Annotated in this window: 53 protein-coding genes (1 of these 53 running past the window's edge); 21 read left to right on the top strand and 32 right to left on the bottom strand. The window is 67.3% G+C overall.

The features are described from left to right. Together ACIGKL_RS06120 and ACIGKL_RS06115 are read left to right on the top strand one after the other, a co-directional pair. Nucleotides 1-247, top strand: partial view of a LemA family protein gene (locus ACIGKL_RS06120; protein WP_397485799.1) — the 3' end only. Its footprint begins 326 nt before the window's first position; 247 of the gene's 573 nt are visible here — the last part of the coding sequence; the start codon falls outside the window, past its left edge; it ends in the stop codon at nucleotides 245-247. 4 nt (nucleotides 248-251) lie between these two features. After that, entirely contained in the window at nucleotides 252-1154 is a 903-nt protein-coding gene (locus tag ACIGKL_RS06115; protein ID WP_397485798.1) for a GIDE domain-containing protein, read from the top strand. Nucleotides 1155-1258: 104 nt separating this feature from the next. Here ACIGKL_RS06115 and ACIGKL_RS06110 read toward each other — a convergent pair whose 3' ends face one another. The 9 genes from ACIGKL_RS06110 to ACIGKL_RS06070 form a co-directional block, all read right to left on the bottom strand. Next, nucleotides 1259-3325: a putative bifunctional diguanylate cyclase/phosphodiesterase gene (locus tag ACIGKL_RS06110; RefSeq protein ID WP_397485797.1), complete on the bottom strand. Its 2067-nt coding sequence runs from the start codon at nucleotides 3323-3325 to the stop codon at nucleotides 1259-1261. Between the two features lie 237 nt (nucleotides 3326-3562). Beyond that, nucleotides 3563-4144, bottom strand: coding sequence for a superoxide dismutase [Fe] (gene sodB, locus ACIGKL_RS06105; RefSeq protein ID WP_021443757.1), 582 nt, complete (start codon nucleotides 4142-4144; stop codon nucleotides 3563-3565). A 365-nt stretch (nucleotides 4145-4509) separates the two neighbouring features. After that, complete coding sequence (locus ACIGKL_RS06100; RefSeq protein WP_397485796.1) at nucleotides 4510-5841, bottom strand: DUF58 domain-containing protein; 1332 nt, start codon at nucleotides 5839-5841, stop codon at nucleotides 4510-4512. After that, complete coding sequence (locus ACIGKL_RS06095) at nucleotides 5838-6878, bottom strand: AAA family ATPase (protein ID WP_397485795.1); 1041 nt, start codon at nucleotides 6876-6878, stop codon at nucleotides 5838-5840. Before ACIGKL_RS06095 ends, ACIGKL_RS06100 begins: the two co-directional genes overlap by 4 nt. Further along, nucleotides 6875-8053, bottom strand: a complete 1179-nt coding sequence (locus ACIGKL_RS06090) for a DUF4350 domain-containing protein (protein WP_397485794.1) — start codon at nucleotides 8051-8053, stop codon at nucleotides 6875-6877. The genes ACIGKL_RS06095 and ACIGKL_RS06090 overlap by 4 nt, the downstream gene beginning before the upstream one ends. After that, entirely contained in the window at nucleotides 8050-9627 is a 1578-nt protein-coding gene (locus tag ACIGKL_RS06085) for a DUF4129 domain-containing protein (protein ID WP_397485793.1), read from the bottom strand. Before ACIGKL_RS06085 ends, ACIGKL_RS06090 begins: the two co-directional genes overlap by 4 nt. Next, the gene (locus ACIGKL_RS06080) at nucleotides 9614-10594 is read right to left on the bottom strand and encodes a stage II sporulation protein M (protein ID WP_397485792.1); all 981 of its coding nucleotides are present in this window, start codon (nucleotides 10592-10594) and stop codon (nucleotides 9614-9616) included. The genes ACIGKL_RS06085 and ACIGKL_RS06080 overlap by 14 nt, the downstream gene beginning before the upstream one ends. Further along, nucleotides 10591-11316 (bottom strand): RDD family protein, encoded by a 726-nt coding sequence (locus ACIGKL_RS06075; RefSeq protein ID WP_397485791.1) that lies wholly within the window; start codon nucleotides 11314-11316, stop codon nucleotides 10591-10593. The genes ACIGKL_RS06080 and ACIGKL_RS06075 overlap by 4 nt, the downstream gene beginning before the upstream one ends. A gap of 87 nt (nucleotides 11317-11403) precedes the next feature. Beyond that, nucleotides 11404-12162, bottom strand: a complete 759-nt coding sequence (locus tag ACIGKL_RS06070; protein ID WP_397485790.1) for a hypothetical protein — start codon at nucleotides 12160-12162, stop codon at nucleotides 11404-11406. 180 nt (nucleotides 12163-12342) lie between these two features. Between ACIGKL_RS06070 and sbcB the strand changes: the two genes are divergently transcribed. Then, nucleotides 12343-13776, top strand: a complete 1434-nt coding sequence (gene sbcB / locus ACIGKL_RS06065) for an exodeoxyribonuclease I (RefSeq protein WP_397485789.1) — start codon at nucleotides 12343-12345, stop codon at nucleotides 13774-13776. A 204-nt stretch (nucleotides 13777-13980) separates the two neighbouring features. Here the strand turns inward: sbcB and mvaT are convergent, their stop codons facing one another. Further along, nucleotides 13981-14355: a histone-like nucleoid-structuring protein MvaT gene (gene mvaT, locus ACIGKL_RS06060; RefSeq protein ID WP_397485788.1), complete on the bottom strand. Its 375-nt coding sequence runs from the start codon at nucleotides 14353-14355 to the stop codon at nucleotides 13981-13983. Between the two features lie 304 nt (nucleotides 14356-14659). Between mvaT and purU the strand changes: the two genes are divergently transcribed. The 3 genes from purU to ACIGKL_RS06045 are packed head-to-tail and all read left to right on the top strand — an operon-like array spanning nucleotide 14660 to nucleotide 16179. Then, nucleotides 14660-15511: a formyltetrahydrofolate deformylase gene (gene purU / locus ACIGKL_RS06055; RefSeq protein ID WP_021442679.1), complete on the top strand. Its 852-nt coding sequence runs from the start codon at nucleotides 14660-14662 to the stop codon at nucleotides 15509-15511. 45 nt (nucleotides 15512-15556) lie between these two features. Continuing rightward, complete coding sequence (locus ACIGKL_RS06050; protein WP_397485787.1) at nucleotides 15557-15982, top strand: CBS domain-containing protein; 426 nt, start codon at nucleotides 15557-15559, stop codon at nucleotides 15980-15982. A 17-nt stretch (nucleotides 15983-15999) separates the two neighbouring features. Then, on the top strand, nucleotides 16000-16179 hold the full coding sequence (locus ACIGKL_RS06045) for a hypothetical protein (protein WP_397485786.1): 180 nt from the start codon (nucleotides 16000-16002) through the stop codon (nucleotides 16177-16179). A gap of 43 nt (nucleotides 16180-16222) precedes the next feature. Here ACIGKL_RS06045 and ACIGKL_RS06040 read toward each other — a convergent pair whose 3' ends face one another. Next, nucleotides 16223-18100, bottom strand: a complete 1878-nt coding sequence (locus ACIGKL_RS06040; protein ID WP_397485785.1) for a methyl-accepting chemotaxis protein — start codon at nucleotides 18098-18100, stop codon at nucleotides 16223-16225. A 156-nt stretch (nucleotides 18101-18256) separates the two neighbouring features. Between ACIGKL_RS06040 and ACIGKL_RS06035 the strand changes: the two genes are divergently transcribed. After that, nucleotides 18257-19741, top strand: a complete 1485-nt coding sequence (locus ACIGKL_RS06035) for a helicase HerA-like domain-containing protein (RefSeq protein WP_397485784.1) — start codon at nucleotides 18257-18259, stop codon at nucleotides 19739-19741. Between the two features lie 306 nt (nucleotides 19742-20047). Here ACIGKL_RS06035 and ACIGKL_RS06030 read toward each other — a convergent pair whose 3' ends face one another. After that, nucleotides 20048-20260 carry a hypothetical protein gene (locus ACIGKL_RS06030; protein ID WP_021444897.1) on the bottom strand — a complete coding sequence of 71 codons (213 nt, stop codon included), beginning with the start codon at nucleotides 20258-20260 and terminating at the stop codon, nucleotides 20048-20050. Between the two features lie 247 nt (nucleotides 20261-20507). After that, nucleotides 20508-21383: an aldose 1-epimerase gene (locus ACIGKL_RS06025; RefSeq protein ID WP_397485783.1), complete on the bottom strand. Its 876-nt coding sequence runs from the start codon at nucleotides 21381-21383 to the stop codon at nucleotides 20508-20510. 100 nt (nucleotides 21384-21483) lie between these two features. Between ACIGKL_RS06025 and ACIGKL_RS06020 the strand changes: the two genes are divergently transcribed. Continuing rightward, entirely contained in the window at nucleotides 21484-22239 is a 756-nt protein-coding gene (locus tag ACIGKL_RS06020; RefSeq protein WP_397485782.1) for a FadR/GntR family transcriptional regulator, read from the top strand. A gap of 98 nt (nucleotides 22240-22337) precedes the next feature. On the opposite strand, the gene ACIGKL_RS06015 is transcribed toward ACIGKL_RS06020, so the two are convergent. From ACIGKL_RS06015 to ACIGKL_RS05990, 6 genes are all read right to left on the bottom strand, one after another. Further along, the gene (locus ACIGKL_RS06015; protein ID WP_397485781.1) at nucleotides 22338-23240 is read right to left on the bottom strand and encodes an EamA family transporter; all 903 of its coding nucleotides are present in this window, start codon (nucleotides 23238-23240) and stop codon (nucleotides 22338-22340) included. A 217-nt stretch (nucleotides 23241-23457) separates the two neighbouring features. Continuing rightward, nucleotides 23458-24738: a TRAP transporter large permease gene (locus ACIGKL_RS06010; RefSeq protein WP_397485780.1), complete on the bottom strand. Its 1281-nt coding sequence runs from the start codon at nucleotides 24736-24738 to the stop codon at nucleotides 23458-23460. Continuing rightward, complete coding sequence (locus ACIGKL_RS06005) at nucleotides 24738-25265, bottom strand: TRAP transporter small permease (protein ID WP_397485779.1); 528 nt, start codon at nucleotides 25263-25265, stop codon at nucleotides 24738-24740. The genes ACIGKL_RS06010 and ACIGKL_RS06005 overlap by 1 nt, the downstream gene beginning before the upstream one ends. 58 nt (nucleotides 25266-25323) lie before the next feature. Then, nucleotides 25324-26298, bottom strand: a complete 975-nt coding sequence (locus ACIGKL_RS06000) for a TRAP transporter substrate-binding protein (protein ID WP_397485778.1) — start codon at nucleotides 26296-26298, stop codon at nucleotides 25324-25326. Nucleotides 26299-26375: 77 nt separating this feature from the next. Continuing rightward, nucleotides 26376-27251: an SMP-30/gluconolactonase/LRE family protein gene (locus ACIGKL_RS05995; RefSeq protein ID WP_397485777.1), complete on the bottom strand. Its 876-nt coding sequence runs from the start codon at nucleotides 27249-27251 to the stop codon at nucleotides 26376-26378. 47 nt (nucleotides 27252-27298) lie between these two features. After that, nucleotides 27299-28126, bottom strand: a complete 828-nt coding sequence (locus tag ACIGKL_RS05990) for an NAD-dependent epimerase/dehydratase family protein (RefSeq protein ID WP_397485776.1) — start codon at nucleotides 28124-28126, stop codon at nucleotides 27299-27301. 377 nt (nucleotides 28127-28503) lie between these two features. Between ACIGKL_RS05990 and ACIGKL_RS05985 the strand changes: the two genes are divergently transcribed. Next, nucleotides 28504-29526, top strand: a complete 1023-nt coding sequence (locus ACIGKL_RS05985; protein ID WP_397485775.1) for a LacI family DNA-binding transcriptional regulator — start codon at nucleotides 28504-28506, stop codon at nucleotides 29524-29526. Between the two features lie 287 nt (nucleotides 29527-29813). On the opposite strand, the gene ACIGKL_RS05980 is transcribed toward ACIGKL_RS05985, so the two are convergent. From ACIGKL_RS05980 to ACIGKL_RS05960, 5 genes are read right to left on the bottom strand one after another with little or no spacing between them, the layout of a single operon-like run. After that, nucleotides 29814-30278: a methyltransferase family protein gene (locus tag ACIGKL_RS05980; protein ID WP_397485774.1), complete on the bottom strand. Its 465-nt coding sequence runs from the start codon at nucleotides 30276-30278 to the stop codon at nucleotides 29814-29816. Between the two features lie 4 nt (nucleotides 30279-30282). Beyond that, entirely contained in the window at nucleotides 30283-30957 is a 675-nt protein-coding gene (locus tag ACIGKL_RS05975) for a thioredoxin domain-containing protein (protein WP_397485773.1), read from the bottom strand. After that, nucleotides 30954-31388 carry a disulfide bond formation protein B gene (locus ACIGKL_RS05970; RefSeq protein WP_397485772.1) on the bottom strand — a complete coding sequence of 145 codons (435 nt, stop codon included), beginning with the start codon at nucleotides 31386-31388 and terminating at the stop codon, nucleotides 30954-30956. Before ACIGKL_RS05970 ends, ACIGKL_RS05975 begins: the two co-directional genes overlap by 4 nt. A gap of 10 nt (nucleotides 31389-31398) precedes the next feature. Next, nucleotides 31399-31827: a copper chaperone PCu(A)C gene (locus ACIGKL_RS05965; RefSeq protein WP_397485771.1), complete on the bottom strand. Its 429-nt coding sequence runs from the start codon at nucleotides 31825-31827 to the stop codon at nucleotides 31399-31401. 29 nt (nucleotides 31828-31856) lie between these two features. Continuing rightward, nucleotides 31857-32741 carry a cation transporter gene (locus tag ACIGKL_RS05960; RefSeq protein ID WP_397485770.1) on the bottom strand — a complete coding sequence of 295 codons (885 nt, stop codon included), beginning with the start codon at nucleotides 32739-32741 and terminating at the stop codon, nucleotides 31857-31859. Nucleotides 32742-32809: 68 nt separating this feature from the next. On the opposite strand from ACIGKL_RS05960, the gene ACIGKL_RS05955 reads away from it, so the two are divergent. From ACIGKL_RS05955 to ACIGKL_RS05945, 3 genes are all read left to right on the top strand, one after another. Then, a complete protein-coding gene (locus tag ACIGKL_RS05955; protein ID WP_397485769.1) occupies nucleotides 32810-33217 on the top strand; it encodes a helix-turn-helix domain-containing protein in 408 nt (135 codons plus the stop codon). Between the two features lie 52 nt (nucleotides 33218-33269). Continuing rightward, nucleotides 33270-33884: a class I SAM-dependent methyltransferase gene (locus tag ACIGKL_RS05950; protein WP_397485768.1), complete on the top strand. Its 615-nt coding sequence runs from the start codon at nucleotides 33270-33272 to the stop codon at nucleotides 33882-33884. A 187-nt stretch (nucleotides 33885-34071) separates the two neighbouring features. Beyond that, on the top strand, nucleotides 34072-35229 hold the full coding sequence (locus tag ACIGKL_RS05945; RefSeq protein ID WP_397485767.1) for a mandelate racemase/muconate lactonizing enzyme family protein: 1158 nt from the start codon (nucleotides 34072-34074) through the stop codon (nucleotides 35227-35229). 100 nt (nucleotides 35230-35329) lie between these two features. On the opposite strand, the gene ACIGKL_RS05940 is transcribed toward ACIGKL_RS05945, so the two are convergent. The 5 genes from ACIGKL_RS05940 to ACIGKL_RS05920 all read right to left on the bottom strand — a co-directional run bounded on the left by ACIGKL_RS05940 (nucleotide 35330) and on the right by ACIGKL_RS05920 (nucleotide 41251). Next, entirely contained in the window at nucleotides 35330-36244 is a 915-nt protein-coding gene (locus tag ACIGKL_RS05940; protein ID WP_397485765.1) for a LysR substrate-binding domain-containing protein, read from the bottom strand. A gap of 481 nt (nucleotides 36245-36725) precedes the next feature. Continuing rightward, the gene (locus ACIGKL_RS05935; RefSeq protein WP_397485764.1) at nucleotides 36726-38246 is read right to left on the bottom strand and encodes a tripartite tricarboxylate transporter permease; all 1521 of its coding nucleotides are present in this window, start codon (nucleotides 38244-38246) and stop codon (nucleotides 36726-36728) included. A gap of 9 nt (nucleotides 38247-38255) precedes the next feature. Further along, on the bottom strand, nucleotides 38256-38780 hold the full coding sequence (locus tag ACIGKL_RS05930) for a tripartite tricarboxylate transporter TctB family protein (RefSeq protein ID WP_397485763.1): 525 nt from the start codon (nucleotides 38778-38780) through the stop codon (nucleotides 38256-38258). A gap of 64 nt (nucleotides 38781-38844) precedes the next feature. Beyond that, nucleotides 38845-39822 carry a tripartite tricarboxylate transporter substrate binding protein gene (locus ACIGKL_RS05925; RefSeq protein ID WP_397485762.1) on the bottom strand — a complete coding sequence of 326 codons (978 nt, stop codon included), beginning with the start codon at nucleotides 39820-39822 and terminating at the stop codon, nucleotides 38845-38847. 31 nt (nucleotides 39823-39853) lie between these two features. Then, nucleotides 39854-41251, bottom strand: a complete 1398-nt coding sequence (locus tag ACIGKL_RS05920) for an enolase C-terminal domain-like protein (RefSeq protein ID WP_397485761.1) — start codon at nucleotides 41249-41251, stop codon at nucleotides 39854-39856. A 656-nt stretch (nucleotides 41252-41907) separates the two neighbouring features. On the opposite strand from ACIGKL_RS05920, the gene kdgD reads away from it, so the two are divergent. The 6 genes from kdgD to ACIGKL_RS05890 all read left to right on the top strand — a co-directional run bounded on the left by kdgD (nucleotide 41908) and on the right by ACIGKL_RS05890 (nucleotide 49937). Then, nucleotides 41908-42819 carry a 5-dehydro-4-deoxyglucarate dehydratase gene (gene kdgD, locus ACIGKL_RS05915; protein ID WP_397485760.1) on the top strand — a complete coding sequence of 304 codons (912 nt, stop codon included), beginning with the start codon at nucleotides 41908-41910 and terminating at the stop codon, nucleotides 42817-42819. Between the two features lie 104 nt (nucleotides 42820-42923). Further along, a complete protein-coding gene (locus tag ACIGKL_RS05910; RefSeq protein WP_397485758.1) occupies nucleotides 42924-44360 on the top strand; it encodes an aldehyde dehydrogenase family protein in 1437 nt (478 codons plus the stop codon). Nucleotides 44361-44528: 168 nt separating this feature from the next. After that, entirely contained in the window at nucleotides 44529-45878 is a 1350-nt protein-coding gene (gudD, locus tag ACIGKL_RS05905; protein ID WP_397485757.1) for a glucarate dehydratase, read from the top strand. A gap of 162 nt (nucleotides 45879-46040) precedes the next feature. Continuing rightward, complete coding sequence (locus ACIGKL_RS05900; protein WP_397485756.1) at nucleotides 46041-47399, top strand: MFS transporter; 1359 nt, start codon at nucleotides 46041-46043, stop codon at nucleotides 47397-47399. A 26-nt stretch (nucleotides 47400-47425) separates the two neighbouring features. Further along, nucleotides 47426-48982, top strand: a complete 1557-nt coding sequence (gene garD / locus ACIGKL_RS05895; RefSeq protein ID WP_397485755.1) for a galactarate dehydratase — start codon at nucleotides 47426-47428, stop codon at nucleotides 48980-48982. A gap of 13 nt (nucleotides 48983-48995) precedes the next feature. After that, nucleotides 48996-49937 (top strand): 2-hydroxyacid dehydrogenase, encoded by a 942-nt coding sequence (locus ACIGKL_RS05890; RefSeq protein ID WP_397485754.1) that lies wholly within the window; start codon nucleotides 48996-48998, stop codon nucleotides 49935-49937. A gap of 131 nt (nucleotides 49938-50068) precedes the next feature. On the opposite strand, the gene ACIGKL_RS05885 is transcribed toward ACIGKL_RS05890, so the two are convergent. Next, nucleotides 50069-50731: an NADPH-dependent F420 reductase gene (locus tag ACIGKL_RS05885; RefSeq protein WP_397486257.1), complete on the bottom strand. Its 663-nt coding sequence runs from the start codon at nucleotides 50729-50731 to the stop codon at nucleotides 50069-50071. After that, entirely contained in the window at nucleotides 50728-51477 is a 750-nt protein-coding gene (locus ACIGKL_RS05880) for a 3-oxoacyl-ACP reductase family protein (protein WP_397485753.1), read from the bottom strand. The genes ACIGKL_RS05885 and ACIGKL_RS05880 overlap by 4 nt, the downstream gene beginning before the upstream one ends. Nucleotides 51478-51705: 228 nt before the next feature. Here ACIGKL_RS05880 and ACIGKL_RS05875 point away from each other — a divergent pair, with 228 nt between their 5' ends. From ACIGKL_RS05875 to ACIGKL_RS05865, 3 genes are all read left to right on the top strand, one after another. Continuing rightward, the gene (locus ACIGKL_RS05875) at nucleotides 51706-52632 is read left to right on the top strand and encodes a LysR substrate-binding domain-containing protein (RefSeq protein ID WP_397485752.1); all 927 of its coding nucleotides are present in this window, start codon (nucleotides 51706-51708) and stop codon (nucleotides 52630-52632) included. A 71-nt stretch (nucleotides 52633-52703) separates the two neighbouring features. Next, nucleotides 52704-53633 (top strand): ABC transporter ATP-binding protein, encoded by a 930-nt coding sequence (locus tag ACIGKL_RS05870; protein WP_397485751.1) that lies wholly within the window; start codon nucleotides 52704-52706, stop codon nucleotides 53631-53633. Beyond that, on the top strand, nucleotides 53630-54391 hold the full coding sequence (locus ACIGKL_RS05865) for an ABC transporter permease (RefSeq protein WP_397485750.1): 762 nt from the start codon (nucleotides 53630-53632) through the stop codon (nucleotides 54389-54391). Before ACIGKL_RS05870 ends, ACIGKL_RS05865 begins: the two co-directional genes overlap by 4 nt. 248 nt (nucleotides 54392-54639) lie before the next feature. On the opposite strand, the gene ACIGKL_RS05860 is transcribed toward ACIGKL_RS05865, so the two are convergent. Then, complete coding sequence (locus ACIGKL_RS05860) at nucleotides 54640-55038, bottom strand: protease inhibitor I42 family protein (protein WP_397485749.1); 399 nt, start codon at nucleotides 55036-55038, stop codon at nucleotides 54640-54642. Nucleotides 55039-55188: the final 150 nt, after the last annotated feature.

Genomic DNA, 55188 nt, shown 5'->3' with positions numbered 1-55188 from the left:
CGAGAACTACCCGGAACTCAAGGCCAACGACAGCTTCCAGCACCTGCAGCAGCGCATCAGCGGCCTGGAGAACGGCATCGCCGACCGTCGTGAGCTGTATAACGAAGCGGTCAACCTCAACAACGTGCGCATCGAGCAGTTTCCCGATGTGATCCTGGCCCGCCTGTTCGCGTTCCAGTCCGCCGAACTGCTGGTGTTCAGCGAAGCGGAGAAGGCCGACGTCGACCTCAAATCGCTGTTCGGCTAAGGCAATGGAAGGCGATATCGGCGGTCTGCTGATCGCCCTGGGGTTCAGCCTGGGCGCCTGCCTGGGCGGTGGCTGGTGGTGTCTGCGGCGCTGGTCGCAGGCGCGTCACCTGCTGGATACGCCGACCTCGAAGATCCGCTCGGCGGCGCAGGGCTATGTCGAGCTCTACGGCGTGCTGGAGGAACTGCCCGAGGCCAGCGTGCGCGGCCCGCTGACCGGTAAGCCCTGCCTGTGGTGGCGCTTTCGCATCGAGGAATACAAATCCAGCGGCAAGAAGCGCAGCTGGCGGGTGATCGAGAGCGGTAGCAGCGATGCCTGGCTGCGCCTGGTCGACGGTACCGGCGAATGCCTGATCGACCCGCGCGGCGCCGAGGTGCGCCCGCTGGTGCGCGAGGTCTGGCAGGGCAGCCTGCGTCATCCGCTGGGGCCGGCGAAGACCGGGTTGCTGGGCTTTCTCAGCAGCGGCAGGCGTTACCGCTACTGCGAGGAGCGTTTTCACGTCGGCCAGCCGCTCTATGCCATCGGCGATTTCCGCACCAGCGGCGGCGGCCAGCAGGGCCTCGACCTGCACGGCGCGCAGGGCCAGGTGATCCGCGAGTGGAAGGGCGACTACGCCGGGCTGCTACGGCGTTTCGACGGCGACGGCAACGGCGAGCTGGACGAGCGCGAGTGGGGCCGCGTGCGCCTGGCCGCGCAGCTGGAGGCGGAGCAGCGGCACCGGCGCAGCAGCGCCGAGCCCGCGCGGCACAAGATGGCCAAGCCGGGCGAGGCGCGCCCCTTTATCCTTGCCAATGCCGGCGAAGACGAGTTGGCCCGCGGTTTCTACTGGCAGGCCGCGGCCGGCGCGCTGCTGTGCCTGGTAGGTGCCCTGGCCAGCGCCTGGCTGTTGGGTGTGCGCAATTTCTGACGCGGGGCGTGGTGGAAAACGCTTCGCGGTTTTCCACCCTACAGGCTGGTGCGCACAGCGCACCCTACGGGAGAGGCGGCGAGCCTGTTAGGCGGGCTGTCCGTTTAGAGCGTGGCGGGGTTGCCGGCGGCGGCACTGAGGCGGCGGGCCTGTTTGAGGAACAGGGTCAGTTCGCGTGCCGACAGCGGCTTGCTGTACAGGTAGCCCTGACCCTCGTGGCAGCCCTGGGCAATGATGTAGGCTTCCTGCTCGGCGGTCTCCACGCCCTCGGCGATCACCTGCATGCCCAGGCTCTTGCCGAGCTGGATGATGGCGCGAACGATGGTGGCGTCGTCCTCGTCTTCCAGCAGGTCCTGAACGAAGCTCTTGTCGATCTTGATCTTGTCCAGTGGCAGGCTCTTCAGATAACTCAGCGAGGAGTAGCCGGTGCCGAAGTCGTCGATGGCGATCAGCGCGCCGGAGCGGCGCAGGCTGAGCAGGTGCTGGGCGGCAGTGCTGATGTCTTCCATCAGGCCGGTCTCGGTGACTTCCAGCTCCAGGCTCTTGGCCGGCAGGCGGTAGACCTGCATCAGGTTGTTGACCACCCGTGGCAGTTCGGCGTGGTGCAGTTGCACGGTGGACAGGTTGATGGCCATGCGCAGGTCGTTGAAGCCCTGGTCGTGCCACTCGCGCAACTGGCGGCAGGTCTGGTCGAGAATCCATTCGCCGATGGGGATGATGGTGCCGTTCTGTTCGGCCAGGGGGATGAACAGATCCGGCGGGACGAAACCGTGTTGCGGGTGCTGCCAGCGCAGCAGCGCCTCGACGCCCACCACCCGGTGGTCGCGGTAGTCCACCTGCGGCTGGTAGACCAGGTGCAGCTGGTTCTGCGCCAGCGCCTCGCGCAGGTCCTTCTCCAACTCGCGGCGGCGGCGCATCTCGCTGTCGACGCTGGCGATATAGAACTGGTAGCGGTTGCGCGAGCGGCTCTTGGCCAGGGTCATGGTCTGCTCGGCTTTCTGCAGCAGCTTCTCGGTGCTGTCGCCGTCTTCGGGAAACAGGGTGATGCCGATGGTGGCGCGCAGGTGTACTTCCTGCTGGTCGAGGAGGAATGGCTGCTCCAGGTCGTCGAGCACGCTCTGCGCCAGTTCGGCGGCCTCGTAGGGCTGTTCGATATCGGCCTGCACCAGGGCGAACTGGTCGCCGCCGAGGCGGGCCAGGGCGCCGAGGCGGCCACTGTGGCTGCGCAGGCGGTCGGACAGGGCCAGCAGCAGCTGGTCGCCGCTCTGGTAACTGAACTGCTCGTTGATGCCCTTGAAGTCGTCCAGGCCGACGCACAGCACGGCGACGCGACGTTGCAGGCGGCCGGCGTCCTCGAGAATCTGGTCGAGCTGCTGTTGCAGCTGCTGGCGATTGGGCAGGCCGGTGAGGAAGTCGTACTGGGCCATGCGCAGCAGGCTGTTCTCCGCCTCGCGACGCAGGTGGGTGTTGCGCTCGATGGAGGCCAGCAGCTGGTTGGCGGTGTTGATCCACAGGCCCAGCTCGTTCTTCTCGTTGCCCTTGAGCATGGGCAGCTTGTGTTCGCTGGGGCGGTCGGGGTTGATGTGGGTCAGGTGCTCGATGATCTTCGACAGTGGCTTGGTCAGCAGCCAGTGGTAGACCAGGTACAGCACCAGGCCCATGGCCAGGGCGCGCAGCACGCCGGAGATGAAGATCACCACCGAGTTGGTGACGAAGCTCTCGCCGTAGGGCGCGGTGTCCAGGGTGATGTTGAGGTCGCCGTAGTATTCGCTGTAGGGGCCGCGGCCGACCAGCTTGGTGGCGAAGTGCTGCTCCTGGCTAAGGATGGGGTCAGTCATCCAGCGCGTCGGCAACTGGGTCAGCTCGCGGGACTTCTCTGCCAGCATGGGTTCGTTGGGATGGCCGATACTGGCGTAGCGCACCGACTCGTGCTGGAACAGGCCCTCGATGACCTGCATGCCCATCTCGCGATCCAGGCTGTACACCGCCTGGGTCGAGGGGTCGCGGAACATGCCGAGGATGCGCTGGGCATCGTTGGCCACCGCCTGGCGGGTCTTGTAGGCGTCGAAGACGATCTGCGCGCAGCTCAACACCACCCCGACAGCCAGCGCCGAGAGCAGCACCACGCGGAGCAACTTGAGTGACAGGCTGTTCTTCAATTCCAGCTTCAAAGGCGATTCCTTGTTCTGTGCGCCCAGCGTCAGTCAGACCAGAGTATTGGCAATCTCGCCCTGGCCGTCAAAGGGCCATCACGCGGGCCAGCAGTTTTCCGCGACGGCGCGTCGCCAATCGGCGTTGCGGGCCTCTGGCACTGTGTCGGTGCGCCGGCTGCGGACTTGAGCGCCGTTCGCCGCGGCGAAAACGAAAAACCCGGCCGAGGCCGGGTTTTTGCGTTACGGGGCTTGAATTCAGGCCGCGTAGTTCTGGGCGACGAAGTCCCAGTTGACCAGGTTCCAGAACGCCTCGACGTACTTCGGACGCAGGTTGCGGTAGTCGATGTAGTAGGCGTGTTCCCAGACGTCGCAGGTCAGCAGCGGGGTGTCGCCGCTGGTCAGCGGGCAGCCGGCGCCGATGGTGCTGGCCAGGGCCAGGGAACCGTCGGCCTTCTTCACCAGCCAGCCCCAGCCGGAACCGAAGGTGCCGATGGAAACCTTGCTGAACTCTTCCTTGAACTTGTCGAAGGAACCGAAGGCGGCGTTGATGGCGTCGGCCAGGGCGCCGGTCGGCTGACCGCCGCCGTTGGGCGACAGGCAGTTCCAGTAGAAGGTGTGGTTCCAGATCTGTGCGGCGTTGTTGAAGATGCCGCCCGAGGAGGTCTTGACGATCTCTTCCAGGGTCTTGCCTTCGAACTCGGTGCCCGGCACCAGGTTGTTCAGGTTCACCACGTAGGTGTTGTGGTGCTTGCCGTGGTGGTATTCCAGGGTCTCGGCGGAAATGTGCGGCTCGAGGGCGTTCTTTTCGTAAGGCAGCGGCGGCAATTCGAAAGCCATGGTCTATCTCCTACTCAGGTCGTGTGCGGTATGCGCATGGGCCGATCACGGGCGGCCGGAACAGCAGGCGCGGGAGGCCTGCAAGCGGCGGGAATTTCCACTCCTTGCGCCGCAGACCGGGGATCATAGCACCGCCCCCCGGGCATAACCACGCAGCAACTGTGTGGAAAAGCCGATGCCAGGGCCCTGTGCCCGTCAGCATTCGTCCCGGATTGCATCCGGGCTACTCGCCTGTAGGAGCGAATTCATTCGTGAAATTCGCGGCACAATCGCGAATAAATTCGCTCCTACACAAGCACCTAGGCTGGGTTGAGCCTGGCGATACCCAGGTAACGGCTGGTGGACAAGGCTTCGCCATATCCACCCTACAGCGCGCCGGCTTTCTTCCAGGCCAGGTAGTTGCTGACCAGCTCGGGGCCCAGCTCGCCGGGGCGGGCGTCGAGCACCGGCACGTCGTGGGCGGCCAGGCGTTCGTGCAAATCGGCGCGGGCGTTGAGGTAGTCCAGGGTGCCGCAGTAGGCCAGGGCCTGCTCGAACTGCTGCACCGGCTCCAGGCGCAGGCGGTCGAGCACTTCCTCGCGCAGGCTGGCGATCAGCACGCGGTGCTGGCGCGACAGGCGCTTGACCGCGGCGAGCAGCTCCTGGTCGTCCTCGTCGCGCAGGTTGGTCACCAGCACCACCAGGGCGCGGCGGCGCTGGCGGGCGAGCAGGGCGTCGGCGGCGGCGGCGAAATCGGCCGGCTGCTGGCTGGCGTGCAGGTCGTAGACGGCATTGAGCAGCACGTTGAGCTGGGCCGGGCCCTTGACCGGCGCCAGATAGCGCGGCTGGCCGCCGGCGAAGGTGGCCAGGCCCACTGCGTCGCCCTGGCGCAGCGCCACGTAGCTGAGCAGCAGGCAGGCGTTGAGGGCGTGGTCGAAGTGCGACAGCTCGTCGTCCTGGCTGCGCATGCGCCGGCCGCAGTCGAGCAGGAAGACGATCTGCTGGTCGCGCTCGTCCTGGTATTCGCGGGCAATCGGCGTGCGCTTGCGCGCGGTCGCCTTCCAGTCGATCTGGCGCAGGCTGTCGCCGTCGCGGAATTCGCGCAGCTGGTGGAACTCCAGGCCGAGGCCGCGACGCGGGCGCTGGCGTACGCCGAGCTGGCTGAGCCAGTCGTCCACCGCTTTGAGCTGGGCGCCGTAGAGGCGGGCGAAATCGGGGTAGACGCGGCTCTCGCCGGGCAACGCCAGCAGGCACCTGGCCTGCCACAGGCGCAGCGGGCTGGGCAGCGTCAGCTCGCAGCGCTGGAAGTGGAAATGCCCGCGTACCAGCGGCTTGAGCCGGTAGGCGAAGCGCGTCTGCTGGCCGGGGCGCAGGGCGATGCGCTGCGGCAGGTGTTCGAAGGCCATGCCCGCCGGCACATGGTCGAACGCCTCGATCTCCAGGCCCTGGGGGTAATAGTGGTGGGCGGTCAGTTGCACCTCGCTCCAGCGCCCCAGCGGCAGGTTGCCCGGCAGCGCGCGCTCGAGGCGCGGCGAGGGCAAGCGGCTCAGACACAGGGCATCGACCGCGGCGACCAGCAGCAGGGCCAGCAGCAGGCCCCAGGCCAGCGGCATCAGGCTGGCGGCCAGGCGCACGCCGAGCAGGGGCAGGGCGCCGAGCAGCACGGCGACGGCGAACAGGGCGCCGAGCAGCCCGAGGAGCAGGCGCGAGGGTTTCATAGGCGCGGCGCTGGCACCTGGTCGAGTAGCTGTTGCAGCACCTGGTCCACCGACAGGCCCTCGATGTCCAGTTCCGGCGCCAGGCGCACGCGGTGGCGCAGCACGGCCAGGGCGCAGCCCTTGATGTCGTCGGGCAGGACGAAATCGCCGCCGCGCAGCAGGGCGCGGGCGCGGGCGCCGCGCACCAGGGCGATCGAGGCGCGCGGCCCGGCGCCCATGGCCAGCCCCGGCCAGCTGCGGGTGGCGCGGGCCAGGCGCACGGCGTAGTCGAGCACTTGGTCGTCCAGCGCCAGGTCGCTGGCGATCTTCTGCAGCGCCAGCACGTCCTTGGCCTGCAGCAGGGTGCGCAGCGGGCTGACCTCGAGCATGTCGGCCTTGGCCGAGCGGGTCACCTGGCGCACCATGCTCAGCTCTTCGTCCGGCTCCGGGTAGTCCATGCGCAGCTTGAGCATGAAGCGGTCCAGCTCGGCTTCCGGCAGCGGGTAGGTGCCTTCCTGCTCGATGGGGTTCTGCGTCGCCAGCACCATAAAGGGCTGCGGCACCGCCAGCGCGCGGCCTTCCAGGGTCACCTGGCGTTCCTGCATCACCTCCAGCAGCGCGGCCTGGGTCTTGGCCGGGGCGCGGTTGATCTCGTCGGCCAGCAGCAGGTTGGTGAACACCGGGCCCTTGCGCAGCTTGAACTGCTCGCTGGCGAGGTCGTACACGGCGTGGCCGGTGACGTCGCTGGGCATCAGGTCGGGGGTGAACTGGATGCGCGCGAACTCGCCGCCGAAGCAGCGCGCCAGGGCGCGCACCAGCAGGGTCTTGCCGAGGCCGGGGACGCCTTCGACCAGCACGTGGCCGCCGGCGATCAGCGCGGTGAGCACGTCGTCGATCACCGCGCCCTGGCCGATCACCGCCTTGCGCAGCTCGGCGCGCAGGGCCTGGGCCAGGGCGCTGGCGCGCTGGCGCTGCTGCGCCTGCGGATGGCTCGGGGCGGCGACCGGGGCTTCGCTGGCCGGCAGGTGTTCGGTATCTGGCGTCTGTTCGCTCGTCATAGGGCATTCCTGAGGCTTTGCAGGTGGGCGACCTGGCGGGTGAAGTCGCTGGCGGAGAGGCGTTGCGGCGGCAGCGGGCGCATGGCCTGGCTGATGTCCCTGGCCGGCAGGCGGGTCAGGCGACCGAGCACCTGCCACTGTTCGGCCACGCCGAGCTTGTCGAAACCGGGGTGACGGCGCCGCGCGCGGCGCCTGATGTCCTGCTGCAGGCCTTGCAGCAGGGCCTGCTGGCCGCTGCGGCGGAGGAGGAAGTCGGCGCTGGCGCGCAGGTGCTCTTCCAGCTGGCGGCGGGCGCGGCTGGCGGGGGCGAGCAGCGGGCCGTGGCGCATGCCGAGGTGCCACAGCGCGGCACCGAGCAGCAGCGCCAGCAGCACCAGTGCCAGCGGGAAGTGGCGCAGCAGCAGGCGGGCCAGGTCGTCGCGCTCGGCGCGGTAGAGCAGGGTCACCGCGCTGTCCTGGCCGAGGTACCAGAGCAGCCAGGCGTGGTCGTACTGGTCGATGTTGCGGTTCTGCCAGATCCACGGATCGCTGAGCACGGTGATCAGGCCGTCGCCGTGATACAGCTGCAGCAGGTGGGTGGCGGCATCGCTGTTGGCCCAGGCGTGGGCGCGATTCTGCGCGTCGTAGAGGTGGAAGTCGGTGTCGAAGGCGATATAGGCCGGCGCCTGCTCGTTCTCCAGGTAGAGCTTGGTCAGCTGCGGGTAGGGCTCGCCGTCGCCAGTCTCCTCGTCGTCGGCCGCGTCCTCCTCGTCCAGTTCCTCGCTCATGTATTGCTGGATGCCGAGCAGGTCGAGCAGCAGGTCGCCGCTCTTGCCTTGGTCTTCGTCCCACAGGCGCTCGGCGACGAACAGCAGGTGGCCGCCGTTCGCCGTCCACTGCAGCAGGCGCTCGACCTGGCGCGGGGTCATGTTGCCGCGGTCGGCCAGCAGCATCAGGGTCTGGCCCTGGCTGGGCAGGCCGTCGAGGATTTCCAGGCCGTCGGCGCGGCGCGCGGCGATGCCCTGCCGGCGCAGGAAGTGTTCGGCGGCGAGGTAGGGGCTGCTGGCGACCTCGGGGGCCGGGCCGTGTTCGACCTCGTCTTGGTAGGGTTCGAGTTTGCCCAGCAGGTAGCTGGCGAGCAGGCCCAGGCCCAGCAGCAGGGCCAAGCCCAGGATGAAACCGGCGCGCCGCGTCATGCCGAGCGCTCCTGGCCGAACAGCTCGCGCCAGCCCTGGCACAGGCCCTGGCGCAGCGCCTCGGGCGGCAGGCGATGACCGTAGGCCAGGGCTTGCCAGTGGCCGGTGAGCTGGCGGCTGTAGGCGGCCAGCTCCTGCTGCTGCAGGGCCTCGACCAGTTGCAGCACCTCGCCTTCGGTGTGCGCCTGTTTCAGCGGCAGCCGGTGCTCGTGCAGCAGGCGGCTGAGCAGGGCGCGGTAGAGCAGGCCGAGGGCGGCGCGCGGCTGCTCGGCCCAGAGCCGTTCGGCCGCGCTGGCGACGTCCTCGGGCAGGCTCTCCGGCGCCAGCTCCAGGCCGAACAGCTGATCCGGCGGCTGCTGCCGGCGCCGACTCGGCAGACCCAGGCGCTCGCCGAAGGTCTGCAGCCACTCGCGGTAGCGCCACAGGACGAACACCAGCAGGGCGGCCAGGGCGGCCCACAGCAGCACCTCGAAGACCTGCGCGACTATATCCAGGCTCTTCCACCATTCGCCGAGCTTGAGCAGGTTCTTGAGCATCTCCAGCAGGGCTTCCAGATCCTCGGGATCGGCCTCCTGCGCCGGTTGTTCCTCGCCGAAGCGCCAGCGGGTGACGGTTTCGCGGTGCTCGAACGGCGGCTCGTCGAGCAGCGCCTCGATGCCGGCGCGCGCCGCCTGGCTGCTCAGCGGCTGCTGCTGCAGGCGCGGCGCATCCGGGCCCTGCGGGTCGAACGGCGCGCTGGCCGTCGGCGCCGAGTCGGCCCAGGCGGCGCCGGGCAGTTGGCTCAGCAGCAGGGCGCAGCCGAGCAGCAGGGCGTAGGCGCTGCCGCTCAGGCGCTGGCGCAGGCGGCGGAAGCTCAGCTCGATGTCCCAGGCCTCCAGGGCGGTGCGCCGGTTGAGGTAGAGGCTGAAGCCGCAGGCGACGTAGACCGGCTCCCAGAGGATCAGCAGCAGCACGTAGAGCAGGTTGGACAGGTGCTCCAGCCACAGCCACTGGCCGCTGCTGGCGGCGATCAGGGTCTCCCAGCTCCAGTTCAGTTCGATCTGCTGTGGCAGCAGCAGGTAGAACAGCGCGGCCAGGCCCAGCCACAGGGCGATTTCCAGGTGCATGCCGACCAGGGTCAGCCAGGTGGCGGCGCCGCTGTCGCGCTGGCCGAGGACGATCAGCCGCTGGCTGCGCGCCTGGCCGGCCAGGCCCTCGAGCTGCAGCACCGGCAGGTCGAAGCTGCGCGTCGGGCTCAGCCGGCGCCAGGTCAGGCTGGCCAAGAGCTGCGGCCCGAGCAGGCGCGGCAGGGCGCGCAGGGCCTGCTTCAGCGTCGGCACGTTGCCGAACAGCGCCTGCGACAGGATATACAGCGGCAGCCGCTCGTAGGCCGGCTTGAGCCACCAGAACAGGAAGATCGCCCAGCCCGGGTACTGCCAGAGCAGGGCGCAGAGCAGGGCGAACAGCGGCAGGGTGAGCAGCGCCCAGCTGGCCATCAGCAGGCCGGCGTGGCGGCGGGCGAGCAGCACGCCGAGGTCGATGGCTTCCCAGGCGGTGCGCGGGCGGATGGCGACGCTGGCTTCAGTCAGGCGCATGCTGCCTCCGTCCGGCCAGCAGCAGGTAGCCCAGCACCAGCGCCCACAGCCCGGCGCCGACCGCGTACTTGATGGTCGGGCTGGCGACGGTGGTGGACGACCAGAAGGCCTCGATAAAGGCCGCTAGCAACAGGAACAGGATCACCCCGGCGACCAGTTGCACCGCGGTGCCCGCGGCCAGGCGCAGCGCCTCGCCGCGCGGCAGGCGGCCGGGGGCGAGCAGCGCCCAGCCGAGCTTGAAGCCGGCGGCGCCGGCCAGGGCGATGGCGGTCAGCTCGAAGGCGCCATGGCCGACGACGAAGGACCAGAAGGTCTCGCTGTAGCCGATGCGGGTCAGGTGGCCGGCCACCGCGCCGATCATCAGGCCGTTGAACAACAGGAAGAACAGGCTGCCCAGGCCCAGCAGCAGGCCGCTGGCGAAGGTCTGAAAGGCGATGCCGATGTTGTTCATGATGTAGAAGCCGAACATCACCCAGTCGTCGCCGGCGTCGCGCTCGCCGAAGCGGCCGAGGCGCCGCGCGTCGGGGTCGTACATTTTCTCCATCTCGCCGACCTGCTCGGGGCTGACCAGGCTGTAGATCAGCTCCGGGTAGAGGTAGATCAGGCCGCCCATCAGCGCCAGGCTGCCGAAGAACAGCAGGCTGGCGACGCACACGCTGCGCCATTCGGCGCGCACCAGGCGGGGGAAGCCGCCGAACAGGAAGCGCACCAGCTGGGCGCCGAGGTGGCTGCGGTGGCGATAGAACTGCTGGTGGCCGCGCATCGCCAGTTGCTGCAGCTGCTCGATCAGATGGCCGCTGTAGCCGCGCGCCTCGGCCAGGGCCAGGTGCTGGCACAGCCGCCGATAGTCGGCGGCGAAGCGGCTGCCGGCCTGCGCCTCGGCCTTGCCCCGCTCGAGGGCGTCGAGCTGCGCGGCGAAGGCGTCCCAGTCGGCCTGGTGGCGGCGCTCGAACAGGCTCTGCTTCATGGCGCGCTCCCCAGCAGGCCGCGGGCGATGCCGTTGAGGCGCGCCTCGGCCTGCTCCGCCGGCACCTGCAGCGGCTCGGCGAGCAGGGCGGCCAGTTCGGCGCGGCGCGCGGCCGACAGCTGGGCGCCGCGTTCGGCGAAGCCGAGCAGCGCGCGTTGCTCGGCCAGGCTGAGCGGGAAGGGCGTCGGCAGCGGCTCGGCCTCCGGCAGCTGCGGGCGCGCCGGCGCGGCGTCGCGGTAGACCACCAGGGTGCCGGCGGCGATATCGCCGAGGCGCTTGAACGCCGGATGGTTGAGGCAGCTGAGAATGCCCAGGCTGTAGCCGAACGGCAGGATGTCGACGAAGCGCAGCAGGTTGCGCGTCAGCGAGGCGGCCCAGCCGATGGGCGTGCCGTCGTCGTGCACCACGCGCAGGCCGAGCAACTGCTTGCCGGGCGAACGGCCCTGGTTGAGCACCTCGAACAGCACCATGTACCACCAGGTGACGAGAAACAGCAGGATGGTGCCCAGGCCCATGCCGAACTGACCGAGCAGGCCGAGGACGATGAACATCAGCGCCAGGATCAGCCCGCGGATCGCCAGGTCGATGGCGAACGCCAGGGCGCGCGGCACCAGGCCGGCGGGACGCAATTGCAGGTCGATGCCCTCCGGCGTCTCCACCTGGTAGCGGGTGTCCAGGGGCGGCTGGTGCTGCGGGAGGCTGGCGCTTGAGCGTGAGGGCATCGGCGGACTGCATCAGGGAAAGCCCGATGCTAGCGAGCAGCGGGACACGAACGCAACCGGGCCGATGGCTCGGCCCGGCGCAACGGCTTACTGGGCGGCGGGCAGCACGCCGAAGATGGTGCGGTAGAGCACGCCCATGGCTACGACCATCAGCGGGATGCTCCAGACCAGGCCGATGCCCAGCGGGATGGCGCTGAGGATCACGATCACACCGAGCAGCAGGAACAGGCCGAAGACCTTGAACCAGTGCTGGCTGATGGCCTTGCGCGAGGCCTCCAGCGCCTGCCAGGGCGACAGGCCGCGCTCGACCACCAGCGGAATCGCCAGCAGATAGGCCACCGCCAGGTAGATGCCGGGGAGCAGCAGTAGGAGCATGCCGAGGTAGATCAGCAGCATCATCACCACGGCGGTGATGATCAGCGGCACGGTGCGGCCGAAGTGGCTGAAGATTTCGTTGAAGCTGATCGGCTGGTCGGCGGCGCGGCGGATGCCGACCATGTTGATCCCGGCCATGAAGGGATAGGCCAGGGCGGAAGCGAGCAGCGACACCAGCACCTCGCCGACCACCACCGCGACCAGGTTGTCGCTGAGGGCGCCGAACACGCCGACGATGCCGCCGAGGACGAAGGTAGCGGCCAGCAGCACCAGGTAGAACACCAGGAAGCCGCCGATGATGATGCCCTTGGTGCCTTTGACCTTGGCCCAGGCTTCGCCGATCAGTGCGCCGATGCTGAAGTCGTAGCCGCGGGCCAGCGCTTCTTCGATGCTCGGCACCTGGTCGCCGAGCGGCTGCTGCAGGTCGCTGACGGGGGCGGCATAGGGATTGGGGGTGGTAGCGTCACTCATGGCGGCGTCCTTGTACGTCGAGTGGGAGGGGTGGCACATGCTAGGGGTACTGGCATTTGGCCTACAAGCGGCGCCTGGGCGGGCATGCAGCGGCTGTGCGCTGGTTCATGCTTTGCCGGCGGCGGCGCGCCTGGGCATGAATGATAGACTGCCCGGCCACTGTGCACTGGGGATACGCGCGTGACTTCCAGCATCTTCTGGTACGACTACGAGACCACCGGCATCAATCCGCGCTGCGACCGGCCGCTGCAGGTGGCCGGCATCCGCACCGACGAGGCGCTCAACGAGATCGACGAGCCGTTGAACCTCTACTGTCGGCCCAGCGACGACATCCTGCCGCACCCGGCCGCCTGCCTGGTCACCGGCATCGACCCGCAGCGCCTGCAACAGCTGGGGCTGGACGAGGGCGAGTTCGTCACCCGGGTGCATGCCGCGCTGTCCGTGCCGGGAACCTGCGGCGCCGGTTACAACAGCCTGCGTTTCGACGACGAGGTGACCCGTTACAGCCTCTATCGCAACTTCTTCGACCCCTACGCCCGCGAATGGCAGGGCGGCAACAGCCGCTGGGATCTGATCGACCTGGTGCGCACCGCCTACGCGCTGCGCCCGGAGGGCATCGAGTGGCCGCAGGAAGACGGCCGCGTGAGCCTCAAGCTGGAACGCCTGACCCAGGCCAACGGCATCGACCATGGCCAGGCCCACGACGCGCTGTCCGACGTGCGCGCCACCATCGGTCTGGCGCGCCTGCTGCGCGAGCGCCAGCCGCGGCTGTACGACTTCCTCTACCAGTTGCGCAGCAAGCAGCGGATGCTGGATCAGATCCGTCTGCTGCAGCCGCTGCTGCATGTGTCCGGGCGTTTCTCCGCGGCGCGGCATTACCTGGCGCCGGTGCTGCCGCTGGCCTGGCACCCGCGCAACCGCAACGCGCTGATCGTCTGCGACCTGCAGGCCGACCCGGCGCCCTTGTTGGAGCTGGATGCCGAGACCCTGCGCAGCCGCCTGTACACCCGCCGTGAGGAGCTGGCCGAGGGCGAGGCGCCGGTGCCGCTGAAGCTGCTGCATATCAACCGCTGCCCGGTGGTGGCGCCGCTGTCGGTGCTGCGCGAGCAGGACCGCCAGCGCCTGCAGCTGGACTGGGCGCAGTGCCAGCGCCACGCCGAGGCGCTGCAGGCGGCGCAGGCGCTGTGGCAGGACAAGCTGGCGGCCATCTATCGCGAGGAGGCCTTCGCCGCCAGTGGCGACCCCGAGCAGCAGCTGTACGAGGGTTTTATCGGCGATCGCGACCGCCGCCTGTGCGAGCAGGTGCGCCGTGCCGAGCCCGAGGCGCTGGCCAACCAGGACTGGCCGTTCGACGACGCGCGTCTGCCGGAGTTGCTGTTCCGCTATCGCGCGCGCAACTTTCCGGACAGCCTGTCGCCGGCCGAGCGGCAACGCTGGCAGGAGTTCTGCCGCCAGCGTCTGAGTGCCGCCGAGTTCGGCGCACCCAATACCCTGGGGCAGTTTCGTCAGGCGCTGGAGGAAGTGCGCGGCAACTGCACGCCGAGCCAAGTGCAACTTTTGCAGCAATGGCAGGTGTATGCGGAGAATGTGCAGGCGCGCTACGGCATCAATTAGCCGCGCCGCCGGCAATGGGGTATAGCCCAATTGTGCATGGGCATATCGAGCGGGGTGGCGGCCGGGCGTTGGCCGCGGCCCGTCCGGCAAACTTGTGCGGCGCCGGGCGAGTTGCCGGCAACAATTTTCGCCGGTCATCCCGCGGCAAAATACCGGCAATAAAAAACGCCAGCAGGGCTGGCGTTTTCGGGTATTGCGCGAGGCTTAGCCGAGCAGGGTGGCCCAGCCTTCGACGACGTCGGCGCCCCACTTGGCTTTCCACTCTTTCAGGGTCTTGTGGTTGCCGCCTTTGGTTTCGATCACTTCGCCGCTGTGCGGGTTCTTGTACTGCTTGACCTTGCGCGCGCGCTTGGTGGCAACGGGCTTGCCGGCACGCGGGGCCTTGCCGACCTTGGCTTCCGGGTCGAGCAGGGCAATGATGTCGCGCAGGGACTTCTGATATTCGCCCATCAGGGTGCGCAACTTGCCTTCGAATTCCAGTTCCTTTTTCAGCTTGTCGTCTTGCGACATGTTCTTCAGGCGCTCTTGCAGCTCCTTGATGGCTTCTTCGGTGGCGCGGTATTCATTGATCAGCGACATGGGCAGTACCTTGGCGTGAATAGGTTTATAAAGTGGACAGTGAGGCAATAATAGTCACGCACTTATAACAAGTAAACAGCGCCGGAGAAAATAACTGCGGCGCCCTGCAACCTTTTGTAGCCACGGCCTTTAATTTAAACCGGGTATTTCCACGGTCGTCGAAGTTGCCTGTTTTCCCGCCGTGTGGATATTTCTCCACGCCCTGCCGGGGACTGCCGCGGGCGCCAGTCTGCCCGCGCTACTGCAGTTTCTTCGGCTTGTCGCTAGAATGGCCGACTTTTGCGCCGTCATTGGGGTTTTGTATATGCGCACGTTCAGACTGGTCATCGCCTGCCCGGATCGCGTCGGCATCGTCGCCAAGGTCAGTAGTTTCCTGGCGACCTACAACGGCTGGATCACCGAAGCGAGTCATCATTCCGATACCCAGAGCGGCTGGTTCTTCATGCGCCACGAGATTCGCGCCGATTCCCTGCCGTTCGAGCTGGAGGGCTTCCAGCAGGCCTTCGCGCCGATTGCCCGCGAATTCTCCATGGAGTGGCGCATCACCGACTCGGCGCAGAAGAAGCGTGTGGTGCTGATGGCCAGCCGCGAGTCGCACTGCCTGGCCGACCTGCTGCACCGCTGGCACAGCGACGAGCTCGATTGCGCCATTCCCTGCGTGATCTCCAACCACGACGACCTGCGCAGCATGGTCGAGTGGCACGGCATTCCCTACTTCCATGTGCCGGTCGATGCGCAGGACAAGGCGCCGGCCTTCGCCGAGGTGGAGCGCCTGGTCAAGCAGCACCAGGCCGACGTCATCGTCCTGGCGCGCTACATGCAGATCCTGCCGCCGGCGCTGTGCGCCGAGTACGCGCAGCGGGTGATCAACATTCACCACAGCTTCCTGCCGTCCTTCGTCGGCGCCAAGCCTTACCACCAGGCTTCGCTGCGCGGGGTCAAGCTGATCGGCGCCACCTCGCACTATGTCACCGAGGAGCTGGACGCCGGGCCGATCATCGAGCAGGACGTGGTGCGCGTCACCCACCGCGACGATATCGAGGAAATGGTGCGTCTGGGCAAGGACGTGGAGAAGATGGTGCTGGCGCGTGGGCTACGCTATCACTTGGAAGACCGGGTTCTGGTGCACGACAACAAGACAGTGGTGTTCGACTGATCTTGCGCCGTGGGCCGAACCGATGCTCGCCAGAGGAGATCGCCCATGCTCAAGTCCATCAAGGTGCGGGACTACATGACCCGCCATCTGGTGACCTTCAGGTCGGATACCGATCTGTTCACCGCCATCAACCGCCTGCTGGAGCACCGTATCTCGGCGGCGCCGGTGGTCGATTCCCAGGGCCACCTGATCGGCCTGCTGTCGGAGGGCGACTGCCTGCGCGGCATCCTCTCCGGCGCCTACTACGAGGCCATCGGCGGCAACGTCAACGCCTACATGACCGCCGAGGTCGAGACCATCTCGCCGGAGGCGGACATCATCGAGCTGTCCGAGCGCTTCCTGCGCGGTCGGCGTCGGCGCCTGCCGGTGGTCGAGGACGGTCACCTGATCGGCCAGATCAGCCGCCACGACGTGCTGCGGGCGGTCAAGGAGTTTGCCCAGCATGAGCAGGGCAAGCTGGAAGCCGGTTAGAGGAGGGCATCAGCAGGATGAGCGATCCACTGGACAAGGCGACGTCCAAGGCGCCGCCGACCCTGGGCGAGGGCTGCGTGCGCCGCTACGACCCGGACGCCCTGAGCGAGGACGACGGCGCCGAGTTCGCCGAGGCCGCCGAGCTGTGGCGGCAGTTGCAGGAACAGGCGCCGCCCGAGCCCGAGCGCGAGCCATAAACGACCAAGGGCGCCGCGGCGCCCTTGGTCTCGTTGCGCGTACTCAGATGCGGAAGCTGTCGACCAGTTGCTTGAGGCGCGCGGCCTGTTGCTCCAGGTCGCCGCAGGCGCGCAGGGTGGCCTGCAGGTTCTCCACGCCTTCCTGGTTGAGGGTGTTGATCTCGATGATGTCCATGTTCAGCGACTCGATCACCGAGGTCTGCTCCTCGGTGGCGGTGGCCACCGACTGGTTCATCCCGTCGATCTCGCCGATGCGCGCGGTGACGCTGCCCAGGCGTTCGCCGGCCTGGTTGGCGATCGCCACGCTGTCCTCGCTGTAGCGCTGGCTCTCGGTCATGGTGGTGACCGACTCGCGCGAGCCGACCTGCAGCTCCTCGATCATCTTCTCGATCTCCTGCGCCGACTCCTGGGTGCGGTGCGCCAGGTTGCGCACCTCGTCGGCGACCACGGCGAAGCCGCGCCCGGCCTCGCCGGCGCGGGCGGCCTCGATGGCGGCGTTGAGCGCCAGCAGGTTGGTCTGCTGGGAAATGCTCTTGATCACCTCGAGAATCTGGCCGATGTCCACGGTCTTGCCGTTGAGCATCTCGATCTTGGCGCAGGCGTCGCTGATCTTGTCCGACAGCTCGCTCATCGAGCTGATCGCCTGCTGCACCACCTTGCCGCCGTCCTCGGCCTGATGGCGGGCGTCGGAGGCCTGGGTCGAGGCGTCGGCGGCGTTACGCGCGATCTCCTGGGCGGCGGCGCCCAGTTCGTTGATCGCCGCGGCCACGCTGTTGGTGCGGCTGGCCTGCTCGTCGGAGTTGGCCATCGACGAGTTGGAGGCGCCCACCACCAGCTTGGCCACCTCGTTGACCTGCACGGTGGCCGAGGACACCTCGCGGATCGAGCTGTGGATGCGCTCGACGAACTGGTTGAAGGCGCGCGCCAGGGCGCCGAACTCGTCGTTGGACTGGATCGCCAGGCGCTTGGTCAGGTCGCCCTCGCCCTGGGCGATGTCCTGCATGGCCTTGCCCATGGTGTTCAACGGCTGCATCAGCACGCGGATCAGCACGCCGAGCAGGGCGATGATCAGCACCACGGCGATGACGGTGGCGACTATGGCCGAGGCGCGGAACTCGGTGAGCATCGCGTAGGCCTTGGCCTTGTCGATGGACAGGCCGACGTGCCAGTTGACCGAAGGCAGGCCCTTGACCGGGGTGAAGGTGAGGATGCGGGTGTCGCCGTCTTGTTGCGCCTCGCTGAACTCGCTGGCGATGCGCGGAGTGTTCTGCGGGTAGATGTCCTTGAGGTTCTTCATCACCAGGGTCTTGTCCGGGTGCACCAGGATCTTGCCGTCGGCGCTGACCAAAAAGGCGTAGCCGATGCCGTCGAAGTCCAGGGCGTTGATGATGTCGACCAGGGTCTGCAGGCTGAGGTCGCCGCCGACCACGCCGGCCGGCTTGGCCGGGGTAGCGATGGTGATGATCAGCTCGCTGGTGGCGGCGTCGACGTAGGGCTCGGTGAGGGTGGAGCCGCCGGCGGCCATGGCGTCCTTGTACCAGGGGCGGGTGCGCGGGTCGTAGCCCTCGGGCATGTCGGCGTCCGGGCGCATGGTGAAGTCGCCGTTCTCGGCACCCAGGTAGGTGAAGGCGAACGAGGAGGTCAGCGCCTTCTGCTCCAGCAGCTTGACCACGCGCTCCGGGTTGTTGTCGTTGACGATCGACTGGGCGGCGCTTTCCACCAGGAGGATGCGCCCGGACAGCCAGTTCTGGATGTTGCTGGCGGTCACGTCGCCCATTTCGTGCAGGTAGTTTTCCAGATCCGCACGGATGGCGTTGCGTTGCAGGTAATCGTTGTAGAGGGTGAACAGGGAGAAGGCGACTATCACCACCAGCGATGCTGCGAGCAGGATCTTGTGGCTGAACTGCAGGTTTTTAGTCATGTTGTCTTGCGTCCGGAAGGCTCTGGAACCAGTCTTGTGTTCCACGGGGCGCCAGTGGGGCGGTTCGTGGGGGATTTTGGCGAAGGCAATTCGCCTTTGGTCTGATGCCTATGTCGGCATACCTGCAGTAAAGCTTTAACTCTAGGGATGGCAAAGATGTCTATGAATTCGCAGTTCGTACTGGGCGCCGGCAGCGATGGCCAGCCCGTCGGCCAGCCGTTGCGCCTGGCCAACCGTCACGGCCTGATCGCCGGCGCCACCGGCACCGGCAAGACGGTGACCCTGCAGCGCCTGATCGAGACCTTCAGCGACGCCGGCGTGGCGGTGTTCGCCGCCGACGTCAAGGGCGACCTGTGCGGTCTCGGCGCCGCCGGTGCGCCGCAGGGCAAGGTCGCCGAGCGCATCGCCAGCATGGCCTGGCTGCAGCACCGGCCGCAGGCCTATCCGCTGTGCCTGTGGGACGTGCACGGGCAGAGCGGCCACCCACTGCGCACCACCCTGAGCGAGATGGGCCCGCTGCTGCTCGGCGCCCTGCTGGAACTGACCGACAGCCAGCAGGCGGCGCTCTACGCCGCGTTCAAGGTGGCCGATCGCGAGGGCTTGCTGCTGCTCGATCTGAAGGACCTCAAGGCGCTGCTCGGCCACCTCAAGGACAACCCGCAGGTGCTCGGCGAGGACAGCGCGCTGTTCACCAACACCTCGGCCCAGGCGCTGTTGCGGCGCCTGGCCAGCCTGGAGCAGCAGGGCGCCGAGGCGCTGTTCGGCGAGCCGGCGCTGCAACTCGAGGACCTGCTGCACCCCGATCGCGACGGCCGCGGCCGGGTTCACCTGCTCGACGCCAGCCGCCTGGTGCACGAGGCGCCCAAGGTCTACGCGACCTTCCTGCTGTGGCTGCTGGCCGAGCTGTTCGAGCAACTGCCCGAACGTGGCGACGCCGACAAGCCGGTGCTGGCGCTGTTCTTCGACGAGGCGCACCTGCTCTTTCAGGGCACGCCCAAGGCGCTGCAGGAGCGCCTGGAGCAGGTGGTGCGGCTGATCCGTTCCAAGGGCGTGGGGGTGTACTTCGTCACCCAGTCGCCCAGCGACCTGCCGGACGACGTACTGGCCCAGCTCGGCCTGCGCATCCAGCACGGCCTGCGCGCCTTCACCGCCAAGGAGCAGAAGGCGCTGCGCGCGGTGGCCGACGGCTTCCGCCCCAATCCGGCGTTCGACAGCCTGAGCGTGCTGACCGAACTGGGCATCGGCGAGGCGCTGGTCGGCACCCTGGAGGAAAAGGGCACGCCGGCCATGGTGCAGCGGGTGGCCATCGCCCCGCCGCAGTCGCGCATCGGCCCGCTGCACGAGAGCGAGCGCGCCGCCCTGGTGCGCCAGTCGCCTTTGGCCGGGCGCTACGACAGGCCGATCGACCGCGAATCGGCCTACGAGCTGCTCACCGCCCGCGCCGCCCAGGCCAGCGCCGAGGCGCCGGCCCAGCCGAGCGGACGGCAGAAGGCCGCGGCGCAGCAGGATGGACTCGGGCAGATGGCCGGCGAACTGCTCGGCGGGGCGATGAAGTCGGCGCTGCGCCAGGCGGCCAACCAGCTCGGGCGGCAGCTGGTGCGCGGGCTGATGGGGTCGCTGCTGGGCGGCAAGAAACGTTAGGGAGGTTCTGAAAAGGCCATTTATCGTCACTCCCGCGAAGGCGGGAGCCCAGGTACGACGGAGTATTCCCCTTCGGGCCAGCGCAAGCGCTGTTCAGCGATGAAGCCGCTGTCCCGCCTGCGCGGGAATGACGACTATTTCAGAATTGCCTTAGCAGGCGAGGCTGGGTTGGTAGTTGGTAGGGTGGACATGGCGAAGCCTTGTCCACCGTCGACCGTCGACCGTCGACCGGCTCGCCGGACAAGCCTGGCGGCATGTCCGACCTACGGGAGGCCATTTAATCGTAGGTTGACGTAGGACGTGGCGCTATTCGCTGGCGGCGTCTTTCTTGTCCTGACGTTCTTTCTCGATCTTTTCGATTTCCTTATCGAAGGCCTGGTCGAGCAGGCTGGGTTTCTTGCGCCAGGGCTTGCGGTCGGGATCCGGCTGTGCGGCGTAGGTGATGACTTCCCCGCCGTATACATCCTTGTAACGCTGCGCCTGGCGCTCGAGTTCGGCGCGCAGTTCGTCTTTCGTCACTGGGTTTACCTATATGGTCTGGCGATCGACCCGCATGACGCGTGAAGCACTCCGCTTCACTGCTGCGGTCAGGGATCAATCTAGGGTGCTGCTGATGGTTTTGTCCGGCGAATACTTTGCAAAGTGTCAGGGTTTGCAAGTTTCCCGTTCTTATTCAGTTACTTATGTGTATGTAACTTTTTATAAATGAAGTTGCGCGAGGCAACTTGCGCGCCATTATCGCGAAGTGTCGGCGAATGTCCAGTGCTCAGTTATCGAGCGCCTGGTACTCCAGGCTGAACTGCAGCCGGCAACTTTGCCCCGGCGCCAGCAGTTGCAGGCCCGGGCGCCCCGGCAGGTGGTGGGCGTTGACCGGATGGCTGACCGGCTCGAAACAGAAGAAGTTCTGCTCCTGCGGGCAATACAGCAAGAAGAATTCGGTGCCGTCGGCGTGGCAGAGCAATTGATAGCCGGCCTCCGGTTGAACGATGCGCGCGCTGCCCGGCCAGCCAGTAAAGGCATTGTCCAGCGTCTGCGCCGGCAGGGCGGCAAGTTCGGCGAAGTTCCACGCCGCGGGTAATTCGGCCAGTTGAGTGGACAGTTTGTCGGCGTCGCACAGCCATACTTGCCTGGCTTGCGCTTGCAGGCGGGTATGCGCGGTGCGGGTGATATAGGGATGCAGGCCGAGGCCGTACCAGGTCGGCCGTTCGCCGAGGTGGGTGGCCTGCAGGCGCAGGCTCAGGCGGCCGCCTGCCAGGCGCACCTGCAGGTGGGCGCGGTAGGGGAAGGGCTGCAGGCTGTCCAGTTGCAGGGTGGCGCTGTCGGATGTCGCATCAACCAGTTGCCAGGCTTGCTGCCAGGCGCTGCCGTGGATCGGCAGCGCCTCGTGCGCGCTGTTGGCCGCCAGCGCCTGCCAGCCGTCGGGGCAGGCGAAGCCGCCGCCGCCGATGCGGTTTGACCAGGGCGCCAGCGGGTAGCAGGCCAGCCGCCGCGGGTTGGCGGCGGCCAGCGCCTGCTCGTCGCTGTGCCGCAGCAGCGGCCAGCCGTCGCGCAAACGGGTCCAGTTGACCAGGCTGGCGCCCAGTTCGGGGGCCAGGGTCAGGCGGGTCAGGCTGTCGTGCAGGGTCAGCAAGGTGGTCGGCATCTGGCGCTCCGGTGTCGCTATTGGTCGGGAATTCATAGTGTCATCGTACAACTGCTGGGCTATGATTGCGGCTTAGCCGTCAGCCGAGAGCGCTCCCGCCATGGAAACCCCCAACGCCCAACCCCGCGCCCGCCGCAAGCACCGTAGCCTGGCCCAGGAGTTGGTGGCCGAGCTGTCGCAGCGTATCCGCGACGGCGCGATCAAGCGCGGCGAGAAGCTGCCCACCGAGTCGGCGATCATGGAGGAGCAGGGCGTCAGCCGCACCGTGGTGCGCGAGGCGCTGTCGCGGCTGCAGGCCGCCGGCCTGGTGGAAACCCGCCACGGCATCGGCACCTTCGTGCTCGACACCCCCAGCCCCAGCGGCTTTCGCATCGACCCGGCGACCATCGTCACCCTGCGCGACGTGCTGGCGATCCTGGAATTTCGCATCAGCCTGGAAGTGGAGTCCGCCGGCCTGGCCGCGCAGCGCCGCAACGAGGCGCAACTGAAGGCCATCCGCGAGGCGCTGGACGCGATCAACGAGAGCGCGGCGCACGCCAGCGACGCGGTGTCCTCGGACTTCCAGTTCCACCTGCGCATCGCCGAGGCCACCGGCAACCGCTATTTCACCGACATCATGAGCCACCTGGGCACCAGCATCATTCCGCGCACCCGGGTCAATTCCGCCAGCCTGGCGCGCGACGACCAGGCGCACTACATGGCGCGCCTGGCGCGCGAGCACGAGCAGATCTTCGAGGCCATCGCCCGCCAGGACTCGGAGGCGGCGCGCGCCGCCATGCGCCTGCACCTGACCAACAGCCGCGAGCGCCTGCGCCAGGCTCACGAGGCCGCCGAGGCCGAGGCGCTGCACGGCTGAGCCGTGGCTACGGGCGCCGGCGTCCGTAGGGTGCGCCGTGCGCACCGGTCTGAGCACTGAACTCTCGCTACGCACGACCCGGGCGACCCCGCAACACCCTAGCGGCGGTAGGCCAGCAGCACGATACCGCCGACCACGATCAGCCCGCCGACCACCTGCAGGGCGCCGAGCAGCTGGTCGAGGATCAACCAGCCGAACAGCATCCCGGCCACCGGCTCCATGTTCATCACCGGCGCGTTGCGCGCGATATCCAGGCGCGGCATGCAGATGAACAGCACCGAGAACGCCGTGCCGTAGAGCAGTACCAGGCAGGCCAGGGCCACCCAGCCGACCGCCGCGTCGGGCAGACCCAGGCCGCCGGGCAGGGCGCCGCTGGCGCCGGCCAGGGCCGAGGCGCTGAACACCACCGCCATGGTCAGCATGCTGCGCACCCGCCCGGGCATCGCCGACAGCCGGTGTTCGGTGATCCACAGGGCCACGGCGAACACCGCCGCCGCGGTCAGGCTGAACGACACCCCCTCGATCCAGCGCGCGTCGAGCTGGGCCTGGCCGGCCAGGCGCGCCGGCACGTCCAGCACCAGCACCAGGCCGAACAGGATCAGGCCCATGATCAGCGCCGCGCGGGCGGTCGGCCGCGGGCCGCCGAGGGCCCAGGTGAGCAGCGCCAGGAGAATCGGCGAGAGGTTCACCACCAGCAGCGCCAGGCCCACCGGGATGCGCGCCACCGCCGAATAGATGCAGAAGCTCTGCACCGCGATCAGCAGCCCCAGCACCAGCTGCCAGCCCCAGGTCTGGCGGCTCAGGCGCAGCGAATCGCGTTGCCACAGCACCAGGGCGGCGAGCACCAGCAGGGTCACTCCCGAGCGGCAGAGGATCGCCAGCAGCAGGCCGGCGTCGTGGTCGAAGGCGATGCGCGCGGCGATATGGTTGCCGGCGAAGGAGCAGGCCAGGGTGGCGAGGATCAGCGCGGCGATATGCCGGGGGAACGGGGCGGCGGGCATGGCGGGGCGTTACGTCCTTATAAAGCGAGAGCCGCCAGGCGGCGGCTCGGGGTGAATGGGGCAGGCCCCGCACGCGGGGCGGTGAATCAGAAGGTGCGATCTCGCGAGCTAGAGCCCTACAAGGCAAAAACAGGCGAGGAAGCGGAGTGTACTTTTGTACATGAGCATTCCGAGCCTGTTTTTAACGCAGTAGGGCCGACGCGCAGCAGATCGTAGATCAGAGCACCACGCTGGGCAGCCACAGCGAGATAGCGGGGATATAGGTGACCGCCATCAGCACCGCGAACAGCGCGGCGTAGAACGGCAGCAGCGCTTTCACCGTGTTCTCGATGCTGACCTTGCCGATGGCGGCGCCGACGAACAGCACCGCGCCCACCGGCGGGGTGATCAGGCCGATGCCCAGGTTGACCAGCATGATCATGCCGAAGTGTACCGGGTCGACGCCGAAGGAGGTCACCACCGGCAGCAGGATCGGCGTGAGGATCAGGATCAGCGGCGCCATGTCCATCAGCGTGCCCAGGGCCAGCAGCATGAAGTTGACGCACATCAGGATCACGTAGCGGTTGTCCGAGAAGGTCAGGAACGCCGTGGTGATCTTCGACGGGATCTGCATCAGGGTCATGATGTAGCCGAAGCTGGCGGCGAAGGCGATCAGGATCATCACGATCGACAGGGTGCGCACCGTGCGGTGCAGCATCTTCGGCAGTTCGCTCCACTTGTAGTCGCGGTAGATGAACATGGTCACGAAGAAGGCCCAGACCACCGCCACCGCGGCCGACTCGGTGGCGGTGAACACGCCGCTGAGGATGCCGCCGAGGATGATCACCATGGTCATCAGGCCCCACAGCGCCTCGACGCAGATCTTCAGCGCCTGGCGCAGCGGAATCACCTCGCCCTTGGGGTAGTTGCGCTTGCGCGCGAACAGCAGGCACAGGGTGGCCATGGTGAAGCTGAGCAGCAGGCCCGGGCCGATGCCGGCGACGAACAGCGCGGCGATCGACACCGTGCCGCCGGCGGCCAGCGAGTAGATCACCGAGTTGTGGCTGGGCGGGGTGAGCAGCGCCTGCACCGAGCCGGACACGGTGACCGCGGTGGAGAACTCGCGCGGGTAGCCCTTCTTCTCCATTTCCGGGATCAGCACCGAGCCCACCGAGGCGGTGTCGGCCAGCGAGGAGCCGGAGATGGCGCCGAAGAAGGTCGAGGCGGTGATGTTGACCAGCGACAGGCCGCCGCGGACGAACCCCACCAGCACCCCGGCGAAGGCCACCAGACGGCGGGCCATGCCGCCCTCGGCCATGATCGCGCCGGCCAGGACGAAGAAGGGGATGGCCAGCAGGGAGAATTTGTTGACGCCGCCGGCGATCTGGATCATCACGGCGTGCAGGGGAATCTCGATCCACCAGGCGCCGATCAGGGTGGCCATGCCCAGGGCATAGGCGACCGGGACGCGCAGCAGGATCAGGGCCAGGAAGCTGCCCAACAGGATGACGGCATCCATTACACGGCCTCCTTGGAGTCTTCGGTGCATTCGTAGTCGACGACGCGGCGCTTGTGCTGGTCGCCGTAGAGCAGCTGTTCGAGCACGAACAGCAGGGTGATGAAACCGCCCAGCGGGATCGGCGCGTAGCTGAGGCCGACGCGCAGCCAGGTCAGGGTGCTCAGGTACTGGTTCCAGGTGGCGACGCACAGCTTGTAGCCCCAGATCAGCATGAACAGACTGATGGCGGCCATGGCCAGGCGCACGAACAGGGTGAGAAACGGCTGGGCCGCCGGCGGCAGCCGGTCGCTCAGCACATTGACCGCCATGTGCGCGCAGGCGCGGTAGCTGGCGGCGGCGCCGACGAAGGTGAACAGCACCATCAGCAAGATGGCGATGGGTTCGGGCCAGCCCAGGCCCTGGCCGAGCGCGTAACGGCTGAACACGCCCCAGGGGATGATCGTCGCCATGATCACGATCGCCAGGCCGGCGACGCCGATGCAGGCGCGGTAGATGGCGTCGTTGACGCCCAGAACCAGGTTTTTCATCAGATTTCACCGGTGGCGTCGCGACGGCCCAGGCCGCCGCGACGCGCTTGCGCGAGGGTTACTGGACGGCTTCGATGCGCTGGATCAGCTCGGCGAACTGCGCGCCGTACTTCTCACGAACCGGGGCGGTGGCGTCGTAGAAGGGCTTGGTGTCGACTTCGATGAACTCGACGCCTTCGGCCTTAAGCTTGTCGACGCTGCTGGCGCTCTTCTCGTCCCACAGCTGACGCTCTTCCAGTTGGGCTTCCTTGGCCAGTTTCCTGACCAGTTCCTGTTGTTCCGGAGTCAGCTTGTTCCAGGAGGTCTTGGACATCAGCAACGGCTCGGGGAGGATCAGGTGGTGGGTCTGGGTGTAGTACTTGGCGGCGCGGAAGTGGTTGTGCTCGAGCAGGGTCGGCGGGTTGTTCTCGGCGCCGTCGATCACGCCGCTCTGCAGGGCGCTGAAGATCTCGCCGGTGTCCATGGCGATGCCGTTGGCGCCCATGGCGTTGAGGGTGTCGATGAACAGCGGGTTGCCCATCACGCGGATCTTCATGCCCTTGAGGTCTTCGATGCTGCGCACCGGCTTCTTGGTGTAGAGGCTGCGGCTGCCGCCGTCCATCCAGGCCAGGCCGACCATGTTGAAGTCGGAGTCGGTGATGGCGTCGAGGATTTCCTGGCCGATTTCACCGTCGATGATCTTGCGCATGTGGTCGACATCGCGGAACACGAAGGGCATGTTGAATACGTTGGTGGCCGGTACCACCGGGCCGACCGAGCCGAGGCTGACGCGGGTCAGCTGCACCGCGCCGATCTGGGTCTGCTCGATCACTTCCTTCTCCGAGCCGAGTACGCCGCCGGCGAACATGCGCGACTTGATCTCGCCGTTGGTGGCCGCTTCCAGCTTCTTGCCGAGGTTTTCCATGGCCACCACGGTCGGGTAACCGGCGGGGTGGATCTCGGCGATCTTCAGGGTCACCTCGGCTTGTACGAAGGAGGACAGGCCGAGGGCCAGCGGAAGTGTGGCCAGAAGCAACTTGCGTTTGAGGTTCATGCGGAAATCTCCGTCTTGTTGTTGTTGGTAAGCAGCGGTGCAAACCGGTACCGCGAGCGGCCCGGGGTGGATCGGATTCAGGCCCGGTAGGTTGGCTCCTCGAGCCCGGCGACGCCGGGGTTCAACGCGAACACGCCGCCGGCCAGCGGCTGGTCGGACAGGTCGCCGCCGGGGCGGATCGAGGTGACGAACAGGGTGTCCAGGCGCGGCCCGCCGAAGGCGCACATCGCCGGCTTCTTCACCGGCACGGCGAGCGAGCGGTCCAGGCGGCCGTCGGGGGTGAAACGGTGGATCAGCCCGGCGTCGTTGCCGCAGATCCAGTAGCAGCCGTCGACGTCCACGGCGGCGCCGTCGGGGCGACCGGGATGGGCGTTCATGTCGACGAACAGGCGGCGGTTGTGCGGGGTGCCGCTATCGGTGTCGTAATCGAAGGCCCACACCGCCTGCACCGAAGGGTGCGAGTCGGACAGGTACATCGTGCCGCCGTCCGGGCTGAAGGCCAGACCGTTGGGCACGATGAGGTCGTCGAGGCGTTGTTCCAGCTGGCCGTCGAAGCGGTACAGCGCGCCGACGCGGGCGCCGGCGGCCATGTCCAGCAGCATGCTGCCGGCCCAGAAACGCCCCTGGCGGTCGCAGCGGCCGTCGTTGAAGCGCATCTCGGCGCGGGCGTGTTCGACCGCCGCCAGGCGCTCGGCCTGGAGGCTGCCGTCGGCCTGCGGCTGCAGGTGGAAAATGCCGCTCTGCATGCCGGCCAGCCAGCCGCCGGCGGGATGCAGGGCGATGCAGGCGAGCATTTCCTCGGCCTGCCAGCTCTGGCTGCTGGCGTCGCGCAGGTTCCAGCGATGCAGGCGGGCGGCGGGGATGTCGACCCAGTACAGGGCCTGCTCGGCGGCGTGCCATACCGGGCTTTCGCCGGTGGCGTTGCGCGCATCGAGGATCAGTTCGGCTGGCATGGCAGTTCGTCGCTCGCTGTTGTTCGTCGAGGGCTGCGTGGGGCGTTTCAGTCGTCGCCGAACGGGCCGGCGGCGACGAAGGCGCCACCCTGGTAGATGCGCGCCGGATCGTCGGCGGCCGGCAGCGGTTGCGCTTCCACCTGCTCGCGGAACACCTCCGAGCTGTCCTTGGCCTGGTAGCCCAGGTGCGCGGCTTTGCCGTTGTCCCACCAGATGTCGCGGTTGGCCGACATGCCGTAGACCACGGTATGGCCGACGTTCGCGGCGTAGAGGCTGCGCTCGAGCAGCTGGGTGAGGTCGTCGTAGCTCAGCCAGGTGCTCATCATTCGGCGGTTGGCCGGCTCGGGGAAGGACGAGCCGATACGGATGCTCACGGTCTCGATGCCGTAGCGGTCGAAGTAGAAGCTGGCCATGTCCTCGCCGTAGGACTTGGACAGGCCGTAGTAGCCGTCCGGGCGACGCTGGCAGTGGGCGTCGAGGTGCTCGTCCTGCTTATAGAAGCCGATCACGTGGTTGGAGCTGGCGAACACCACGCGTTTCACCCCGTGCCGGCGCGCCGCTTCGTAGATATGGAACACGCCGCAGATATTGGCGCCGAGGATTTCCTCGAAGGGGCGCTCCACCGACACACCGCCGAAATGCACGATGGCGTCGACGCCTTCCACCAGTTGGTGCACGCCGGCCTTGTCGGCCAGGTCGCAGCGCACCACTTCCTCGTGGGGGCCGGCCGCAGGCGCCATCTCGCCGATGTCGGACAGGCGCAGGATAGTGGCGTAGGGGCGCAGGCGTTCGCGCAGTACCTTGCCCAGGCCGCCGGCGGCGCCGGTGAGCAGCAGGCGATTGAAGGGACGGACGTCGCTGGAGGTGGTGGTCATGGCGGGCCTGGACTCTTGTCGCTTGTTGTTATTGGGTTGTCATACGTTGTCGTATGACTTGAGCCGATTATCAACAGCCCGCAGGGCCGCTGTCAACGCGCAAGCCGGGGAAAATTACGCCTTTTCGTCTGCCTGGTACAGGCGCTTGGGTGCAGGATTACCCCCGTTTTGCCTGTGGCTTTGCGTCGGGTTGAAGGCTCTATTGCGCAGCTTGCACAGCCGTTTGCCAAACGCTCGGGCGACTCGCGTCGCGATCGGGGTGGCGGCTCAGTGCGCGCACCGTTCGTCTCTTTTGACTAGAGTTGTATGACAACGTATCTCGCATGAAGCCGGGCGAGCGCCCTGGGTAAGGTGCCCGGACTTCCGAGGGGCAGAGCATGAGCAGAAAATCTCCCGATTCGCGCGCCGCCGCGCCGACCCTGATCGACGTGGCCAAGGTGGCCGGCGTGTCGCCCATCACCGTGTCGCGCGCCCTGGGCCGTCCCGAGGTGGTCAGCGCGGCCACCCGCCGGCGCGTGCTGGAGGCGGTGCGCGCCACCGGCTACGTGCCCAACCTCGCCGCCGGCGCCCTGGCCTCCAGCCGCAGCCGGCTGGTGGCGATCTTCCTGCCGACCATCGCCAACTCGATCTTCGCCGACACCGTGCAGGCGCTCACCGAACGCCTGGCCGCCGCCGGCTACCAGACCCTGCTGGGCCTGACCGGCTACGACCCGCAGCAGGAAGAGGCGCTGCTCGAAGCCGTGCTCGGGCGGCGCCCGGACGGCATCGTGCTGACCGGCACCGAACACACCCAGGCCAGCCGCCAGCGCCTGGCGCGCGTTGGCATCCCGCTGGTGGAGGCCTGGGATCTGGCGCCGAAGCCGCTGGACATGCTGGTGGGCTTCTCCCACGAAGCGGTGGGCCAGGCGCTGGCGCACTACCTGCTGGGCAAGGGCTACCGCCGCGTATCGGTGGTCAGCCTCGACGACCCGCGCGGCCTGCGCCGCTACCGCAGCCTGGCGCAGACCCTGGCGCAATGGGGCCGCGAGCCGCTGGCGACGCAGATCCTGCCGGCGCCGGCGACCCTGGCGCTGGGGCGCGAGGGGCTGGCCCGGCTACTGCAGGCCGGCCATGCCGGCGAGGTGGTGGTATGCAGCTCCGACACCCTCGCCCAGGGCGTGCTGGCCGAAGCCGCCAGCCGCGGCCTGCGGGTGCCGGAGGATCTGGCGGTGATCGGCTTCGGCGACCTGTCCTGCGCGGCGCACACCCATCCGCCGCTGACCAGCGTACGCATCGACGGCCCGCGCATCGGCCGCGCCATCGCCGAAGCCCTGCTGGCACGCATCGCCGAACCGGCGCTGGCACGCCAGCCGTTGCGCCTGGATGTGGGGTTCGAGGTGATCGAGCGGGGCAGTGGGTGAGGGGGCGGGCGAGGGGCGGTCGATGCTGCTCCCAATTGGCCCCGCGGCGCCCCAGGTTATCTGGCGGGCGACTCGCTCGGGGCCAGCTTCCGCAATATGGCCACGATATGCAGGGGCTGCATGCCGCGAAGGATTACGTTTGATCGGGATCGCTTTCGCGCCGGAGAAACATCTTTACGCCCGGTACCCCGGGGACTGCCAGGTAACCCGGGATCACGAAGACTTCTCCCTCGAACCCCGCGCAGGGGTGAATGGCGACAGTCGTCCAAGAGCGGACTGCCCGTGTCCTAAATCCAGCGTCTCACGCGAGTGCAATACTGCGCGAAGTCGTTTCCGAACAGTCTGGCGAGGGCCCGCTCCTCCGGCCCGATCTGGAAGCGGTTCATGTACAGCACGAAGCCTAGTACACCCAACAGTGCGAGCGGCCAGGCGAGAAAGATCGACCAGGCGACCAAGGCGGTGGCAAAGCCCAGGTACATGGGGTTGCGCGTATAGCGGTAGACGCCCGAGCTGACTAGTGCCGAAGCCGTTTCCGGCTTCAGCGGGTTGACTGTGGTGCGGGCATAGCGGAAGGACAATACGCCTGCCAGGCAGATGATGGTGCCTATCAGTAATACCGCCAGCGCAAGGCCGATACGCCATTCGATGGCCAGCCCCAGAGCGCCAGGCAGATAGCGGGCGGCGAGCCACATCAATAGACCGAACAGGGTGGCGACCAGGGGCGGCGGAATGCGATTTTCCAGTATGCCCATAGCATCACTTCTCGACTTTGGTGATTTCGTTGCTTACCAACTGGCGCAGCGGCTCGATGCCGAATTTGTCCAGAGGCCGGCCGTTGACGAAGAATGTCGGGGTGCCTCGGATACCCACCGCCTTCACATCCTGCATATCCAGCTTAAGAACCGCATCGACGGCAGGCGTGTACATATCTGCGCGGGCCTTTTCCACATCCAGTCCGACCCGCTCAGCGGCGGTCCAGGCTTCCTTCACTTCTGGATCGTCATGCCAACCCGGTTGAACTTCAAGCACGGCATCCATAACTTGCTCGTAGAGGTTCTGCTTGCGCGACGCTTCCAGCAGACGCGCCACTTCTTCAGAGCCTTGATGGAACAGCACATAGCGCAGCACCAGGCGCACATTGTCCGGGTTCTCGGCGAGAATCTTCTTCACATGCGGATAGAAGGCGCGGCAAGCCTCACAAGAGGGATCGAAGAACTCGACGATGGTGACCGGCGCCCGCTCTGAGCCGAAGATCGGCGAGTGGAAACGAACCAGGTTCGCCTCACTGGCCGTCGCCTGCTGGGCTGGGGACTGCGCCTGAGTACGCTGCTCAGCGGGAGCCGGCGATGATGGGGAGTACAGGTAAGCGGCTGCAGCGAAGGCGATCAAGATCACGACGCTGATGATCAGCACCAGGGTGCGGCGGTTCATGGGGTGGTTCTCCGGCGAATGATAACGAGCAGAATGACGATCAGAGCGAAGGCGAACAGCGCCAGCCCCGGCAGCGGTATGCCGCCGAAGATGGTCATGCCGTCGCCCGAGCAAGACGGCCCTGTGGCCGTGCATGGCTGTATCGGCTGGGGGATCAGGCCGACGTAGAGCAGTACATGCGCGAATGCCAGCAACGCGCCGATGCCGGCCAGCGGCAGCGCATAGCGCCAGACGGAGAAGTCCGAGCGATAGCAGGCAATGGCCAGGATCACCGCCAAGGGAAACATGAAGGCGCGCTGGAACCAGCACAGGACGCAGGGGGCCTGCCCCATCACTTCGCCGATGAACAGCGCCGAAAGCGTCGACACCAGGGCTACCAGCCAGGCCAGGAGCAGCAGCCCCCATAGAGTAGAGTGAGTCGGATTGGTCATCTGGTGTCCCTCAATCTGCGCCGGGCGGCACTGCGGTGAAGGTCACCGGCAGGCTCTGGCCGTCAGCGAAAAGCAGGCTCGCTTCGATCTGATCACCCAGCGCCAGCTCGCGCTGGCGTTGCATCAGCATCAGGTGGTAACCGCCGGAAGCGAAAGTCAGCGTGGCACCGGCGGGCACCTCCACCTGTGCGACATGCTGCATGCTGGCCATGCCGTTCTCCAACGCGCTACGGTGCATCATCACCTGGGCAAAAGCCGGGTTCTGTGCGCCCGTCAGAACCACTGGCTGCTTGCCGGTATTGGTCAGGGTGAAGTAACCGGCCGCCGGGAGATCCCCCGGCAGCAGGCGTAGCTTCGCTTCACTCACCTGCAGGTCGGCCAAGGCCATGGTCGAGACCGCCAGCAGCAAAACTGTGGCCAGTAGTACGAGTCTGCGCATCGCAGTTCTCCTTGTTGTTAGCGACTTTTCTAGTTTTCCCGTTTCGGTGAGCAGCAGCCCTTTGCCGATGGGCTTTCGCTTGAGTCCGCGGCGCCCTGTGACGGCGGAGCACAGCATGCCTCCGCAGTGTTCTGCGGCTCACCGGCGCAGCAACTCTTCGCTGGCATAAACTGGACTGTGAGCGAGGACGGCTCGGCAATGCCCATCAGCCCCTGGGGACTGGGAGCGCAGCACGAGCTCGACTTGTCTTGCACTTCGCCAGCGCAAGCAGGGGCAGGTTCGGGCTGTTGCGGTTGAGGGGCGTTGGCTCGCCATTCCGCCCGGGCCTCGCGAAGGACCTGCCCGGCTGAATGCAGGAAAAGTGCGGCGATGGCCATCCCGACGAGGATGTCCGGCCAAAGGCTGTTTGTCAGCGCCACCAGGCCGGCGGCCGCGATCACGCTGCTGTTGGCCAGCAGATCGTTGCGCGAGCAGAGCCAGGTCGAGCGCATGTTCAGGTCGTCGGAACGGTGACTATAGAGCAGCATGAAACAGTAGCCATTGGCGAGTAGCGCGAGTGCACCGATGATGCCCATCCAGTCGGCGGCAGGCACCTCCTGCAACACCAGCTTGCGCAATGCATCGGCCACCACCAGCATGCCGAACAGCAGCATGAAACCGCCCTTGAACAGCGCCGCTCCCGCACGGGCACGCGCGCTGCGGTGCAGGACGAACAGCGTAAGGGCATAGACCGAGGCATCGCCGAACATATCCAGCGAGTCGCCGAGCAATGCCGTGGACTTAGCTATCCAGCCGGCGATGAACTCAACCAGAAACATGGCCGCATTGACGACCAGGACGATGTAGAGCACCCGGCTCTGCTTGGCGCGCAGCTGGGCCAGCTCACCGGCCTTGTTTTCACAGCAGCTGTCCATGACTCGTACCTCACTCACTCGATCTTGTCGTTAGAATGAGGGTTATAGCGACTATAAGGTCAAGAGCCATGAACGCGACGAACTTCACCGTGGGCCAGTTGGCCCGCATCACGGATACCAAAGCGGTGACGATTCGCTACTACGAACAACTCGGCCTGCTGCCCCCGGCTTCGCGCAATGCTTCCGGATACCGCCAGTACACGGAGGAGGAACGCGATCGGCTGCTATTCATTCGTCGAAGCCGCGCGCTGGGGTTCAGCCTCGACGACGTCCGCCAGCTCCTGGGTTTCTCCGACCATCGTCAGGCGTCGTGCGCCGCAGTAGACGCCAAGGTGGCCGAGCAGTTGGAGCAGGTCAGGCTGCGAATCCGCGATCTGCAGGGGCTGGAACAAGAGCTGCGGCGTCTGCTGTCCTGCTGTCATGGCGGTGTAATCGAGGAGTGCAGGATCATCGAGTCGCTGAGCCTGCAGCGTTGAATAGCAATGACAGTGATCCGTTAAGCTGACAGATCGATCGGGAGAAGCTTGCATGCATTCGAAAGAACATTGGCAGCAGGTCTACACCAACAAGGCCGCAGACAGCGTCAGTTGGTACCAGCCGCATGTCTCGGTGTCACTGGAATTGATCCGCCAGACCGGTGTATCGGTCGATGCCTCGCTGATCGACGTCGGCGGTGGGGCCTCGACGCTGGTTGACGACTTGCTGGTGGCTGGCTTTCGCAAGCTGACGGTATTGGACATTTCCGATACGGCGCTGGAAGTGGCGCGGCAGCGCCTGGGTGAACGTGCAGCCTGGGTGAGCTGGATAGAAGCAGACATCACCACCGTCCAATTGCCCGAGCAGGCATATGACGTCTGGCACGACCGAGCAGTCTTTCATTTCCTGACGACCGAGCAGGAGCGCCGAGAATACCTCCAGGCGGTGCGGCGCGCAGTAAAGCCTGGCGGCTTCGTCATCGTCGGCACATTCGCCGAGGACGGCCCGGAGCGCTGCAGCGGTCTACCCGTCCAGCGCTACAGCGCTGAATCCCTGCATGCAGAGTTTGGCGCGAGCTTCGAGCCGCTTGGGCGGGCAGCGGAAGATCATCGGACGCCCAGTGGAAGCATTCAGAAATTTCTCTATTGCTATTGCCGAAAGCTCTGAAAGCGATTTCGTTATGCCCGCTTCTGGCCGTTTCCTGCCCGTTGCCATTTGACCGCTCCACTCAACCCCTCCCGAAAACCTCCCGCAACCACCCTTGAATGATTGCGCAATCATCGTAGCCTGACTCGGGCTGTGCATTTTCCGGCGGCCCTGCGGGGCGTCGGTGGTCCATTTCGAGGAGGTTTTTATGAACGACCAATCCGCCATCGCCTGCGCCGACGACGACCGCATCGCCTGGCTGCGCCTGCGCTCGGTGGCCCTGCCGCTGGCCAATCCGATCAGCGATGCCAAGGTGCTCACCGGCCGGCAGAAGCCGATGACCGAGATCGCCATCCTGATCGCCGAGATCGAGACCCGCGACGGCCATCGCGGCCTGGGTTTCAGCTATTCCAAGCGCGCTGGCGGTGCCGGGCAGTTCGCCCATGCCCTGGAGGTGGCGCCGAATCTGCTCGGCGAGAATCCCAGCGATATCGCCAGGCTGTGGGACAAGCTGTGCTGGGCCGGCGCCTCGGTGGGGCGCAGCGGTCTGGCGACCCAGGCCATCGGCGCCTTCGACGTGGCGCTGTGGGATCTCAAGGCGCGCCGCGCCGGCCTATCGCTGGCGCGTCTGCTCGGCGCCCAGCGCGATTCGGTGCGCTGCTACAACACCTCCGGCGGCTTCCTGCATACGCCGCTCGATCAACTGCTGAAGAACACCGACCTCTCCCGCGAGAAGGGCATCGGCGGCATCAAGCTCAAGGTCGGCCAGCCGGACTGGGCGCTGGATCTGCAGCGCGTCGCTAGCGTGCGCCAGCACCTGGGCGACGGCTTTCCGCTGATGGTCGACGCCAACCAGCAGTGGGATCGGCCCACCGCGCGGCGCATGTGCCGGCGCCTGGAGCCCTTCGAGCTGATCTGGATCGAGGAGCCGCTGGACTGCTACGACGCCGAGGGCCACGCCGAGCTGGTGCGCCAGTTCGACACGCCGATCGCCACCGGCGAGATGCTCACCAGCCCGGCCGAGCATTGGGAGTTCATCCGCCAGCGTGGCGCCGACTTCCTGATGCCCGATGCGCCGCGGGTCGGCGGCATCACCCCGTACCTGCGCGTGCAGACCCTGGCCGAGCAGGCCGGGATGACCCTGGCACCGCATTTCGCCATGGAGTTGCACGTGCACCTGGCCGCCAGCCATACGCGCGAGCCCTGGGTCGAGCATTTCGAGTGGCTGGAGCCGCTGTTCAACGAGCGCCTGGAGATTCGCGACGGGCGCATGCGGGTGCCGACGCGCCCGGGGCTGGGCCTCAGCCTGAGCGAGCGGGTGGCGGGCTGGACGCTGCAGCAGGCCGAGGTCGGCCAGCGCGCCTAGTCGCGTAGGGGGGCCATGCGCACCGATGCTGTTGGCGATGCGTCCAATGGGTTGGTGCGCGCGGCGCACCCTACACGGGTGAGCGCCGGCGGCCTGGTCGTCAAGGTGCGGCGGGCGGCTCCTGGGCTTGCAGCGCCGCCTGGCGCACGGCCTCGCGGATGGCGACAACGGCCGGGTTGTCGTTGTCGTCGCGCCAGACCAGGTGCAGCTCGCTGCACACCCCGCTCGGCAGCGCCAGGCTACGGAAGCGCACCCGCTCGAAGCGCACCGCGCTGGCGCCGCGCGGCACCAGGGCCAGGCCCATGCCGGCGTTGACCAGGGCGAGGATGGTCAGGGTCGAGCCGAGCGACTGCACGTAGTCCGGCTGCACGGCGCTGGAGCGGAACAGGCCGGTGAGCAGTTCGTTGAACGGCTGCCAGGCGCCGTGGGCGTAGAGGATGAACGGCTGGCCGTGCAACGCGGCCAGCGTCGGCGTCGCCGCTTCGGCCAGCGGATGCGCGGCGGGTACGGCGAGGACGAAGGGCTCGCGCAGCAGGCATTCGCCGACCAGCCCCGGTTGGTTGAGCGGCGCGCGCACGATGGCCAGGTCGATGCGCCGGGTGCGCAGGGCCTGCAGTTGCTCGAAGGTGGTCATCTCCTGCAGCGCCAGTTGCACCTCGGGGCGCTCGCGGCGGGTCTGCGCCACCACCCGCGACAGGAAGTCGTACACCGCGCTGGCGACGAAGCCGATGCTCACCTGGCCGCTCTCGCCGAGGGCGGCCAGGCGCGCGCTGTGCGCCGCGCGATGGGCCTGGTCGAGCAGCGCCTGGGCCTCGACGAAGAAGGCCCGGCCGGCGGCGGTCAGCGCCACCGAGCGGGTGCTGCGGGTGAACAGCGCCACGCCCAGTTGATGCTCCAGCAGCTGGATCTGCCGGCTCAGCGGCGGTTGGGTCATATGCAGGCGTTCGGCGGCGCGGCGGAAGTTCAGCTCCGCGGCCAGGGTGGTAAAGCAGCGCAGCTGGGCCAGTTCGAACATTGATTCATTCCGGGTATCAATCAAATGCCTGATTAGATTAGACCTGGATCAATGTAGGCGTCCATCATCTGTCGCCAGGGGCAGTTAGGGACGTTCTGAAAGGCTCTGTCCGAGTTAACTGTTGCACTGCTGTAGGAGCGGATTTATCCGCGAGGTTCGCGATGCAATCGCGAATAAATTCGCTCCTACACAAGCCAGATCGGCACATCGACGATCAACGGGGACATGGCTTTTTCGGAACGTCCTTAGGGAAACTCTGAAATAGCCGTCATTCCCGCGCAGGCGGGACAGCAGCTTTATCGCTGAACAGCGCTTGCGCTGGTCCGAAGGGGAATAATCCAGAGCCTGCGTAGTCCCTGGGCTCCCGCCTTCGCGGGAGTGACGATAAATGGCTTTTTCAGCACGTCCTTAGGGGATGTCGCGGGGATAGGGGCAGCCGGGTGCCCCGGCCCTCTCCCGTAAGAGAGGGCGGGGCGGGCGATCAGGTGCGCAGAATGGCGTTGATCGCGCTGGGCTTGGGCCGCAGGGCGCTGAACACCTGCCAGAGGACGAAGGCCAGGGCCAGGCCGAGGAAGCTGCCGGCGATGGGGGTGGTGAAGAAGTCGGCGAAGTTGCCGTCCGACAGCATCAGGCCGCGGCGCAGGTTGGTCTCGGCCATCGGTCCGAGGATGAAGCCGATGATGAACGGCGCCGCCGGCATGCCGGCCTTGACGAAGCCGTAGCCGAGCAGGCCGAAGCCGAGGATCGACCAGACGTCGAACAGGCGGCTGGACAGGCCGAAGGCGCCGACCACGCAGAGCACCAGGATGATCGGCAGGAGGATGTGCTTGGGCACGTCGAGTAGCTTGATGAACAGGCGCAGGCCGTAGAACTCCATGAACAGCATCATCACCGTGGCGACCAGCAGGGCGGCGAAGATGGTGTACACCAGCGGGCCCTGACTGATGAACAGCAGCGGGCCGGGCTGGATGCCGTGGATCAGGAAGCCGCCGAGCATGATCGCGGTGACGGTGTCGCCGGGAATGCCCAGGGTCATCAGCGGCAGCATGGCGCCGCCGATGCCGGCGTTGTTGGCGGTCTCGCTGGCGACCACGCCGCCGATGTTGCCCTTGCCGTAGGTGTGGCCGTCCTTGGCGCGCTTCTTGGCGATGATGTAGGACACCAGGTTGGAGGTGCCGGCGCCGATGCCGGGGAGGATGCCGATGCCCAGGCCGATCAGGCCGGAGCGCCCGGCGTTGGGCAGTTGCTGGCGGAACTCCTTGAGCGAGAAGCCGAAGCCCTTGATGTTCTTCATGCTCACCGACTTGGCCTTGCCCTGTACGGCATGGCGGCCGGTTTCGGCCAGCTTGATGATCTCGGCCACGGCGAACATGCCGATCATCACCGCCAGCATGGAGAAGCCGCCGTTGAGCTCGCTGAAATCGAAGGTGAAGCGGCGGATGGCTTCCACCGGGGCGATGCCGACGGTGGACACGGCGATGCCCAGGCCGCCGGCGAACAGGCCCTTGACCATCGAGCCGGCCGACAGGGTGGCGATCAGGGTCAGGGAGAACACGGCGATGGCGAAGTATTCGTGCGGGCCGAAGCGCAGCGCCACCTTGGCCAGCTGCGGGGCGATGAACATCAGCGCGACGATGCTGAAGATGGTGCCGAGGAAGGAGAACACGATGCCCACGCCGAGCGCCTTGACGCCCAGGCCCTGTTCCATCAGCGGGCCGCCGTCGAACACCGTGGCGATGGACGAGGGCGTGCCGGGAATCTTCAGCAGGATCGCCGAGATCAGCCCCCCCGAAGTGGCGCCGATGAACAGCGCCACTAGCAGCGACAGGCCCGCCTGCGGGCCCATGGTGAAGGTCAGCGGCAGGCACAGGGCCACCGCCATGGTGGCCGACAGGCCGGGCACGGCGCCGAAGACGATGCCCATGGCCACGCCGACGGCCATCAGCAACAGGATGTTGAGCGAGAAGACGGCACCGAAGCCTTGCTGCAGTAATTCGAGCATGGTCGTTCCTCAGAGGAAGTTGAGCAGGCCGGCGGGCAGCATCAGATCGAAGGCCTCGCGGAACAGCAGGTAGACGACGGCCGAGCAGATGCCCGCGATCAGCAGGTAGAGCAGGTGGTTGGCCTTCTGCTTGACCGGGGTCAGCACCAGGAACTGCAGGTAGAGATAGACCACCGTCATCAGCGGGAAGCCCACCGGGCCGAGCAGGGCGATATAGCCGAGGATCAGGCCCAGGGTCAGCAGCACGGTCTTGGGCTCGACCACGCTGGCGGGGGCTTCTTCGACGGGGCTGGCGGGCAGCTCGTCCTGGCTATCGCCGGCGCTGTCGGCGCCGGGCGCGGGCTTGCTGGCGAGGGCGGCGAACACCTGCATCACGCCGAGCAGGGTGAGGAAGCCGGCCAGCAGCAGGGGCAGGGTGGCGGCGTCGACGCCTTGGTGGTCGGGCAGTTGGTAGGCCATCGCCAGGTAGGCGAGGCTGCAGCCGATCATGGCCAGGCCGATGATCAGTTCTTTCTTGTTCGCGGTAGCGTGCATGGGAAACCTCGAAGAACGAATGCGCAACGCCGGCCGGAGCGTCCGGCCAGCGTCGCGTCATGACTCACTTGCCTTGGCGCATCTCATCCTTGAACTGCATGAAGTCGTCGCGGGTCTTGGCCAGGATCGCCTTGGCGTCCTCGGTGCCGAAGTAGGCGACCGGCTGCTTGAACTTCTTCAGGTCCTCGGCGTACTCGGGGATCTCGGTGATCTGCTTCATCAGGTCGGCCATCTTGGCGACGATGGCCGGGTCGGTACCCTTGGGGAAGGCGACCACGTAGGGCTTGTCCATGGTCAGGTCGAGGCCCTGCTCCTTGAGGGTCGGCACGTCGCCGAGCAGCGGGTTGCGCGCGTCGTTGGGCTGGCCCAGGGCAACCATCTGGCCGCCGTTGACGTAGTCCTGCACCGAACCGTAGGTGATGGCGCCGAGGTCGAGGCGACCGCCGAGCATGCCGACCACGCGGTCGGACACCGTGCCGCCGTCGACCATCTTCAGCTTGGTGCCGGAGAGTTTTTCCAGCATCAGGCCCTGGGCGTGGGAGAAGCTGCCCATCTCGGTGCCGTAGGTGATGCTGCTCGGAGCGGCCTTCGACTTGTCGATCAGCTCCTGCATGGAATTCACCCCGGCGTCCTTGGAGGCGACGAACACGGTGCTCTTGTCGACGCCGGCGATGCAGGACACGTCGAAGGTCTCGAAGCTGTCTTCGGTCAGGCCGGCCACTTCGTTGACGATCAGCTGGCCCGGGTGGGTGAAGAGGATGGTGTTGCCGTCCGCCGCCGCGCCCTTGACCTGTTCGGCGGCGAGGGTGCCGCCGCCGCCGGCGACGTTGGTCACCACCATGGTCTTGCCGGTGATCTGGTTGAAGTACTTGGCCATCATGCGGGCGTTGAAGTCGGTGTCGCCGCCGGGGTTGGCGATCACCACCACCTGCACCGGGCGGGTCGGCCAGGCGACGTCGGCGGCCACGGCGGCCGACTGGGCGGCGAGGGCGCCCATGCCGACCAGGGCAGCGAGCAGGGAAGCGCGGAAGGTTTTTTTCATTGGAATGCTCCGGGGTTGAGGGCGGGGTGCTTCAGTTGTCGCGGCCGAGGCTGGGACGTTTTGGGTGGTACTGCCAGCCTGGCACCAGGTACTGCATGGCCATGGCGTCGTCGCGCGCGCCGCTGGCCACTTTCTTGTACAGCTCGTGGGCGGCCATGATCCGCTGCATGTCGGGTTCGACGCCGAGGCCGGGCTTGCTCGGCACTTCGACCTGGCCGCCGACTATCTGCAGCGGCTCGCGGGTCAGGCGCTCTTCGCCTTCCTGCCAGATCCAGTGGGTGTCGATGGCGGTGATGCGTCCCGGCACGGCGGCCGCGGCATGGGTGAACATGGCCAGGGAAATGTCGAAGTGGTTGTTGGAGTGCGAGCCCCAGGTCAGGCCGAATTCCTCGCACACCTGGCCGAGGCGCACGGCGCCCTGCATGGTCCAGAAGTGCGGGTCGGCCAGCGGGATGTCGACCGCCTCCAGGCGCAGCGAGTGGCCCATCTGCCGCCAGTCGGTGGCGACCATATTGGTGGCGGTGGGGATGCCGGTGGCGCGCTTGAACTCGGCCATCACCTCGCGGCCGGAGTAGCCGTTCTCCGGCCCGCAGGGGTCTTCGGCGTAGGCCAGCACATGACCCTGGCCGCGGCACAGCTCGATGGCCTCGGCCAGCGACCAGGCGCCGTTGGGGTCGAGGGTGACGCGGGCCTCGGGGAAGCGCGCCTTGATCGCGCGGATCGCCTCCATCTCCTCGGCGCCGCGCATCACCCCGCCCTTGAGCTTGAAGTCATTGAAGCCGTAGCGCGCATGCGCGGCCTCGGCCAGGCGGGCGATGGCCTCTGGGGTCAGCGCGGCCTGGTGGCGCAGGTGATACCAGTCGTCCGTGGAGCCGCTGCCAGCCAGATAGGGCAGGTCGCTGCGCTGACGCTCGCCTATATAGAAGAGGTAGGCGAGCATCGGCACGCGGTCGCGCTGCTGGCCGCTGCCGAGCAGCTCGGCCACCGGCACGTCCAGGTGCTGGCCGAGCAGGTCGAGCAGGGCGGCTTCCACCGCGGTGATCACGTTGTCCAGGCGCAGGTTGATCTCGTGCGGCTGCTTGAGCACGCGCGCCTCGGCCTCCGAGGTGACCTGGTGCTGGGTGGTCTGCGGGCCGCTGGCCGGGCCGGCGATGGCCTGGCGCAGGCGGTTGAGCACGCGGTTGTAGCGGCCGACCGGCTGGCCGATCACCAGCTCTTTGCAGCGCTCCAGGGCCTGGCGGATGCCTTCGCCGCCGGGCACTTCGCCGCAGCCGGTGCGCCCGGCGCTGTCGGTGATCAGCACCAGGTTGCGGGTGAAGTAGGGGGCATGGGCGCCGCACAGGTTGAGCAGCATGCTGTCATGGCCGGCGACCGGGATGACCTGCATCTCGACGACCTGGGGCGTGGCGCTGGAGCTGGATGGATACATCTGGCTTAGGACTCCGAACGGGTGGCGGCGCATGCCGCCGTGGCGGTGAGACGCGATTCAGCGGTGCCTGGCCGCGCAGCGGGCGCGGCGTGGCGGTGTTCGGGACAGGGGCGCCGACCGCAGGCAGGCGGTGTCGGGCTGGGGGCGGCGACGCGGGGCGGCGCACGCTTGGGCTATGAAGGTCGATGACATGACCCGGGCCTCGGATTGTTGTTATTGGATGTCATAGGTTGTCGTATGACTTGGTGCAAATTAGTACCAGCCGATTTTTCCCCTGTCAACGCGGCAAGGACATTTTGTCCGACAGTCCGGCGCCTGGCGGGCGCCGCCTCGGCCGCTGTCCCTGGCGGTCTGCCCGGCTCTTGGGCAACGCTGAAATAGCCGTCGTTCCCGCGCCGGCGGGAATCCAGAACCTGCGTAGTACCTGGGCTCCCGCCTTCGCGGGAGTGCCGATAAACGGCTTGTTCAGAACGTCCCTGGATCGCTGATCCGCCCGCTGTGGCGGGGGTTGCCCGATCAGGCGGCAGGGGCTGGGGGAAGGCTCGCGGACGAGCGGTACGAAAAACTGGTGTTTTTTTTGGTGTTGTACGATAACGTATCTCTACAGCTGCGGCTGACGCTATTTCTCACAACTCGCTCTACAGGGTGTTCGCATAATGAATCCACAAGAACTGAAGTCCATCCTCTCCTCCGGCCTGCTGTCCTTTCCGGTCACCGATTTCGACGCGGCCGGCGATTTCAACCAGGCCGGCTACGTGCGCCGCCTCGAGTGGCTGGCGCCCTACGGCGCTTCCGCGCTGTTCGCCGCCGGCGGCACCGGCGAGTTCTTCTCCCTGGCGCCGGACGAGTACAGCGCGGTGATCAAGACCGCCGTCGATACCTGCGAGAAGTCCGTACCTATCCTGGCCGGCGTCGGCGGCCCGACCCGCGTGGCCATCCAGATGGCGCAGGAAGCCGAGCGTCTGGGCGCCAAGGGCCTGCTGCTGCTGCCGCACTACCTCACCGAAGCTTCCCAGGACGGCGTCGCCGCTCACGTCGAGCAGGTGTGCAAGTCGGTGAAGATCGGCGTGGTGATCTACAACCGCAACGTCTGCCGCCTCAATGCCAGCCTGCTGGAGCAACTGGCCGAGCGCTGCCCGAACCTGATCGGCTACAAGGACGGCCTGGGCGATATCGAGCTGATGGTGTCGATCCGTCGCCGCCTCGGCGAGCGCCTGACCTACCTCGGCGGCCTGCCCACCGCGGAAGTCTATGCCGCGGCCTACAAGGCCCTGGGCGTGCCGGTGTATTCCTCGGCGGTGTTCAACTTCATCCCCAAGACCGCGATGAACTTCTACCGGGCCATCGCCGCCGAAGACCATGCCACCGTCGGCAAGCTGATCGACGATTTCTTCCTGCCCTACCTGGACATCCGCAACCGCAAGGCCGGTTACGCGGTGAGCATCGTCAAGGCCGGTGCCAAGATCGTCGGCTACGACGCCGGCCCGGTGCGCGCGCCGCTGACCGACCTGCTGCCGGACGAGTACGAAGCGCTGGCCAGGCTGATCGAAGCCCAGGGCGCGCAGTAAGCCGCCGAACGCCCGCCGTAGGGTGTGCCGTGCGCACCGATGAAAAATGCCGAACGGCTGGTGCGCATAGCGCACCCTACGGCCCGCAACAGCTAGGAGGGATCATGAGCAAGCGTTACGACAACTACATCGGTGGCCAGTGGGTCGCCGGCAGCGACTACTCGCGCAATATCAACCCGTCGGATCTGGCCGATGCCATCGGCGAGTACGCCAAGGCCGACGCCGCCCAGGTCGATCAGGCCATCGCCGCGGCCCGCGCCGCCTTCCCGGCCTGGTCGGTCTCCGGCATCCAGGCGCGTAGCGACGCGCTGGACAAGGTCGGCAGCGAGATCCTCGCCCGTCGTCAGGAGCTCGGCGAGCTGCTCGCCCGCGAAGAGGGCAAGACCCTGCCCGAGGCCGTCGGCGAGGTGACCCGCGCCGGCAATATCTTCAAGTTCTTCGCCGGCGAGTGCCTGCGCCTGAACGGCGAGATCGTGCCCTCGGTGCGCCCCGGCGTGTCGGTGGAAGTGACCCGCGAGCCGCTCGGCGTGATCGGCCTGATCACCCCGTGGAACTTCCCCATCGCCATCCCGGCGTGGAAGATCGCCCCGGCCCTGGCCTACGGCAACTGCGTGGTGTTCAAGCCCGCCGACCTGGTGCCCGGTAGCGCCTGGGCGCTGGCCGAGATCATCTCCCGCGCCGGCTTCCCCGAAGGCGTGTTCAACCTGGTGATGGGCAGCGGCCGCGTGGTCGGCGAGGCCATGGTCGGCGACCAGCGCGTCGACGGCATCAGCTTCACCGGCTCGGTCGGCGTCGGTCGCGGCATCGCCGCCGCCTGCGTCGCCCGCGGCGCCAAGGTGCAGCTGGAGATGGGCGGCAAGAACCCGCAGATCGTGCTCGACGACGCCGACCTCAAGGTGGCCGTGGAGCTGGCGGTGCAGAGCGCCTTCTATTCCACCGGCCAGCGTTGCACCGCCTCCAGCCGGCTGATCGTTACCGCCGGCATCCACGACCGCTTCGTCGAGGCGATGGCCGCGCGCATGGCCTCGATCAAGGTCGGTCACGCGCTCAAGGCCGGCACCGACATCGGCCCGGTGGTATCGCAGGCGCAACTGGAGCAGGATCTGCGCTATATCGAGATCGGTCGCGGCGAAGGCGCCGAGCTGATCGCCGGCGGCGGCCTGGTCACCTGCGACACCGAAGGCTACTTCCTGGCGCCGACGCTGTTTGCGGGCAGCAGCGCCGAGATGCGCATCAGCCGCGAGGAAATCTTCGGCCCGGTGGCCAACGTGGTGCGCGTGGCCGACTACGAGGCGGCGCTGGCGATGGCCAACGACACCGAGTTCGGCCTGTCCGCCGGTATCGCCACCACCTCGCTGAAATACGCCAACCACTTCAAGCGTCACGCCCAGGCCGGCATGGTCATGGTCAATCTGCCCACTGCCGGGGTGGATTACCACGTACCCTTCGGCGGCCGCAAAGGCTCGTCCTACGGGCCGCGCGAGCAGGGCCGCTACGCCGCGGAGTTCTACACCACGGTGAAGACCAGTTATATCGGCTGATGCCGGGTGTCAGCCGCGTAGGCTGGATCACGCTTTATCGATCCACCCTACAGCGCTATCCCGGTCGTAGCCCGGATGCAATCCGGGAGTCGATTCCCCGGATTGCATCCGGGCTACGGCCTTACGCCACAGGGTTACAACCCGCACAACAACAACAGGGTAACGGTCATGAGTTCACAGAATACTGCCGGCGTCGGCACCCCGCTGATCACCGAACTGCAAGTGGTGCCGGTCGCCGGCCAGGACAGCATGCTGCTCAACCTGAGCGGCGCCCACGGCCCGTACTTCACCCGCAACATCCTTATTCTCAAGGACAGCGCCGGCCACGTCGGGGTCGGCGAAGTCCCGGGCGGCGAAGCCATCCGCCAGACCCTGGAAGACGCCCGCGCGCTGCTGCTCGGCCAGCCGGTCGGCAATTACAACGCGCTGCTCAACCAGGCGCGCCGCGCCTTCGAAGGCCGCGACGTCGGCGGCCGCGGCCTGCAGACCTTCGACCTGCGCATCGCCATCCACGCCGTCACCGCACTGGAGTCGGCGCTGCTCGATCTGCTCGGCCAGCACCTCGGCGTGCCGGTGGCCGCCCTGCTCGGCGAAGGCCAGCAGCGCGACGCGGTGGAGATGCTCGGCTACCTGTTCTTCGTCGGCGACAAGGGCAAGACCGATCTGGGCTACCGCGACGAACGCGATGCCGACGACGCCTGGGCACGGGTGCGCAACCAGACCGCGCTGACCCCCGAGACCATCGTCCAGCAGGCCGAGGCGGCGCATGCGCGCTACGGCTTCAACGACTTCAAGCTCAAGGGCGGCGTGCTGCAGGGCGAAGCCGAGGTCGAGGCGATTCGCGCCCTGGCCGCGCGTTTCCCCGAGGCGCGCATCACCCTCGACCCCAACGGCGGCTGGTTGCTCAAGCAGGCGGTGGCGCTGTGCCGCGACCTGCACGGCGTGCTGGCCTATGCCGAAGACCCCTGCGGCGCCGAGAACGGCTACAGCGGCCGCGAGGTGATGGCCGAGTTCAAGCGCGCCACCGGCCTGCCGACGGCGACCAACATGATCGCCACCGACTGGCGGCAGATGGGCCACACCATCGCCTTGCAATCGGTGGACATCCCGCTGGCCGACCCGCACTTCTGGACCATGGCCGGCTCGGTGCGGGTGGCGCAGATGTGCCACGACTGGGGCCTGACCTGGGGCTCGCACTCGAACAACCACTTCGACATCTCCCTGGCCATGTTCACCCACGTCGCCGCCGCGGCGCCGGGCCAGATCACCGCCATCGACACCCACTGGATCTGGCAGGACGGCCAGTACCTGACGCGCAACCCGCTGCGCATCGAAGGCGGCCTGGTGCAGGTGCCGAAGACCCCGGGCCTGGGCGTGGAGCTGGACTGGGACGCGCTGGCCAAGGCGCACGAGCTGTACCGGGCCAAGGGCCTGGGCGCGCGCGACGATGCGGTGGCCATGCAGTACCTGATTCCGGGCTGGAGCTTCGATAACAAGAAGCCCTGCCTGGTGCGCTGAGTCAGGCCTGGCGCCGTCCCGTAGGGTGGGCTTCAGCCCACGCTGATTAATGGTGGGCTGAAGCCCACCCTACGGGCTGACCGCCGTTGGTGGGCTGAAGCGGAACGCCGCCCGGCCCGCCCTATGGGCTGAGCCTTTCCTTTTAACTAACGAGCCTTGCCGATGCCAGCCGCCAAACCCGGCCGGGTGCGCTACAGCATCCTGCTGATGCTGTTTCTGGTCACCACGGTCACCTTCGCCGACCGCTCCAGCATGTCCATCGCCGGCTCGGCGCTGCAGGCGGACCTGGGCATCGACGCGGTGATGCTCGGCTATATCTTCTCGGCCTTCGGCTGGGCCTATGTGCTCGGGCAGATTCCCGGCGGTTGGCTGTTCGACCGCTTCGGCACCAAGCCGGTCTATAGCCTGGCGCTGTTTGCCTGGTCGCTGCTGACCCTGCTGCAGGGCTTCGTCGACGTGCTGCCGGCGGCCTGGGCGGTGGCGACCATGTTCCTCCTGCGCCTGGCGGTGGGTTTCGCCGGGGCGCCCTGTTTCCCCGGCAACGCGCGCATCCTCGCCGCCTGGTTTCCCACCGCCGAGCGGGCCACGGCCACCGCCATCTCCAGTTCGGCGCAGTATGCCGCCACCGCGCTGTTCGCCCCGCTGATGGGCTGGGTGGTGCACGCCCTGGGCTGGCAGTCGGTGTTCGTCGTGCTCGGCTGCCTGGGCCTGGCGCTGTCGCTGTGGTGGCTGAAAGGCCTGCACGGCCCGCGCGAACATCCGCGCCTGCAGGCGGCCGAGCTGGCCCATATCGAAAACGGCGGCGGCCTGATCGACCTGGAATCCCACGGCGCGCGCGCCGCCGGCCCGCAGTGGCGCCACCTGCGTCTGCTGCTCGGCCAGCGCAGCCTGGTCGGGCTGTACTTCGGCCAGTACTGCAACAACGCCATCACCTATTTCTTCCTCACCTGGTTTCCCGTGTACCTGGTGCAGGCGCGCGGCATGAGCATCCTCGGCGCCGGTTTCGCCGCCGCGTTGCCGGCGATTGCCGGCTGCATCGGCGGCGTGCTCGGCGGCCTGCTGTCCGACGGCCTGCTGCGCCGCGGCCATTCGCTGACCCTGGCGCGCAAGCTGCCCATAGTCGTCGGCCTGCTGCTGTCGAGCTGCATGGTGCTGTGCATCTATGCCGAAAGCGATGCGGCGGTGGTGGCGCTGATGGCCCTGGCCTTCTTCGGCAAGGGCCTCGGCTCGATGGGCTGGACGCTGGTGGCCGATACCTCGCCGCGGCAGATCCTCGGCCTGTCCGGCGGGCTGTTCAACACCTTCGGCAACCTGGCGGCGATCACCACGCCGATCGTCATCGGCTACCTGGTCAGCCGCACCGGCTCCTTCGACTGGGCGCTGGTCTATGTCGGCGTCAACGCCCTGCTGGCGGTGGCGAGTTTTCTGTTTATCGTCGGCCCCATTCACAGGATCGAGCTGCCGTCGCAGCCGGGCGGGGGCAGCGCTGCCCGCCTGGCGGCGAGCGACTCGGTATCCTGAACGCACAACAAGAGGAGCACGCATCCATGCAGTTGATTCCCCATCAGGATTCGCCCCGTTATATCCGCCTGCACCCGAGCGACAACGTCGGCGTGGTGGTCAACGACCAGGGTGTCGCCGCCGGCGGCCAGTTTGACGATGGCCTGAAAGCAATCGAGGGCATTCCGCAGAGCCACAAGGTGGCGCTGGTCGATATCGCCGAAGGTGGCGAGGTGGTGCGCTATGGCGAGGTCATCGGCTATGCGCTGAAACCCATCGCCGCCGGCAGCTGGGTCACCGAGCAGGTGCTGCGCATGCCCGCGCCGCCAGTGCTGGACAACCTGCCCAAGGCGACCATCAAGATCGCGCCCGGCGAGCCGCTGGAAGGCTACAGCTTCGAGGGCTTCCGCAACCCGGACGGCAGCGTCGGCACCCGTAATATCCTCGGCGTCACCACCACCGTGCAGTGCGTGGTCGGCGTGCTCGATCACGTGGTCGAGCGCGTGCGCAAGGAACTCCTGCCCAACTACCCCAACGTCGACGATGTGGTGGCGCTGTCGCACAGCTATGGCTGCGGCGTGGCGATCAACGCGCCGGACGCGGTGGTGCCGATCCGCACCCTGTACAACATCAGCCGCAACCCCAACCTCGGCGGTCAGGCGCTGGTGATCAGCCTCGGCTGCGAGAAACTGCAGGCCAGCCAGTTGATGGATGGCGATCAGCTGACCAACGGCATGGACGAGGAGGACTGGCTGTTCCGCCTGCAGGATTCCGCCAGCGGCTTCGCCGGCATGGTCGAGCAGATCATGGCCATGATCGAGGAGCGCCTGAAGGTGCTCGACCGGCGTCGCCGCGAGACGGTGCCGGCCTCCGAGCTGGTGGTCGGCATGCAGTGCGGCGGCAGCGATGCGTTTTCCGGTATCACCGCCAACCCGGCCCTGGGCGTGGCGGCCGACCTGCTGGTGCGCGCCGGCGCCACCGTGATGTTCTCCGAGAACACCGAGGTGCGCGACGGCATCCATCTGCTCACCCCGCGCGCCGCCAGCGTCGAGGTGGCCGATGCGCTGATCCGCGAGATGCACTGGTACGATGCCTACCTTTCGCGCGGCATGGCCGACCGCAGCGCCAACACCACGCCGGGCAACAAGAAGGGCGGGCTGAACAACATCGTCGAGAAGGCTATGGGCTCCATCGCCAAGTCCGGCAACAGCCCGATTGCCGGCGTCGCCTCCCCGGGCGAGCGCATTCGCGGCAAGGGCCTGTGGTTCTGCGCCACGCCGGCCAGCGACTTTATCTGCGGCACCCTGCAACTGGCGGCGGGGATGAACCTGCATATCTTCACCACCGGCCGCGGCACGCCCTATGGCCTGGCCATGGTGCCGGTGATCAAGGTGGCCACGCGCAGCCAACTGGCCGAGCGCTGGCCGGACCTGATCGACGTCGACGCCGGGCAGATCCTCTCCGGGCGCATGACCCTGGAGGAAATGGGCTGGCATATCTTCCAGCTCTATCTGGACGTGGCCAGCGGTCGCCAGCAGACCTGCGCCGAACAGCTGCGCCTGCACAACGACCTGGTGCTGTTCAACCCGGCGCCGGTGACCTGAACGGGAGATCGTCATGAGCAAACCCAAGGTGCTGCAGATCGGCCCGCTGAGCGAGCGCTTCAATCGCGAGCTGGCCGAGGAATACGAGGTCAGTGCGCTGTGGCAACAGGCCGAGCCGCTGGCGTTCCTGCGCGAGCGGGGCGGGCAGTTCCTCTACATGGTGTCCTCGGCACGTTTCGGCTGCAGCGCCGAGCAGCTGGCGCTGCTGCCGAATCTGCGTGCCATCTGCAGTTTCGGTGTCGGCTACGACCCCTATCCGCTGCAGCTGCTGCGCGAGCGTGGCATTGCCCTCAGCACCACGCCGGACGTGCTCAACGACTGCGTGGCCGACCTGGCCATGGGCCTGATGATCGACAGCGCGCGGCGCCTGTCGGCGGCCGACCGCTTCGTGCGCAGCGGCGCCTGGAGCAGCACCACGGGTTTCCCACTGGCGCGGCGGGTCAGCGGCAAGCGTCTGGGCATAGTCGGCCTCGGCCGCATCGGCGAGGCGCTGGCGCGGCGGGCGGCGGGTTTCGCCATGCCGGTGCGCTACCACAACCGCCGTGCGGTCGAGGGCAGCCCTTACCAGCATGAGCCGGATCTACAGGCGCTGGCGCGCTGGGCGGATTTCCTGGTGCTGACCTGCCCAGGCGGCCAGGCCACCCATCATTTGATCGATGCCGAGGTGCTCGCAGCGCTGGGGGCCGATGGTTTTCTGATCAATGTCGCGCGCGGCTCGGTGGTCGACGAGGCGGCGCTGATCGCGGCGTTGCAAAAGGGTGTGATTGCCGGCGCGGGTCTGGACGTCTACGAACACGAACCGCAGGTACCGCTCGCCCTGCGCGAGCTGGACAACCTGGTACTGCTGCCGCACGTCGGCAGCGCCAGCGTCGAGACCCGCCAGCAGATGGCCGATCTGGTGCTCGATAACCTGCGCTGCTTTATCGCCAGCGGCCAACTGCTGACGCCGCTGTAACCCATTCGCGTGACGGCGCCCGTCGCCACGCTTATCGCCGCAACGCCACAAGCGCTGCGGCCGCTTCTTCCTCAACCTCACCTGCAGCACCGGCGCGCCACAAGCGCGCCGGGTTTTTTCCTGCCTGGCGTTCAGGCGAACCTGACCAAATTCAGCGCCGGCAGCGGCCCGCCGGGGAACTGCGCCAGGCGGCCCTGTTCGCTGCCGCCCAGATCGAGGGCGAAGAAGCCCAGGCGCTCGATCAGCGCGGCCACCGTGGCCTTGGCCGCGGCGTCCTCGCCGGAGACGAACAGCACGCGGCGGCCGCCCTCGGCCTGCGGGTCGCTGGCCAGCAGCGCCGGTTGCAGGTGGTTGAAGGCCTTGACCAGGCGCGCGCCAGGCAGCAGGTCGCCGACCACCGCGCTGGAGGCGCGGCCGCCGAGGTCGACGGCCTGGAAGGTCGGCGCCTCGATGGGGTTGTTGGCGTCGACGACGATGCGCCCGTGCCAGGGCCCGAGACCTTCCACCGCGCCGGCCAGCTTCGACCAGTTGACCGCGAGAAACACCAGGTCGGCGCGGGCCGCCTCTTCGCGGCTCACCGCCCGGACCCTGGGGCCGAGTCGCTCGACCAGTGCCGCCAGGCTGTCCGGCCCGCGACTGTTGGCGATGGCGACGTCGATGCCGGCGCCCGCCAGGGCCTGGGCGATGGCCGTGCCGATGGCGCCGGCGCCAATGATGGCGATATTCATATAAAACCTCCTGAAGGTTGGCTGAGCCCGGCTTGCATCCGGGCTACGCGAGGGGCAGTGGCTCAGGCGGTAAAGCCGCCGTCCACCAGCAGTTCGGCGCCGGTGACGAAGGCCGCCTGCGGGCTGGCCAGGTAGGCCACCGCGCCGGCGATGTCGTGGCCTTCGCCGTAGCGGCCGACGGCGATATGGGGGCGGACGAAGTCGGCCACCGGGCCGTCGGCCGGGTTCATGTCGCTGGCGGTGGGCCCCGGGTGCACGGTGTTGACCGTGATCCCGCGCGGGCCGAGGTCGCGCACCAGGCCGCGGCTGAAGCCGGCCACCGCGCCCTTGGTCAGGGTGTAGGCCGAGGCAGTGGCGAAGGCGGCGTACTGCACCATGGAGCTGCCGATATGGATGATGCGCCCGCCCTGGCCCATATGCTTGAGCGCTTCCTGGGTGGCGACGAACAGGCCGGTGACGTTCACCGCGAGGATGCGCTGGAAGTCGGCGAAGGCGATCTCCTGCGGGGCGCCGAGCACGCTGATGCCGGCGTTGTTGACCAGGATGTCGACCTTGCCGAAGCGCGCGGCCACCTGCTGCACGGCGCTGCGCACCGCCTCGGGATCGCCGGCGTCGGCGGCCAGGGCGATGGCCGTGCCGCCAGCGGCGAGGATCTCATCGACCACCTGTTCGGCCCGCTCGGGGGAGGCGTTGTAGGTGATGGCGACGCTGGCGCCGTCGGCGGCCAGGCGTTTGGCGATGGCCGCGCCGATGCTGCGCGAGCCGCCGGTGACGATGGCGATCTGGCCGGCGAGGGGGAGGGTGCTGTTCATGGTTAGAGCCTCGGTGTGTGGGGTTGGTGAGGCTATGAAACGCCTTTGCAGTTTCTCGCAGTAGCGTGTAATGGCTATAATCACTTTCAAGCAATACTTGAACATTGGTTGCACACCCAATCGGCCTTGGTGCGCGCGGCGCACCCTACGCAAGCGGTCCGTCGTAGGGTGCGCCATGCGCACCAGGCCGTTAACAGCTCGCTCGCTACGCAACGGGAACCCCGTCCGATGGAAAGCCTGGCCAATCTCGAATCCTTCGTGCGCAGCGCCGAGCTCGGCAGCTTTTCCGCCGCCGCCCGGCGTCTGGCGCTGACCCCGGCGGCGGTGAGCCGCAACGTCGCCCAGCTGGAGCGCCACCTGGGCGTGCGCCTGTTCCTGCGCAGCACTCGCCGGCTGAGCCTGACCGAGGCCGGCGAGCGCTTTCTCGGCAACGTCAGCGGCGGCCTGGCGAGCATCCAGGCGGCCATCGCCGACCTCAGCGATGCTGCCGGCGAGCCGGCCGGCACCCTCAGGCTCAGCGCCGCGCCGGCCTTCGCCCGCGATCATCTGCTGCCGCTGATGCCGGCGTTTCTTGCCCGCTACCCGGCGGTGCTGCCGGACTGGCACCTGGACAATCGCCAGGTCGATCTGATCGGCGAGGGCTTCGACGCCGCCATCGGCGGCGGCATCGAGCTGGCGCCCGGGGTGGTGGCGCGGCGCCTGGCCCCGGCGCACCTGGTGACGGTGGCGGCGCCGGAGTATCTGCAGGGCCGCGCGCTGCCGCGGCACCCCGGCGAACTGGCCGAGTTCGACGGCCTGCTGATGCGTTCGCGGCAGAGCGGCAAGCTGCGCCAGTGGCAGCTGCGTCACGCCGGCGGCGAGGAAGCGGCGCTGAGCCTGCGCCCGCGCCTGCTGCTCGACGATCCCCAGGCGCTGCGCCACTGCGCGCTGCTCGGCATGGGCGTGGCGCTGCTGGCCATGGCCGACGTCGCCGAGCACCTCGAGCGCGGCACGCTGCTGCGCCTGCTGCCGGACTGGCATGTCGACGCCGGGCCGATCTCGCTGTACTTCGCCAGCCAGCGCCTGCTGCCGGCCAAGACCCGCGCCTTCGTCGACTTCCTCACCGCGCACTTCGAGACGCAGCAACTGGCCCGGCGTTTTTCTGCAATCTCCTGAGCCCGCGCTTGCCCTGTCCGGGTGGTCAGGCTCTACACTCTGTGCCTTTTCCGCAGGCAAGGACTCTCACCGTGCAGTCGGTCATCTCTATTCAGCAACTGAACAAGATCTATGCGTCCGGGCATCCCGCCCTGCAAGGCATCGACCTGGACATTCGCCAGGGCGAAATCTTCGCCTTGCTCGGCCCCAACGGCGCCGGCAAGACCACCCTGATCAGCATCATCTGCGGCATCGTCAATCCCGGTAGCGGGCAGGTGCTGGTCGGCGGCCAGGACATCGTCCGCGACTACCGCGCGGCCCGTTCGCAGATCGGCCTGGTGCCGCAGGAGCTGGTCAGCGACGTGTTCGAAACCGTCTGGGCGACGGTCAAGTTCAGCCGCGGCCTGTTCGGCAAGAAGCCCGATCCGGCCTACCTGGAGCAACTGCTCAAGGACCTGTCGCTGTGGGACAAGCGGGACGCCAAGATCATGGAACTGTCCGGCGGCATGAAACGCCGGGTGATGATCGCCAAGGCGCTCTCCCACGAGCCGCAGATCCTGTTTCTCGACGAACCCACCGCCGGCGTCGACGTCGAGCTGCGCCGCGATATGTGGAACATGGTGCGACGCCTGCGCGAGCGCGGCGTGACCATCATCCTCACCACCCACTACATCGAGGAGGCCGAGGAAATGGCCGACCGCATCGGGGTGATCAGCAAGGGGCGGATCATCCTGGTGGAAGACAAGCAGGTGCTGATGCACAAGCTGGGCAAGAAGCAGCTCACCCTGCAGCTGCAGCAGCCGCTGGCCGGCGTGCCGGCCGAGCTGGAACGCTACGGCCTGGAGCTGGTCGACCAGGGCCATGCGCTGCTGTTCACCTTCGACGCCCAGCACGAGCACACCGGCATCGCCGAGCTGCTGCGCGACCTGGCCCAGCACGGCATCGACTTCAAGGATCTGCAGTCCAGTCAGAGTTCGTTGGAGGAGATCTTCGTCAGCCTGGTGAAGGAGTCGCGCGCATGAACCTCTATGCCATCAAGGCCATCTACCTGTTCGAGCTGGCGCGTACCTGGCGCACCCTGCTGCAGAGCATCGCCACCCCGGTGATCAGCACCTCGCTGTACTTCGTGGTGTTCGGCTCGGCCATCGGCAGCAGCATGACCCAGGTGCAGGGGGTGAGCTACGGCGCCTTTATCGTGCCGGGGCTGATCATGCTGGCGCTGCTTACCGAGAGTATTTCCAACGCCTCGTTCGGCATCTATATGCCCAAGTACTCCGGGAGCATCTACGAGCTGTTGTCGGCGCCGGTGTCCTACCTGGAAATCCTCGTCGGCTATGTCGGCGCGGCGGCGACCAAGTCGGTGATCCTCGGCATCATCATCCTGCTCACCGCGCGCCTGTTCGTCGACTTCGAGGTGCAGCATCCCGTGTGGATGGCGGCGTTCTTGCTGCTCACCGCGCTGACCTTCAGCCTGTTCGGCTTCATCATCGGCGTGTGGGCCGACGGCTGGGAGAAGCTGCAGATAGTCCCGGCGCTGATCGTCACGCCGTTGACCTTCTTAGGCGGCGCCTTCTATTCGATCAGCATGCTGCCGCCGGCCTGGCAGACGGTGACCCTGTTCAACCCGGTGGTGTACCTGATCAGCGCCTTCCGCTGGAGCTTCTACGGCGTGTCCGACGTCAACGTCGGCCTCAGCCTGGCGATGATCCTGGGCTTTCTGGCGCTGTGCATTTTGCTGGTGGGCTGGATCTTCAAGAGCGGCTACCGGCTCAAGAGCTGAGGCCGCCGGCAGGCACGCCGGGGCGCTGGCGGGAGGCGCCCCGGATTGCCTCCGGGCTACGGGCCAGCCGTATCGCGAAACGGAAGCTCGGCCTAGGGTGGATCGCGCATCCTGGCGGACAAACGCCCGTGGGAGGCGCTTCAGCGGCGACAGTCGCGGCTCAAGCCCCTGCCACTGATCGGCGATCTCCACGAACTGTCGGATCGCCGGCAAGCCGGCTCCTACCGGGCGAATCGGGGTGGCCCCCGTTACTTCACCCGCAACTCGCAATCGTAGGTCTTGGCCGGTGCCACCTCGGTTTCCCAGGGCCGCTGGTAGGTCAGCAGCAGGCGACCTTCGCCGCGCTCGCTGGCGCGGAAGCGCCAGGTGGATTTGCCCGCGGAACCGACCAGGCCGGCGTCCTCCGGGTTGCTGTAGACCTCGGGCCCGAGGCTCTGCAACACGCCCTCGGCGCCGTCGCGCAGCACCCAGCGGAAACCGGTGGTGGGGTTGCTGGGCAGGCTGAGGATCAGTTGCTGGCCCAGGTCCAGGCTCAGCGGGCATTTGTTGCGCTGTTCCTGGGTCAGGGTCTGGGTGCTCGGCTTCTGCGCGCAGGCGGCGAGCAGGGCCAGGCCGGCGAGGGGCAGCAGGCGGAAGGCGGCGGTCATGGCGGATTCCTGTCGGCGAAACGCGCCCAGCATAGCCGCATTGGCCAGGCGCCGGGTAGGTTGGCGCTGAGCGCAGCGAAGCCCAACAGGAAGCCGAAGGGCTTCGCCCGGCGATCCCCTGGCGTCCCGATGATCCTCCGTTGGGCTTCG

This window comes from Pseudomonas sp. NPDC077186, assembly GCF_044543505.1.
Classification (GTDB): Bacteria; Pseudomonadota; Gammaproteobacteria; order Pseudomonadales; family Pseudomonadaceae; genus Aquipseudomonas.
This window is presented reverse-complemented; position numbering and strand designations above follow the sequence as displayed.

Coding starts and splice junctions, on each gene's coding strand:
- ACIGKL_RS05940 (WP_397485765.1), bottom strand. CDS start 36,244: ATGTTCGAACTGGCCCAGCTGCGCTGCTTTACCACCCTGGCCGCGGAG.
- gudD (WP_397485757.1), top strand. CDS start 44,529: ATGAGTTCACAGAATACTGCCGGCGTCGGCACCCCGCTGATCACCGAA.
- ACIGKL_RS05890 (WP_397485754.1), top strand. CDS start 48,996: ATGAGCAAACCCAAGGTGCTGCAGATCGGCCCGCTGAGCGAGCGCTTC.
- ACIGKL_RS05980 (WP_397485774.1), bottom strand. CDS start 30,278: ATGGGCATACTGGAAAATCGCATTCCGCCGCCCCTGGTCGCCACCCTG.
- ACIGKL_RS06020 (WP_397485782.1), top strand. CDS start 21,484: ATGGAAACCCCCAACGCCCAACCCCGCGCCCGCCGCAAGCACCGTAGC.
- ACIGKL_RS05950 (WP_397485768.1), top strand. CDS start 33,270: ATGCATTCGAAAGAACATTGGCAGCAGGTCTACACCAACAAGGCCGCA.
- ACIGKL_RS05955 (WP_397485769.1), top strand. CDS start 32,810: ATGAACGCGACGAACTTCACCGTGGGCCAGTTGGCCCGCATCACGGAT.
- ACIGKL_RS05960 (WP_397485770.1), bottom strand. CDS start 32,741: ATGGACAGCTGCTGTGAAAACAAGGCCGGTGAGCTGGCCCAGCTGCGC.
- ACIGKL_RS06080 (WP_397485792.1), bottom strand. CDS start 10,594: ATGAAGCAGAGCCTGTTCGAGCGCCGCCACCAGGCCGACTGGGACGCC.
- ACIGKL_RS06005 (WP_397485779.1), bottom strand. CDS start 25,265: ATGAAAAACCTGGTTCTGGGCGTCAACGACGCCATCTACCGCGCCTGC.
- ACIGKL_RS06010 (WP_397485780.1), bottom strand. CDS start 24,738: ATGGATGCCGTCATCCTGTTGGGCAGCTTCCTGGCCCTGATCCTGCTG.
- garD (WP_397485755.1), top strand. CDS start 47,426: ATGCAGTTGATTCCCCATCAGGATTCGCCCCGTTATATCCGCCTGCAC.
- ACIGKL_RS05965 (WP_397485771.1), bottom strand. CDS start 31,827: ATGCGCAGACTCGTACTACTGGCCACAGTTTTGCTGCTGGCGGTCTCG.
- ACIGKL_RS05935 (WP_397485764.1), bottom strand. CDS start 38,246: ATGCTCGAATTACTGCAGCAAGGCTTCGGTGCCGTCTTCTCGCTCAAC.
- mvaT (WP_397485788.1), bottom strand. CDS start 14,355: ATGTCGCTGATCAATGAATACCGCGCCACCGAAGAAGCCATCAAGGAG.
- ACIGKL_RS05880 (WP_397485753.1), bottom strand. CDS start 51,477: ATGAACAGCACCCTCCCCCTCGCCGGCCAGATCGCCATCGTCACCGGC.
- ACIGKL_RS05900 (WP_397485756.1), top strand. CDS start 46,041: ATGCCAGCCGCCAAACCCGGCCGGGTGCGCTACAGCATCCTGCTGATG.
- kdgD (WP_397485760.1), top strand. CDS start 41,908: ATGAATCCACAAGAACTGAAGTCCATCCTCTCCTCCGGCCTGCTGTCC.
- ACIGKL_RS05975 (WP_397485773.1), bottom strand. CDS start 30,957: ATGAACCGCCGCACCCTGGTGCTGATCATCAGCGTCGTGATCTTGATC.
- ACIGKL_RS06000 (WP_397485778.1), bottom strand. CDS start 26,298: ATGAACCTCAAACGCAAGTTGCTTCTGGCCACACTTCCGCTGGCCCTC.
- ACIGKL_RS06040 (WP_397485785.1), bottom strand. CDS start 18,100: ATGACTAAAAACCTGCAGTTCAGCCACAAGATCCTGCTCGCAGCATCG.
- ACIGKL_RS06035 (WP_397485784.1), top strand. CDS start 18,257: ATGTCTATGAATTCGCAGTTCGTACTGGGCGCCGGCAGCGATGGCCAG.
- ACIGKL_RS05990 (WP_397485776.1), bottom strand. CDS start 28,126: ATGACCACCACCTCCAGCGACGTCCGTCCCTTCAATCGCCTGCTGCTC.
- ACIGKL_RS06025 (WP_397485783.1), bottom strand. CDS start 21,383: ATGCCGACCACCTTGCTGACCCTGCACGACAGCCTGACCCGCCTGACC.
- ACIGKL_RS05925 (WP_397485762.1), bottom strand. CDS start 39,822: ATGAAAAAAACCTTCCGCGCTTCCCTGCTCGCTGCCCTGGTCGGCATG.
- ACIGKL_RS05995 (WP_397485777.1), bottom strand. CDS start 27,251: ATGCCAGCCGAACTGATCCTCGATGCGCGCAACGCCACCGGCGAAAGC.
- ACIGKL_RS06050 (WP_397485787.1), top strand. CDS start 15,557: ATGCTCAAGTCCATCAAGGTGCGGGACTACATGACCCGCCATCTGGTG.
- ACIGKL_RS05875 (WP_397485752.1), top strand. CDS start 51,706: ATGGAAAGCCTGGCCAATCTCGAATCCTTCGTGCGCAGCGCCGAGCTC.
- ACIGKL_RS06115 (WP_397485798.1), top strand. CDS start 252: ATGGAAGGCGATATCGGCGGTCTGCTGATCGCCCTGGGGTTCAGCCTG.
- ACIGKL_RS06095 (WP_397485795.1), bottom strand. CDS start 6,878: ATGACGAGCGAACAGACGCCAGATACCGAACACCTGCCGGCCAGCGAA.
- ACIGKL_RS06070 (WP_397485790.1), bottom strand. CDS start 12,162: ATGAGTGACGCTACCACCCCCAATCCCTATGCCGCCCCCGTCAGCGAC.
- ACIGKL_RS05865 (WP_397485750.1), top strand. CDS start 53,630: ATGAACCTCTATGCCATCAAGGCCATCTACCTGTTCGAGCTGGCGCGT.
- ACIGKL_RS06045 (WP_397485786.1), top strand. CDS start 16,000: ATGAGCGATCCACTGGACAAGGCGACGTCCAAGGCGCCGCCGACCCTG.
- ACIGKL_RS05920 (WP_397485761.1), bottom strand. CDS start 41,251: ATGTATCCATCCAGCTCCAGCGCCACGCCCCAGGTCGTCGAGATGCAG.
- purU (WP_021442679.1), top strand. CDS start 14,660: ATGCGCACGTTCAGACTGGTCATCGCCTGCCCGGATCGCGTCGGCATC.
- ACIGKL_RS06075 (WP_397485791.1), bottom strand. CDS start 11,316: ATGCCCTCACGCTCAAGCGCCAGCCTCCCGCAGCACCAGCCGCCCCTG.
- ACIGKL_RS05970 (WP_397485772.1), bottom strand. CDS start 31,388: ATGACCAATCCGACTCACTCTACTCTATGGGGGCTGCTGCTCCTGGCC.
- ACIGKL_RS05930 (WP_397485763.1), bottom strand. CDS start 38,780: ATGCACGCTACCGCGAACAAGAAAGAACTGATCATCGGCCTGGCCATG.
- ACIGKL_RS05910 (WP_397485758.1), top strand. CDS start 42,924: ATGAGCAAGCGTTACGACAACTACATCGGTGGCCAGTGGGTCGCCGGC.
- ACIGKL_RS06090 (WP_397485794.1), bottom strand. CDS start 8,053: ATGACGCGGCGCGCCGGTTTCATCCTGGGCTTGGCCCTGCTGCTGGGC.
- ACIGKL_RS06015 (WP_397485781.1), bottom strand. CDS start 23,240: ATGCCCGCCGCCCCGTTCCCCCGGCATATCGCCGCGCTGATCCTCGCC.
- ACIGKL_RS06100 (WP_397485796.1), bottom strand. CDS start 5,841: ATGAAACCCTCGCGCCTGCTCCTCGGGCTGCTCGGCGCCCTGTTCGCC.
- ACIGKL_RS05985 (WP_397485775.1), top strand. CDS start 28,504: ATGAGCAGAAAATCTCCCGATTCGCGCGCCGCCGCGCCGACCCTGATC.
- ACIGKL_RS06085 (WP_397485793.1), bottom strand. CDS start 9,627: ATGCGCCTGACTGAAGCCAGCGTCGCCATCCGCCCGCGCACCGCCTGG.
- ACIGKL_RS05860 (WP_397485749.1), bottom strand. CDS start 55,038: ATGACCGCCGCCTTCCGCCTGCTGCCCCTCGCCGGCCTGGCCCTGCTC.
- sodB (WP_021443757.1), bottom strand. CDS start 4,144: ATGGCTTTCGAATTGCCGCCGCTGCCTTACGAAAAGAACGCCCTCGAG.
- ACIGKL_RS05945 (WP_397485767.1), top strand. CDS start 34,072: ATGAACGACCAATCCGCCATCGCCTGCGCCGACGACGACCGCATCGCC.